Raw genomic sequence first — 55,473 nt, 5'->3', positions numbered from 1 at the left:
CAACAACGCCGGGATCACGCGGCCGAACCGACTGGAGGAGACGACCGACGCGGAGTGGGAGTCGGTGATCGACACCAACCTCTCGGGGGCGTTCCGCGTCACCCGCGCGGCGGCCCCGCACCTCCGGGAGAGCGGCGGCAACGTCGTCTTCCTCTCCAGCGTCGGTGGCACGCTCGGGACGGTCGACGCGAGCTACGCCGCGAGCAAGGCCGGGCTCCACGGGCTGACGCGCGCGCTCGCCCGAGAGCTCGGTCCGGACGGCGTGCAGGTCAACGCCGTCGCGCCCGGCCCCGTCGAGACCGACCTCAACGACGTCATCCTCGACTACCTCGAGGGGATCGAGTTTCACGGCCACGAGAACGTCGACACGCACCTCCCCGAGTACGCCTGCGAACCCGCGGACGTCGCCGACTCCGTCCGGTACCTGATCGACAACGAGTACGTCCACGGAGAGGTGCTCGAGGTCGACGGCGGGATGCACCTCTGAGCGGGCCGGAGACGGTCCGCCCTACGTCGCGTCCACGTCCACCTCGCCGCCCGCGGTCGCGTCGCCGGCGGGGTTCTCGACCGTCACGTCGACCGTCGTCGTGCGCACGACGGTGGCCTCGTCGCCGCCGCCGGCGACGTCGGCGCGGAACACGACGTCAAGGGTCGTCGTCGCGGTCTCGCCGCCGGCGAGGTCCGGATCGCCGAGCGACTCGCTCGTCACCGCGTCGCCGCGGGCGGTCGCGTCGGCGCGCTCGAACCGTGCCGTGAGGCCGCCGTCGACCGCCGAGAAGTCGGGCGCCGTCTCGTCCGGGTTCCCGTCGGCGGCTGCTCCCACCGCCGCGACGTCGCCGGGCGTCGCGTCCGGGTCGGACGCGGTCAGCGTCTCCCGGTACACCTCGTCGACGCCGGCGTCGCTCCCGACCGCGAGCACGAGCGTCACGCGCTCGACGCCGTCGGAGAAGTCGGTCCATGAGATGTCGAGGACGGGCGAGAGGTAGACCGACTCGATCCGGCCGTCGTTGCTGGTGACGGTCGGCGCGTCGCCCGCCTCGAAGGCGGCGGGGTCCCCCTCGACCGCGGCCGCCGGCTCGCTCGACGCCGTGAGGGCGCCGAGCCCGGCGAGGCCCCCGCCGGCGACGGCGGCGACGCCGCCGAGCAGGGATCGTCTGGAGACCGCGTCGGACGAGCTACCGTTCCGCGAGTGGTCGCGCATCTCGGTGCGACGTGGCCGCGGCATCCGGGATAAGCACTCGGGGGCGGAAAGCGCTCGCGTGGGGAGGAGGTCGGCGTGGAGAGGAGGTCGGCGCCGGAGAGGCGAGCGACCGCCGCTATCCCTTAATATTGCAGACGGGGAACGTCCGCGCCACCTTGTCGCCGATTCCCAGTTCGTCGCTGACGCGGATCACCTCGTCGATGTCCTTGTAGACGCCGGGGGCCTCCTCGGCGATGGTCGCGCCCGACTGCGCCTTCACGTAGATCTGCTGGCCGTCCTCGAGGTCGTCCTGCACGTCGCCGCCCCAGAACTCCTGTTTCGCCTGCGTCCGGCTCATCAGCCGACCGGCGCCGTGGGCGGTCGAACCGAACGACACCGACAGCGACTCCGCCCCGCCGCGGAGCACGTACGAGCCCGCGCCCATGCTCCCGGGGATGATCACGGGCTGGCCGACGTCGCGGTACGTCGCGGGCACGTCCTCGTGGCCCGCGGGGAACGCGCGGGTGGCACCCTTGCGGTGGACGTACAGCTCCCGCTCGGCGCGGTCCACGGCCTCGTCGCCGACCGCGGGGCGCCCGTCGGCGTCGACGCCGACCTCGTGGGTCTCCTTCTTCGCGATGTTGTGCGCCACGTCGTACAGCAGCTCCATCCCGAGGTCCTCGATCGGATCGGCGTCGAACACCTCACCGAACGTCTCGCGGGCCTGGTGGGTGATCAGCTGGCGGTTCACCCACGCGAAGTTGATGCACGCGCCCATCGCGCCGTAGTACTCGTCGGCCAGCTCCGAGCCGGCGGGCGCGGCCGCGAGCTCCTTGTCCGGCAGCGAGTCGAGGAGGTCGCCGTGCTCCTTCTCGATCCGTCGCAGGTAGTCGTTGCAGGTCTGGTGGCCGAGCCCGCGGCTCCCGCAGTGGATCAGGACGACGATCCCGTCCTCCTCGAGTCCGTACGCCTCGGCGACCTCGGGCAGGAACACGTCGGTGACGCGCTGGACCTCGAGGAAGTGGTTCCCCGAGCCGAGCGAGCCCATCTGGTTGCGCCCGCGGTCCATCGCCTTCTGGGAGACGTACTCCGGCCGCGCGTCGGGCCGGCGCCCCTCGTCCTCGCAGCGCGCGAGGTCGCTCTCGATCCCGTATCCCTCCTCGACCGCCCACTCGACGCCGCGCTCTAAGGCGCCCTCGATCGCGTCGGCGTCGCCGTCGATCACGCCGCCGCCGCCGAGCCCGGAGGGGACCGCCTCGAAGAGCGCGTCGACGAGTTCGGACTCGCGGCCTTTTATATCATTATATTTTAGATTTGTTTTTATCATTCTTACGCCGCAATTTATGTCGTAGCCGACCGCTCCGGGCGAAATACAGCCAGTACGGGCGTCGATGGCTCCGACGCCGCCGACGGGGAAGCCGTACCCCTGGTGGCCGTCGGGCATGCAGATCGCGGGCTCGACCATTCCGGGGAGGTGCGTCGCGTTCTTCAGCTGCTGGAGCGAGTCGTCGTCGCCGATCTCCTCCAGTAGCGACTCGCTGGCGAGCACCCGCGCGGGGACGTTCATCTCGCCCTCGCGGGGGATCTCCCAGACGTGGTCGCGCACCTTCTCCAGTCGGATCCCGTCGAACTCGCGCGTGGTCATACCCGGGCTTCGGCGCGGGGGGGCAAGGGCGTTGCGAGAGGCGGCCGGCCGTCGCGAGTCGTTCGCGGCCGTCGCCGGACGCTCGCGGCCGCCGCCGCTCTACCGGTCGACCGGGTCGAACGGCAGCCAGCCGATCGCGCCCTCGGCGAGGGTGAGCGCGGCGAAGACGCGACCGAGCACGAGGCCGTAGATCAGATGCGCGACGGCGATCACGGCGCCGAACTCGAAGCTCGCCGTGAGCCCCGGGACCGGCAGCGTCGGGACCGGTAGCGACGTCGCCCCCTCCAGCGCGATCGCGGCCGGCAACAGCAGCCCGCCCGTGATCACCCCGAGCAGCGCCGAGTGGACGACACCGAGCGAGAGGCAGCCCCCGACGTCGGCGCGCAGGTCGTCGAAGAACGAGCGGTCGAAGACCGCGACGAACAGGGCCCCGAAGAGGGCGCTGTTGAACAGGTGGACCGCCCAGCCGGCGAGGACCGTCTCGACGCCGACGAGCGCGCCGATAGTCGGCATGAGTCCCAACGCTCCGTGCAACACGACGCCCATCGCCACGCCGGCGACGAGGCCGCCGAGCGCGCCCGCGCGCCAGCGCCGGTCCTCCCGTTCCGCGTCGTTCGTCTGTGCCATACGGTAACAACGAACTCGATCCGGATAATCGTTTTCACGGATCGGCGCGTACCGGGGTTCTATTCCCACTCACACGTCGAAGACGACGTACGCGTACCACCCGTCGTCGCGCCGGTCGAGGGACATCTCGGAGTAGGTGACGGCCTTGATCTCGCGGGCCGCCACGTCGTCGAGGGGGACACCTCGGGCCGTCGCCTCGACGGTCCACGCCTCGGAGTCGTCCGGCCCTCCGTCTCCGTCGATCGGCGGGTCCTCCGGGCCGGAGACCGCGCACCGGTGGTCGGCGGGGAGGACGAGCCGCACGTCGCGCTCGTAGATCAGCCGGTCGAGGTAGTCGAACAGCAGCGCCTCGCGGCCCTCGGCGGTCACGGTGAGCCCGAACCGGTCGCCGCTCTCCGGGACGGTCTCGCAGCTCGCGGCGGTGAGCCCGTCGGCGACCGACTCGAACAGCGCAGCGAGGGTCGGCGCGGTCGCCTCGACCGCCACGTCGGCGGTGTGGTCGCGGAGCTCGAAGCTCACGGCCTGCCACCCGGATCCGTGTCGTCCGCGTTCCGCTCGCCGCTCGACTCGTCGTCCGGCGCGATCCGCTCACCGCCTCGGTTGGCGTGGCCGGGGCGGCCGGTGCGGTCGTCGTCCGGGCGATCCTCGGCGGCCGAGCGCTTCTCGGCGCCTGAGCGCTTCCCGGCGTCCGACGTCGGGGAGTGGTACGAGCCGATCCGTCCGTCGGGGCCGGCGTCGCGGACCTGCGTCGGCGACACGCCGTCGGTCTCGGCCGCGGCGCGTTCGAGCGCGACGCCGCTCGTCACCAGCGCCCGGATCCCCTCCTCGACGCTCAGGCCGACGTCGACGATCCGGCGCTCGGGGACGAACAGGACGTGCCCGCCCATCACCGGGTTCGGCGCCATCGGCATGAACAGCGTCCGCATCTCGCCGCCGTCGGCGGGGCGGGCGACCGCGTCCGGCGTCTCGCTCGTGACGAACGCGAGGGTGTAGACGTCCTCTGTCGGGAACTCGACCAGAACAACCTCCTGGAAGTTCCCGCCGTCCGACTCCAGCATGGCGTCGCTCATCTGCCGGAACCCCTGGTAGACGGAGCCGACGCCCGGGACCTGCTCGATCGCGTAGTCGGCGTAGTCGACCGCGAGCTCGCCGTACCGCGTCGACTCGACGGCGGCACCGATGAGGAGGATCGACCCGACGAACACGAGCGGCGTCGCGACCTCGATGGCGACCTCGCGCCCGACCGGGAGCGTCGACTCCGGCAACAGCGGGACGATCGCCGTGGAGAATGCGTCGAGGTAGTTGTAAACGGCGTTGAACGCGAACCCCAGCACCGCGAGGGTGATGACGGACGGGACGATAACGGCGACGCCGGTTAGGAGCGCGCGTCTGAGACGCCCTCTGTCCGGCGGCGACTCGGCGGCCATTATCGGCACAACGGCCGAGCCGACCAAAACGCTTCCGTCGTCGAAAGCGGCGTGGGCGCGCCCGGAGGGGAGAAACGGTTCGACCGCGACTCCCCCGGATGGTCCGACCGCAACCCTCCCCGGTGGCGGTGGAGTTATATTCCGCTGGCGTGTTACCCTCCTTTAGTGAGCGTCAACGTGGAGAAACGGACGGATCCGCCCGGAGAGTCCGACCACGCCGCGGCGGCGTGGGAACTCAAGGAGCGGATTCAGGCCGAGGAGGGCGTCCTCCGACAGCGCCGCGGCTTCTTCACCGACGCCTACCGCCGCTCCACGACGCACCTGCTCGTCGAGAACGACGCGCTCGTCGCGTTCGCCTCGGTCCGCCGCGACGGGTACATCCTCTTCCTCGCCGTCCACCCCGACCACCGGGGACGCGGCCACGCGGAGCGGCTCATCGCCGACGTCGCCGGCGAGTACCGGTCCGTCACCTGTCACGCCCGAACGACGAACGAGCGGGCGCTGGGCTTCTACGAGCACCTCGGCTTCGAGGTCGTCCGGCGGATCGACAACTACTACGAGGACGGCGGCGACGCCTACTACCTCAAGCTCGGCGGCGAGTCGCTCCGCGAGCGGCTCTCCGGGATCGTCGGGCGGTAGGCGGTCCGGCCGAGGCCCCTCTCGCCGTCGCCCCCGCGGAATCGACAACCATTAGCACGCGCCGCGAGGAGACGCGGGCATGACCGACGCCACCCCCGCGTCGCTCGCGGAGCGCGTCCGCGACGGCGAGATCCGGTTCCACGAGCTCGAAGATCACGCCGACGCCGACACCGCCGCGGCGGCCCGCCGACGCCTCGTGAGCGAGACCGCGGACGCCGACGTCGACGTCCTCGGCGAGTACGCGTTCGACGCCGCCGACGCGCACGGGTCGAACATCGAGAACATGATCGGCGCCGTGCAGGTGCCGCTCGGCGTCGCCGGCCCGATCTCGGTCGACGGCGGCGCGTTCGCCGGCGATCGGTACCTCCCGCTGGCGACCACGGAGGGCGCGCTGGTCGCCTCGATCAACCGCGGCTGCTCCGTGGTGAACGACGCCGGCGGGGCGACCGCGCGGGTGACGAAGAGCGGGATGACCCGCGCGCCGGTGTTTCGGGTCACCGACGTCGCCGAGGCGGAGGCGCTCGTCGCGTGGGTCCGCGACAGCGAGGACGCGCTGCGCGAGGCCGCGGAGTCGACGACGAGTCACGGCGAGCTGCTCGACGTGACGCCGTACGTCGTCGGCAACAACGTCTTCCTGCGGTTCCGCTACGACACGAAGGACGCGATGGGGATGAACATGGCCACCATCGCGACGCGGGAGGCCTGCGACGCCATCGAGGCGGAGACGGACGCCTCGCTCGTGGCGCTCTCCGGGAACCTCTGCTCCGACAAGAAGCCCGCCGCGATCAACGCGGTCGAGGGGCGCGGCCGCTCCGTGAGCGCCGACGTCGAGATCCCGCGCGAGGTCGTCGAGGAGCGGCTCCACACGACCCCCGAGGCGATCGCCGAGATCAACACCCGGAAGAACCTCGTCGGCTCGGCGAAGGCGGGCGGCCTCGGCTTCAACGCCCACGTCGCCAACGCGGTCGCCGCGATGTTCCTCGCGACCGGGCAGGACGAGGCGCAGGTCGTCGAGGGCGCGAACGCGATCACGACCGCGGAGGCGACGCCCGACGGCGACCTTTACTGCTCCGTGTCGCTGGCGAGCCTCGAAGTCGGGACCGTCGGCGGCGGGACGAAGCTCCCGACGCAGGCCGCCGGGCTCGACGTGCTCGGCGTCCGCGGCGGCGGCGACCCCGCCGGCAGCAACGGCGACGCGCTCGCGGAGGCGATCGCGGTCGGCGCGCTCGCGGGCGAGCTCTCGCTGCTCGCCGCGCTCGGCTCTCGACACCTCTCCTCGGCGCACGCGGACCTCGGACGGTAGGTCGGCGACACACGCGGACCTCGGGCGGTGGGTCGAGGGCGGCGCACGCCGTCTCCTTATAAGAGAACGCTCAGTCGGACCACGCCGCGCAGTCGTCGCGGAGCGCGTCGCGGCCGGCGTCGGTGATCCGGTACACCGCCTCGCCGGTGACCCGCTCCGCGAGCCCCGCCGCGTCGAGCGCGTCCAGCCGCGACTCGACGTGGTCGAGGTACAGCCCCGTGTTGCTCGCGACGAACGCGGGATAGTCGGTCCCGGCGTCGGCGAGGTACGCGAGCACCCGCTCGTCGGTCCGTGTGAGCGAGGGGCCCGGGCCGTCCGGGTCGCCGTCGCCCTCCTCGGCCGGCGCGTCCCTCTCCGAGCCGGCGGGCGGTGCGTCTGACGCTGGCATCCTACGTGTGTTACTGGTTACCAATATAAAGAGTATTGGGTGTTTCCCGCGCGCTGAGAGACACGACGAGGGGGAGTCGATTCGGCCGTCGCCTCAGTCGTCGGCGCCGGCCGACTCGCCGTCCGGGCCGGAGCCGTTCGGCGACCGGTCCGGGAGCATGGGCGAGCCGTCGGCCCGGGGTCCGAGCCGCGGGCCGTGTGGGCCGTTGTCGAGGTCGATCCGGCGGCGGGTGCGGTAGTCGGTGGAGCGCTCGACCGGGGTGCGGCCGATCGCCGTAATCATCTCGACGTAGTCGTCGAACGACCGGTACTCGCCGTACTCGCCGCCGGCGCGCTTCGTGATCTCCTCCGAGAGGATGGTGCCCATGAAGTCGTCGGCGCCGCAGTTGAGCAGCTTCAGGCCGTGGGCGTCGCCCGACTTCACCCACGAGGCCTGCACGTGGTCGACGTTGTCTAAGAAGAGGCGCGCGACCGCCACCACGAGCTCGTCCTCGTCGCGCGAGGGACCGGAGTCGACGACGCCGTGGCGGTAGAGGGGCGTGTTCTGGTGGATAAAGGAGAGCGGGACGAACTCCGTGATTCCGCCGGTCCGGTCCTGGAGGTCGCGGATCACCTTCAGGTGCTCCGCGCGGTGCGCGACCGTCTCGACGTGCCCGTACATCATCGTCGAGGTGACGTCGAGGCCGGCGGCGGTCGCGCCCTCCATCGCCGCGACCCAGTCGTCGGTGCGGATCTTCCCCGGGCAGATCACGTCGCGGACCTCGTCGACGAGGATCTCCGCGGCGGTGCCGGGCGCGGAGTCGAGTCCCGCGGCCGCCAGCTCGCGGTAGACGGTCTCGTAGTCCCAGTCGGTGCCGCGGGCGGCGTGGTACGCCTCCTCCGGGGTCATCGAGTGCAGGTGGACCCCGCCGACGGACATCGCCTCGAGCTGGTCGACGTAGGTGCCCGGGTCGGTGGCGTACCGCTCGGGCGGCTTGTAGTTCACCGTGCTCGCCGGGTCGTCGTAGCCGGCGAGGATCTCGTGGTGCTCCTCGTTCAGCGCGAGCGCGGGGTGGAGCCCCGACACCGAGCACACCTCGTAGATCCCCATGTCGAGGGCGTCGTCGACGACGCGTCGGGACTCCGCGGGAGTCTTCGTGAATCCGGCGTGGTCCGCGTCGCTGTCGGCCTCGAACGCGTGCGCCGAGTCCTTGAAGTTGCAGAACAGGCAGCCCGTGTTGCAGGCGGTCGTGACGTTGTTGTTGAGGTTGGCGACGAACGTCACCTCGTCGCCGACCTCCTCGCGGCGCCGGCGGTCGGCCGCCTCGAGGACGGCCTCCTTCCGGACCGGGTCGATCCCCGCCGCGTCCGTGCCGGTCGCGAGGAGCTCCGTCGCGTCGTCGACCGTCAATCGGACGCCGTCGCGGGCCTTCGCCAGCGCGTTCTCGAACGACTGGTCGGTGGCGGGCTCGGCGAAGTCGAAGTCGCTCCGGTCGAGCGCGTCCGCGTCGGCGGCGTCAGCGTCGGGATCCCGCGCCGAAGTCATCCAGTAACCGTCCCCGCCCCACGAATAAAAACGGGACGGTCACGGCACCCCCTCTCAGAACCGTGATGCGGGCCGCACGCGCGAGGTGTGCGGAAGCAGGGCTTCGAACCGCCGATGTCGACATGATTTATAAACCCACGAGGAGCGACTCGGTTTCTCATTTAAATAACTGCGGTGGCGCGTGCCTGCGAGCGGCCATCGGCCGCGAGCAGCCCGCGCGAGGGAGTCGGCCGGTCGGAGCGAAGCGGAGGCCGGCCGACGAGGCTGGGGAGGTCTGAGGTGCGGTTGCGGTGCTGTGTGGGGCGGGACTCAAAGGGGCAGCCGTGAGGCGGGCGCAGGCGACGCAAGCACCGTAGGGAGCGAGCAGCGCGAGCGACCGAGGAGCGCAGCGAGCGTGCGCCCGCCTCACGGCTGGGGCTTTGGAGGTGTTCGCCGTCACTTCGTCGACAACGACGCATAGCCTCACGGCTGGAGCTTTGGAAGAGTTCACCGCGTCACCGATTTATAAACAAACGGGCACAATCCGTAGGACGATCGCAGTACTCCCTATTTATCGCGCCAGTTCCCGGTCCTCGTCGGCGTGCGCTCGGACCCACAGCTGGCCGATTCGCGAGAGCGTCGTCCGGTAGGACTTCCCGTGTTCCTCCTGCTCGATGTACCCTTTCCCGCCGGGGCCGAGCCGGTCGACGTTGTAGATCACCTTCGAGCGGAACGAGTCGGTGTACTCCTCGTTGAGGTCGGCCGCGAGCGTCTCCGCGAGCTCGGAGACGGAGGCGAACTCGCCGTGCTCGCCCAGCGTGAATAAGACGAGCTCCTCGAACGGCTTGACGTTCTGGAAGGAGGCGACGGGCAGCTCGATCACGTGGCTGTCGCCGATGCGCTTCGCGCCGATGGTGGTGCCGCGCTCGTCGAACTCCGCGAGCAGGTCGGTGGTCGTCTCGAGGCGGTCGGCGACGCGGTCGGGGTCGACGACGCTTCCGTCGCCATCGCCGTCATCGTCTCCCGAGCCCCCGCCCGCGAGCGCGTCGCTCTCGACCAGCTCGCGCAGGAGGTCGCGGTTGGCCCGGAGCTCCTCGGCGAGCTCGGTCTCGAGGTACTTCTCGGGGGCGGTGTAGTAGGTGTGAATGCGGTCGCGGTCGTCCTGCCGCTCCACCATGATCGAGTGGGCGGCGGTCGCGAACGCGAACGAGACCGGGCGCGGCATCGAACAGAGGTTCACCCACACCTCGCGCTCCGCCTCGTCGTCGTCCGGGTCGCCGCGATCCTCGCCTCCCGCTTCGCCTCCCGCATCGGCCCCCCGACGTTCGTCCCGGTCGAGCTCCGCGTTGATGAGGTCGAAGGCGCGCTCGAAGGCGGCGTCGTAGTCGTACACGTCGGTGAGCTGCTCGCGAACGGTCTCGGCGCCGAGCAGGTTCTGGAAGTCCTGTTCGAGCTTCCGAGCGATGTTCCGCGAGTACTCGACGTTGGCCTCGCTGCCGACCGTCCCCTCCAAGAGGATCACCCGGTCGACGTCGAACTGGTCCCGGATGAGCGGGGCGATCATGCGGTCGTAGTCGAAGCCGACCGGCACGATGTGCGTCTGCATACGTGGGACGTGAGGGCGGCGCTTATAAAAAGACGGAGTCTCGGGAGCGCGACGGGCCGGTCGATTTTTCTCCGCGGGGCCCGCGCTCCGAGGTAATGACCGGCGCGGCGCTCGCCGTCGACCCCTCGACGTACGCCCTGTTCGTGCTGGCGGCGGCGACGCTGATCGTGACGCCGGGCCCCGACACGCTGTTCGTGCTCTCCCGCGGGATCGAGGACCGGAGGGACGGCCTCCGCGCCGCGCTCGGCGTCACGACGGGAATCCTGTTCCACACCGCGCTCGTCGCGGTCGGCGTCGCGGCGGTCTATCGAACTGTGCCGGGCGCCGAACGAGTCGTCCAACTCGTCGGCGGGCTCTTCCTCCTCTACCTCGGCGTCGACGCCCTGCGGTCGGCCGGGGGCGACCGGTCGTCGCCGGCGGGGGGCGGCGTGCGCGAGGGGTTCCTCGTCAACGCCCTCAACCCGCAGGTCGCGCTGTTCTTCCTCGCGTTCCTCCCCGGGTTCGCGGCAGGGAGCGCCGGCGGAGACGGCGGCGGCACGTCGATCGCGGTCCTCGGCGCCACCTACGCCGCGCTCACGGCCTGCTACCTCGGCGTCGTGGCGGTCGTCGCCGACGGGGCCGCCGACGCGCTCCGGTCCGAGCGGACCGGCCGCTGGCTGGACCGGGTCGCCGGCGGGATCCTGCTCCTGATCGGCGCGTGGGTGCTGACCGGGTGAGCGGTCGTCGTCCGGCGTCTCGGGACGGGACACGACCGTCCGCGACGCGTAGATTGATAACGCGTACCGTCGGTGTGATACCTGTCACATGTCCGAAATCGCCGCCGAGACGCTCCGCGAGGAGACGGAGGTGCTCGCGTTCGACCTGTGGGACACGCTGCTCGACCGAGAGGCGACTCTGGTCCCCGCGCTGCGGGCCCTGCTCGACGACCACGGGAGCGACTACGACCCCGAGATACTGCTCCGGCGGTACCTCGCCATGCACTTCCGGGACTCGATGATCGACTCGCTGATACCGGGCCCCCACACGCCTTTTAAAGAGATCAGCCGGCGCGCCCTCGCGTACCGGCTCGAACAGATCGGCCTCGACGTTCCGGACGAGGCGGTCCGCGCCGTCATCCGGCAGTGGAAGACCCTTCAGCCGTACCCGGACGTCGACGCGGCGCTGGATCGACTGAGCGAGGAGTACGAGCTGGTCGGCCTCTCGAACGGCGACCCCGACATGCTCGACGCGGTCCGCCCCAACTTCGAGACCGAACTGGACGGCGTGGTGTCGGTCGCCGACGCGGGCGCGTACAAGCCCCACCCGGCGTCGTACGAGCTGACCTGCGAGGCGTTCGACGTCGCGCCCCACGAGGTCGCGTTCGTGACCGCGCACACGTTCGACCTCGTCGGCGCGAAGGCGGTCGGCATGCGCGGCGCGTTCCTCAACAGACACGGGAACCCGTACGGCGGGTGGATCCACCGGCCGGACCTCACCGTCGCCGACACCGAGGCGCTGGCCGACGCGCTCGTTTCCCGCGGAACCGACGGGGAGTAGCAGCGCCGCGAGCGCGCGGGCGAGTCGCGTCGCCCTGGGAGTGCAAGCGAGTAGCGCCGCCGCGCCGCCGACCGCTTCCAAAACGGGTAATTCCCCGCGGCGAGAGGGTGCCGTATGGACGCACGCATCCGCGAGCACGCCGAGATCATCGCCGACCACTCGACCGGCATCGAGGAGGGCGACGACGTCGTCATCCAGCTGCCGGCCGAGGCCGAGGACCTCGCGGTCGCCCTCCACGAGGTCTGTGGGGACCGCGGCGCCAACCCCGTGTACCTCAACTACTCGAAGCGCGCCCAGCGCGCCTTCAAGCGCTCCTCCGAGGAGTTCACCGAACCGGACCACCGGCTCGCGCTGTACCGGGAGGCCGACGTGTTCGTCATCGCGCGCGGCGGGTCGAACGCCACCGAGGACGCCGACGTCGACCCCGAGACGAACGCCGCCTACAACCGCGCGATGGAGGACGTCAAGCGGACGCGCCTCTCGAAGACGTGGTGTCTCACGCAGTACCCGACCGCGAGCCACGCCCAGCTCGCCGGGATGAGCACCGAGGCGTACGAGGACTTCGTCTGGGACGCGGTCTCGCTCGACTGGGACGAGCAGCGCGCGTTCCAAGCGGAGATGGTCGAGATTTTGGACGACGCCGACGAGGTGCGGATCCGCTCGGGCGAGGAGACGGACCTCACGCTCGACGTCTCCGGGAATTCGACGCTCAACGACAACGGCGAGGCGAACCTCCCCGGCGGCGAGGTGTTCACGGCGCCCGTGCGCGACGGCGTCGACGGCGAGGTCCACTTCGACCTCCCGCTGTACCGCTACGGCCGCGAGATCGAGGGGGTCCGGCTCCGGTTCGAGGACGGGGAGGTCGTCTCGCACTCCGCCGAGCGCAACGAGGACCTCTTGACGGGGATCCTCGACACCGACGAGGGGTCGCGGCGGCTCGGCGAGCTCGGCATCGGGATGAACCGCCAGATCGACCGGTTCACCTACAACATGCTGTTCGACGAGAAGATGGGCGACACGGTCCACATGGCGGTCGGCTCCGCGTACCCCGAGACGGTGGGCGAGGCCAACGAGGTCAACGAGTCCGCCGAGCACGTCGACATGATCGTCGACATGAGCGAGGACTCCGTCATCGAGGTCGACGGCGAGGTCGTCCAGCGCGACGGGACGTTCGTCTTCGAGGACGGGTTCTGAGGCGAGGACGGGTTCTGAGGGTGTCGTCTGGCGGGGTCCCGGCCGGGCCTCGTTTCGGCGTACGGATTTATACGCCGACACGACGTACACCCGCCCATGCCAGAAGAAGTCCTCTTCAAATCCGAGAGCAATCGAAGCCGCGAGGAGATCGCCGCGTACCTCCGGACCGTCGCCGACTCGCTGGAGTCCGGCAGCGAGATCACGCTCAGTCGGGGCGGCGAGTCGGTGACGATGGCTCCGCCGGCCCGGCCGACATTCGAGGTGAAAGCGGAGCGCGAGGGACCCGCCGACGGCCCCGGCGAGCTGAGCGTCGAGTTCGAGCTGGAGTGGAACGAGGACGGCGGGGGCGGCGACGCCGACGGGGACCTGACGATCGAGTGAGCGACCGGGGCGGCCCCCTCTACGGGACGCTTCCCGGGACCTCGACGAACGCGTCGCGCGCTGAGAGCCGGTCGAGCGTGTCGTCGACGCGGTTCCGGATCGCCTCCATCCGCTCGACGAGCTCCTCGTACTCGTCGCCGCCCGTCGCGTCGGCCGCCTCCAGCGCGGCCTTCTTCGAGGCCAGCGCGAAGAACTCCTGGCTGTGCTCGTCGAACTCCGCGCGGTAGAGGAGCACCTCCACGAGCGTGAGGAGGTCCTCCTTCGTCACCGGCTTCGTCTTGTAGTCGTCGAACGGCATGTCGACGATGTCGACGTCGGGCTCGACCGCGGTCAGCATCGCGACTCGAGCGTCGTAGCCGGCCTCGCGCATCGCGGTGAGCACCTCGTGACCGGACATATCCGGCATCCGACGGTCGAGGAGGACGACGTCGACCGACTCGTCCATCTCCTCCATCGCCGCCTCGCCGCCGGTCGCGATCCGCACGTCGTACGCCGAGCTGAGGTACACCCGGTACAGCTCGGCGAGGTCGGGCTCGTCGTCGACGGCGAGGACCGTCGGCTCGGTCGCACCGTCGGTCATGGTCGGACACCCGCGGTCCGCGAGTCGTCCGTCGGGGACACCGGACCGACGCGTTCGACCGCCGCTCGTGCGCTCATAACGGGGAATACGCACGCCTTCTGTTAAAACGTTGACCCGCGAGTATCACAGATGATACTCTCGCGGCGGCGGGGCGACCGACCGCCTCGAACGGGGATCGGGGGTCAGTTCCCGCGGTCGGGCCGGCAGACCACCGTGACCCAAAGGCACATTTACGCGCGCTCCATACCAACCAGCAACGAATGTCTCATAGCCCCTCACTGCCCGACCGCCCCCGTCTGGAGCTCGATCCGGAGATGAGCGAGACGGAGCGGCTCGAAGCGATCCGCCAGCACTACCGGCGGATCCTGCAGGTGAACGAAGAGCTGGAGCAGCGGCTTGACGACGCGCAGGGTCGCCGCGGCGAGCTGAAGGCCGACGTCGACGAGCTGAAACGCGAGAACGAGGTGCTGAAGACCTCCTCGCTGTACATCGCGTCGGTCGAGGAGATCACCGACGACGGCGTCGTCATCAAACAGCACGGCAACAACCAGGAGGTGCTGACGCAGGCGGCCACCCGGCTCGACGAGGACCTCCGCCCCGGCGACCGCGTCGCGATCAACGACTCCTTCGCGGTCCAGCAGGTGCTCGACGACGAGACCGACTCACGGGCGCAGGCGATGGAGGTCACCGAGTCGCCCGACGTCGAGTACGCCGACATCGGCGGCATCGACGACCAGATCCGCGAGGTCCGCGAGGCCGTCGAGGACCCCCTAGAGAACCCCGAGCAGTTCGAGGCCGTCGGCGTCGAGCCGCCGAGCGGCGTCCTGCTCCACGGCCCGCCGGGGACGGGGAAGACGATGCTCGCGAAGGCCGTCGCCAACGAGTCCGACGCGACGTTCATCAAGATGGCCGGCTCCGAGCTCGTCCGGAAGTTCATCGGCGAGGGGTCGCGGCTCGTCCGCGACCTGTTCGAGCTCGCCGCCGAGCGCGAGCCCGCCGTCATCTTCATCGACGAGATCGACGCCGTCGCCGCCAAGCGGACGGACTCGAAGACCTCGGGCGACGCGGAGGTCCAGCGGACGATGATGCAGCTGCTCTCCGAGATGGACGGCTTCGACGACCGCGGCGAGGTCCGGATCATGGCCGCGACCAACCGCTTCGACATGCTCGACGAGGCGATCCTCCGCCCCGGCCGGTTCGACCGCCTCATCGAGGTGCCCGAGCCCGACGCCGAGGGGCGCGCCCGCATCCTCGAGATCCACACGCAGGACATGAACGTCGCCGAGGGGACGGACCTCTCCGAGGTCGCGTCGGACTTAGAGGGGTACAGCGGGGCCGACATCGCCTCGCTGGCGACCGAGGCCGGCATGTTCGCGATCCGCGACGGCCGCACGGAGGTCACGCTCGAGGACTTCGAGGCGGCCCGCGACAAGCTCCAGGACGCGGAGCAGACCGAAGAGCAGGTCATCAACTACCAGTACTGAGACTACGGACCGGCAGTCGGTTTCGAGTTCTGCGGGATTTCTGGCGGTTGAGCGGTGTTAAACGCCTCTAACGCCCCAGCCGCTCGTTTATAAACGACCGATACCGACTCGACGGCAAACACGTCCAAAGCCCCAGCCGCGAGGACGGCGCACGCTCGCTGCGCGCTTCGGTCGTTCGCTTCGCTCACTCCCTCCAGTGCTTGGGTCGCCTGCGCCGTCCTCACGACTGCCCCTTTGAATCCCACCCGACCGCACAGCACCGCACCTCACCCCTCCCCAGCCTCGTCGGACCGGCGCGGCCGCGCCGGTCCGACTCCCTCGCGGGCTGGCTCGCGGCCGCCGGTGGCGGCCGCTCGCAGGCGCGCCACCGCTGTTATTTATAAACATCCACGTTGACGGCGGGTCAGGAGACGACTGCTTCGTAACCCCTTAGCGCGGGGGCCGACGATCCGGACGTAATGAACACCATCCACGTCGCCGGCGGCGTCGGGGTCGCCGACACGGCGATGGCCTCCTACGACGCCGCGCTCGCGGACGCGAACCTCCACAACTACAACCTCGTCGCGGTCTCCTCCGTGGTCCCCGCAGAGGCGACCGTCGAGGCGGTCGAGGTGGTCCCCGACCTCGGCCCCGCCGGCAACCGGCTCACCGTGGTCGAGGCGCGCCGCACCGTCGGCCCGGACGACGAGGTGGACTTCCGCGAGGGCGGCCGCGCCGGCGCGGAGGACGCCGAGTCGAAGCGCGCACCCCGACGCCGCCCGGACGTGGCCGCCGGTCTCGGCTGGGCGACCGGTCCCGGTCCCGGCCTCTTCTACGAGGTGACCGGCGAGGACCCCGAGGACGTCCGCGAGCGCATCGAGGCCGGGCTCGACGCCGGCGGGGAGCTGCGCGACTGGGACCTGCCCGACCGCGAGGTGCACGTTGAGACGACGGCCTCGGCGCCGGACCGGTACACGACCGCAGTCGTGATCGCCGCGTACGGCGAGTCGGAGCCGATACTGTAGCCGTCGAGGCTCGCTGCGAACCGGGATCCGCGGACCGCAGCGACGGGTCCCGACCGTGGATCGCCCCCGCCGACGCCTTTTTGAACCGTCTCCGCGTACCCAACGTGTCTTCGATGAACGGCAACAACCCGTACGCCGGGGCACCGGGTGTGACGAACGCGGGCGAGCCCGCGGCCGTCGACCTCTCCCCCGACCAGGAACGGCGCCTCCGGCGCGCGGTCGCCGGAATCGTCTCTCGAACCGAATCGTATCTTCCGAACAGCTACGCCGTCGGCTCGGAGCTGTCGGTCGGCGCGAACGGCCCGCAGGCGACCGTCGCGGTCAATCCGCCCGCCGGGCACCCCGTCTCGGCCGGCTTCACGCCGGACCCCGACGAGCTCGAGGCCGGGATCGCCGACGCCGACACCGACGAGGTCGCCCGCGGGCTGGCCGCCAGCGCCGCGATGCAGGTGATGGACGCCGTCGGCGACGTCACGCCGACCGCGAAGTGAGTTCGGGCTACTCCGCCGTCTCCTCTGCCGACTCCTCCTCCGCCGACTCCTCCCCGCCGACAGCCCCGTCACCCGCCGACGCCGGCGGATCCATGAGCCCCCGCACGCGGCCGTAGATGCCGAATATCTCCTCGTACCCCTCCTCGCTCGCGAGGATCGGGACGAGCCCTTCCTCCTCGACGCGGTGGGTGTACACGTCGTCCTCGGCGAACACCGACCCCGGCGGGATCGCCTCGAAGTTGGCGAAGTGGACGTGCGGCTCGCCGCCCCCCTTCGGCACCTCCTCGTCGCCCGCGACGACCGTCGTCTCGGTGAACGTCGGCGGCTCGTCGTCGATCGCGCCGTGCGCCCGGAGGAACGCCAGACAGGCCTCGTGGCCGAACTCGACCGCCTCCTCGCTCCCCTGTCTGCCGACCTCTATCGAGACGGTGTGTGGGACGACGGAGTCGAGCGTCGTCGACCGCAGCTCGCTGGAGTCGACGACGTACTCCACGGGCATCCCGGTCACGCTGCGGCGAACCGACTCGGTCGGGTCGCTGTAGATGGCGAACGGCGGCGGGGCGCTGTGGGAGGTGTGGAGCGCGAGCACCGCGTCCATCCCCTCCAGTTCGGCCGCGAGCCGCGGCGCGAGCGTCCGCTCGTAGTCGTCGCTGTCGGGGTCGCCCGGGAAGACGCGGTTCAGGTCTGCGTCCGTGTACCGCGTCCCGGCCGCCAGCGCTCGCTCGTTGGCGACGATCAGCCGAACGCTCCCGCTCCCAGGCCCGTCCTCGTCAAGTTCGTCGGCGAGCCGCCTGACGATCCGCTCGCCGGCGGGCTCGTCGCCGTGGATCCCGCCGACGATCGCGACGCGGGCCGAGCCGGCCGACCCGCGCTCGATCGTTTCCATGGAAGGCCGTACACGCCGGTCGAATATTAAACGGTCGACGTTCGGCGGTGCGCGAAACCGGCCTACCGGTCGAGCCGTCGCGCGAGCGCCGCGCGGTACCGGCCCGCCAGGTGGCTCGCGACGAGCCGGTCTCGGGGGTCGACGCCGAGGCGGCGGAGCGCCGCCGCGTACGTCGCGAGCCCCAATACGCCCCCGACGACGACCGCGGCCAGACCTGGGACGACCGCGCGGACCGCCCGCGCGACGAGGAGGGCCGCAACCCCAGCCGCGAGCGGGGTGAGGAAGGTGCGGTCGAACGGCCACAGCCCCTCGAACCGACGCAGCAGCAGCACCTGTATCCCGTTCTGGCCGGCGATCGCGAGCGACGTGCCGAGCGCGGCGCCGACGAGCCCAAAGCGGACGACGAACGCGTACGTCAGCGCGACGTTGAGGACCGCGAGCAGCCAGTCGAGCGCCATCCGGGCGTACTGGTGGTCGGTCATCATCAGGAGCCAGCCGGTCGCGCCGACCGCGCTGCCGACGAACACCCCGCCGAGGTAGACGACGAGCGGGAGGTACCCCGCGACGTACGGGTCGCCGAACAGCCCGAGCAGCTCCCGGCCGTAGACGGCGAGGACGACGAGGATCGGGACGACCGCCGTGACGATCTGGCGCGTCACAGAGGTGTAGACCGCGTTCAGCGTCGCGGTCCGGTCGTTCGCGTACAGGTCGGAGGCGACGGGCGGGAGGAGCTGGTTGAAGGACATGAGCGGGATCCACGCGATCGCGATCAGCACGAGCACGACGTTGTACACCCCCGCGGCCGTCGCGGTCAGGAGCGCCCCCACGAGCAGCACGTCAACGCGGTTCTGGAACACCTTCCCGAGGCTGCTCATCGCGACCGGCGCCGCGTGGTCGTAGAAGCGCCGCGCCTCCCGCCGGGCGCCGCGTAGCGACGGGACGACCCCGGTCACCCGCGCGGCGAGCGGGACGGCGACCGCCGCGAGCAGCGCGGTCGCGGCGACGATCCCGACGGCGACGCCGCCGATCGAGTAGCCGGCAGCGAGCGCCGCGACCGCGGCGACGAGCCGGACGCCCGGCCGGAGCAGCTTGTTGAAGGCGATCTCGCCGCGGGCGGAGCCGACGGCGCGGAAGATCGCCGACGCGACCATCACGACGCCGAGGAGCCCGACGAGGAAGCCGAACGCCCGCATCGCGCCCGGGAAGGCCGCCTCCTCGACGGTGAGGTCGTTGATACGCGGGGCCGCGAGCCAGACCCCCGCGGCGATAGCGGCGCCGAAGCCGAGCGTCGTCGCGTACGCGAGCCCGGCGACGGTCCCCCGCCGGGCCGGGTCGTCCGCGTACTCGGGGAGGTACCGCTGGAGCGCCGGCACGCTCCCGAAGGTGACGAGCCGCGACAGGAGCTGCGCGATCCGCCACGCGAGCGCGTAGACGCCGTACGCCGTCGGGCCGAGCCCCCGCGCGAGGACGAACTCGGTCGCCGCCGTCAGCGCCCGCTGGCCGGAGACGCCCCCGGACGTGACCACCGCGCCGTGAGCGATCGTCACGAGCGCCTCGCGCTCGTCGTCGGGGACGGAGTCGTCGCTCGGCGTCTCGCGCTCGTCCTCGCCGCCGGCTCCGGGGTCGGCGTTCACGGGTTACCTCGACGTGGCCCGGCTCGGGAGAAAAGCGGCACGTTCCGTCGCCGGCCCGGCTCGCTACCAGCGGTGGTGGACGTGCTCGCGGACGAACTCGTCGTACACCTCGCGGGCCGCCTCGTGCGCGTCGTCGCCGAGCGGCGGGCGGTCGCTGACGGCCGCGTTCGACCGGATGTGCTCGGGCGTCGTCGACCCCGGAATGACGGCCGAAACGGCGTCGTGGTCGAGGATCCATCGGAGCGAGAACCCCGCGAGCGAGAGGTCGTCGCCGGTCGCGTCGGTCGGGTCGTCGGCGACCGCGTCGACGCGGTCCGCGAGCGCGTCGGCCGCGTCGAGGCCGGCCTCGAAGGGGACGCCCGCGAACGTCTCGCCCACGTCGAAGGCGTCGCCGTCGCGGTTGTAGTTGCGGTGGTCGTTCTCCGGGAACTCGTCGTCGCGCGAGAGCGCGCCGGTCAGCAGGCCGGACGCGAGCGGTACCCGGCAGATCACGCCCACGTCGCGGGCGGCGGCCTCGTCGAGGAACAGCTCCGCCGGGCGCTGGCGGAAGGGGTTGAAGATGATCTGGACCGACTCGACGCCCGGATATTCGATCGCCTTCAGTCCCTCCTCCACGCGCTCGACGCTGACGCCGTACGCCGCGATCCGCCCCTCGTCCGCGAGGGTCGCGAGCGCGTCGAACGTCTCCGGCCGGTAGTAGACGTCCGTGGGCGGGCAGTGGAGCTGGACCAGGTCCAGCGTCTCGACGCCGAGGTTCTCCCGCGACCGATTCACGAACCGGCGGAGGTTCGCCTCGGTGTACCCGTCGGCGACGTGGGGGTCGAGCCGGCGGCCGGCCTTCGTCGCGACCGCGACGTCGCCGCGCGCGATGTCGTCTCCGAGCACGTCGCCGAGGATCTGCTCCGAGCGCCCGTCGCCGTAGACGTCCGCGGTGTCGAAGAAGTCGATCCCGGCGTCGCGGGCGGTCTCGACGGCCGCGACGGCCTCAGACTCGCTCACGTCGCCCCAGTCGCTCCCGATCTGCCAGGAGCCGTAGCCGACCTCGCTGACCTCGCCGACGCTCCCGAGCGTGCGATGATTCATGTTCACTCCCAACTGGTCGGGGCGGCGGCAAGGGCGTTCCGGAGGCGGAACCGCGGAGGAACGACGGAGCGACCGGCGGGGACGGTATATAAATAAGGGCGCTACTCCGTCCGGAAAGCACGCGATCCCTTTTAATCGAAGTCCCGCTCAGTTCCTTGTCACCCTCTGGGATAGGATCGAGCCGATTCCGACGGCGATCAGTCCGGCCGGGATACCGACCGCCGGGAGCGGAATACTGCATTCGTTCACCCCGTCGGGCGTGTACAGGAGGTTCCCGTCCGCCACGCCGAGGACGCCGATTCCCTGCCCCTCACCATCCGGAACACCGACGTCTGTACACCCCCCGAACAGCATGGCGGGGAAGGTAACCAGCTGCGCGAGGACGATACTGAGGCCGACGATAAGCAAACCGCCGCCGAGGAGGGCTACTCGCTGCATGTTCGATCTGCACTGACAGGTGCACTGGCATATATTTTGGCCGTGCTGATTGGAATCGGACCAGAGCGTGACGCCTTCGAAGAGCGTCAACGATGCCGGCTCACCGAATTCCCGGAGATTCCCTCGACTACTCCGCGTCCGGTTTATAAGACGTCTTCCAGCGCGTCCATCGTCTCGTCCACGCGCTCGACCCGCGCGTTGTGTCCCATGTGCCCGACGCGCAGGATGTCCCCGGCCAACTCGCCCAACCCCGTCGCGACGAGCACGTCGCGCTCCTGGCGCAGTCGCTCCTGCAGCTCCTCGGCCCGCCCGGGCGTATAAAAGGCGGTCACCGTCGGCGAGCTGCGTTCCGGCTCCGGATACGGCTCTAACCCCAGCTCCGCCCCGCGCTCGCGACACCGCGCCGCGGCCGCCCGGTGTCGGTCCCGAACCGCGTCGAGCCCCTCCTCCAGCCACATCTCCAGCGCCGCGTCGAGCGCGACGATCTCGGTCGTGAGGTGGGTGTACGGGAATCCCTCCGACGTGTCGCGCCACGGGAGGAAGTTCGTGTACAGCGAGTGCGGGTCGCGCTCGTCCATCGCCGCCCACGCGCGCTCGCTGATCGCGGCCGTGGTGAGTCCCGGCGGCGCGCTGAAGCACTTCTGGGACGCGCCCAGACAGACGTCGATCCGCTCGGTAGGTACTCGGACCCCGCCGAGCGAGGAGACCGCGTCGACGACGGTGACGATCTCGCCGTCGGCCCCCTCCAGCAGGTCCAGCGCGGGGCCGAGGTCGTTGAGCGTCCCCGTGGGGGTCTCGCAGTGGACCAGCGTCGCGACGTCGAAGCCGCCGTCGGCGAGGGTCGACTCCAGCTCCGCGAGCGGGAGCGGCTCGTCGTACTCTGCCGAGACCAGCGTCGCCTCGCCGCCGTACGACTCGACGAAGTCGGAGAACCCGTCGCCGTAGAGCCCGTTCGACAGGCAGAGCACTTCGGTGCCGGGCTCGACGAGCGAGGCGATCGCGGCCTCCAACCCGAGGATCCCCTCCCCGCCGGGGACGACGACGTCGCGGGAGAGCGCCTCCGGAGTTCCGTCGGCCTCGCTCGTTGCGCTCGACTCGACACCGTACACGGTCTCCAGCCGGTCCGTGAGCCGGTCGTATATCCGCTGGAACTCCGGGTCCACGTCGGGGTTGATCAGCTCGCGGCTCATCGCGTCGCGGACGGGTTCGGGGACCGCGGTCGGTCCCGGCGTCATGAGCATACCTCGACACGCTGTTCCAGCGAAATAAGCCCCCCGTACCGGCCGCCGCCGGGCCGATACCACCGCCACACGTAAACATATATGATCGGCGAGCGGAGTTCCACACATGACACGCGACCATCACTCCCGCGCGTGGTCGGTGCGGTCGGCCGACAGACGCACTGCGGCCGCCGGGTCGGGGGCGTGAATGTCCCGACAACCCCTCCGGGTCCTCGCCGTCGTCGCCGTCGTCGCCCTCCTCGTCGGGACGCTCGCCGGCCTCGCCGTCGCCCAAGAGGAGCCGCCGTTCGTGCGCGGCGAGCCCGAACTGGACGTGTACGTCCCGGACTCGACGGTGTCCCCGGGGACGACGACGGACCTCTCGGTGCAGATCGCGAACGACGGCGACGTGGAAGCGGGGTCGGGCGCCCGGCGAGCCACCGTCACGACCGCCCGGAGCGTCGTGATCGACGTTCGAAACGACGGCTCGCCCCTCGTCGTCGAGACGGGCCGGTTCGCCGTCGGATCGATCGGCGAGGGCGCGGTCCGGGAGGTCCCCGTCTCGGTCAGGGTCCCGGCCGACGCGAAGCCGGGACGGTACTCGCTCGACGTGCGGCTCGAGTACTCGCACACGTTCCTCTCGGCGCCGCGGAGCGGGGTCGTCCAGGACCGATCGCGGACGCTGACCGAGTCGATCGGGGTGACCGTGGACGACGCGCCCCGGTTCGCGATGCGGACGGTCGACACGGACGTCCAAGTCGGCGACTCCGGGACGCTCGCCGCGAACGTGACCAACGTCGGCGGGGAGCCCGCACGCGACCTTTCCGTCGAACTCGCCGCGAACAGTCCCGACGTCGCGCTCGGCGAGACTGAGCGGAACACCGCGCGGATCGACCGGCTCGACCCCGGCGAGAACGCGACGGTCAGGTTCCCGGCGAGCGTCGACGCGGACGCCGCCGCGGAGTCGTTCGGCCTCACCGGCAGCGTTCGGTACACGGACGTCGACGGCATCCGCGGCGCTCACGAGGGGATCCCGGTCGGGCTCCGACCGCGCGCGGAGCAGTCCTTCTCGGTCGCGGTCGACGACTCCACGCTCCGCGTCGGCGAGAACGGGACCGTCAGCGGGACGATCCGCAACGACGGGCCGAGCGACGTCGACGGGGTCGTCCTCGCGGTCGGCGACGGGGCGTTCGCCCCCCGCAGTCCGCGGTACGCCGTCGGCGACCTCGACGCCGACGAGAGCGCCGCCTTCCGGTTCCGCGGCGAGGTCCCGGCGGGCGCCGACTCGGTCCCCCAGCAGGTGGTCCTCTCGACGAGCTACCGGAGCGCCGCCGACACCGTCCGCACGACCCGCGAGGCGGTTCGGGTTCCCGTCGCCGAGCGCCGGGACGCGGTGACGGTGTCCCCGGTCGACGCCGAATTCGCGGCCGGCGAGGACGGCGTGTTGCGGCTCGACGTGACGAACCGCCGCGACGTCGAGCTCCGCGACGTCGAGCTGCGTCTCGCCGTCGACCAGCCGCTGGAGAGCGAGTTCCGAACCACCGTGGTCCCGTCGCTGGCGCCCGGAGAGACGGGGCGGGTCGCGTTCGACCTCGCGGTCGACGGCGAGGCGCCGGCGAGCCGGTATCCGGCCAGCGTCGAGATCAGCTACACCGATCCCGACGGGGTCCGCGTCACCGGCGACACCGCGACGGTCGCCGCCTCGGTCGTCGAGTCGTCCGGCGGCGAGGTCCCCATCGAGTCCGCCGTGCTGATCGTCCTCCTGCTCCTCGTCGCCGCCGGGGCGTGGTGGTTCTATGTCCGGTGAGACCGACCGCCCCCTCGTCGTCGAGGGGCTCACGAAGGAGTTCGGAAGCGTGGTCGCGAACGACGACGTGTCGTTCGCCGTCGACGAGGGCGAGGTGTTCGGGTTCCTCGGGCCCAACGGCGCGGGGAAGTCGACGACGATACGGTTGCTGCTCGGGCTGTTGAAGCCCACTTCGGGGACGGCGAGGGTGCTCGGCGCCGACATCCGCGACGAGGACGCGCTGACCGATATCAAGGGCCGGATCGGGTACCTCCCGGCGCACCTCGGGTTCGACGAGGAGGCGACCGGCGAGACGGTGCTCGACTACCACGGCGCGATGAAGGGCGAGCGTCGCCGCGAGGAGCTGCTAGATCTTTTCACCCCGCCGATAGAGCGACCGGTACGCGAGTACTCGACCGGGAACAAGCGGATGCTCGGACTGGTGCAGGCGTTCATGCACGACCCCGACCTCGTGATCATGGACGAGCCGACCGGCGGGCTCGACCCGCTCAAACAGGAGGCGTTCAACGAGTTCGTCCGCGACGAGCGCGAGCGCGGCACGACCGTGTTCTTCTCCTCACACGTGTTGAGCGAGGTCCGACGCGTCTGCGACCGCGTCGGCATCCTCCGCGCCGGGTCGCTCGTGGAGCTCGAGGACGTCGAGGCGCTCCTCCACCGGAGCGGGAAGCACGTGCGCGTTCACGCGAGCGACGCGGCGGTCGCGGCGATAGCCGACCTCGACGGCGTCGTCGACCCGGAGCGATTCGTCGAGGGCGTCCAGTTCATCTACGCCGGCGACGTCAACGCGCTCCTCCGCGAGCTCGCAGCCCACGACGTCCGCGACGTGGAGATCGGCGAACCCCCGATCGAGGACGTGTTCGCGCACTACTACGGAAGCGAGGAGACGGGAGACGAGGGGGACGGAAGCGAGGAGACGGGAGACGAGGGGGACGGAAGCGAGGAGACGGGAGACGAGGGGGACGGAAGCGAGGAGACGGCAAACGAAAGCGGAGTCGGCGTGAGCGACGGAGCGGGGGCGACGAATGCTTGAGACGGCTCGGTACGAGGGGAGACGGCGGCTCCGCGGCGCCGCGGTCCTCACGGCCGGCGTCGGGGCGTACGCCGGGTTCATCGTCTGGTACTTCACCGTGCTGGAAGGGGTCGACTACGAGGACGTCTTCGAGGACCTGCCGCCGGCGATGCTGGAGGCGTTCGGCATCGAGAGCCTGTCGACGATCGAGGGGTTCCTCGGCGCGCAGGTGTTCAACTTCGTCTGGCTGCTCGGGCTGGGGCTGTACTTCGCGTACGTCGCCGGCGGCGTCGTCGCGCGAGACGTCGAGACGGAGCGGATGGACCTCCTCCTGTCGTTCCCCGTCTCGCGGTCCCGGCTGCTCGTCGAGAAGTTCGCCGCGCTGCTCGTCCCCATGATCGCCGTCAACGCCCTCGGCGGCCCGATCATCTACCTGTTCGTCGTCGCCGTCGGGGAGACGGTCCCACTCGATCACCTGTTGCTCACGCACCTGCTTTCGGTCCCGTACCTCCTCGTCTGTGCAGGGGTCGGCCTCGCGTTCTCGGTCGCCGTCGACCGGGCGGCGGTCGCCGAGCGTGGCGCCGTCGGCACCGTGTTCGTCCTCTACCTCGTCGAGTCCGTCGTCGGCGGTGCCGAGGGATACGACTGGATACAGTACCTGAGCCCGACGCAGTACTACGAGCCGACGCCGATCCTGATCGACGGGTCGTTCGAGCCGATCGACTCGGCGATCCTGCTCGTCGCGTTCGTCGGCCTGCTCATCCTCTCGCAGGCGCTGTTCGAGCGTCGAGACATCTGATCCGGAGTGTTTCGGGGTTTCGGGCCACCTCCGGGCGGATCGCTCGACCGATCGCCGCCGGTCCGGCCGACACGTTCAAATATTTCTGTCGCTTTCGTTCCACCACGATGATGCTCCCGACCCATGTGCTCGCCGGGATGCTGCTCGCCGCGCCGCTCGTGCGCGTGGCGCCGGAACTGGCGACCGTCGGGTTCGTCGCGGGGTTCCTCGGCGGGCTCTTCCCCGACCTCGACATGTACGTCGGCCACCGGAAGACCCTCCACTACCCCAACTACTACTCCGCGTTCGCCGGCGTCTCACTCGTCGCCGCCCTCGTGACCCCCTCCGCGGTGACCGTCGCCGCGGCCCTGTTCTTCCTCGGGGCGGCGCTCCACAGCGTCTCCGACATGTACGGCGGCGGGCTGGAGCTGCGTCCCTGGGAGGGGAACTCCGACCGCGCGGTGTACGACCACTACCGGAAGCGCTGGGTCGCGCCGCGTCGCGGGATCAGGTACGACGGCGCCGCAGAGGACCTCGCGCTCTCCGTCGGGCTGGCGCTCCCGCTCCTCTACCTGCTCAACGGGCCCCTCCGGCTGATCGTGGCCGGGACCCTGCTCGTCGCCGCCGTGTACACCCTCCTCCGGCGGCACCTCGCGGAGCTCGCCGCGCTCGTGATCCCGCTGGTGCCGGCGGCGCTGACCCCGTATCTGCCGGACCGGTACACGGACACGGAGCCGACCGAGTAGCCCGTCACCCGCGCGCCGCGACATCGCCCGTTTCCCTCGCGACCGCCGCAACATCGCCCGTTTCCCTCGCGACCGCCGCGACATCGCCTTTGCTGCCGGATCACCGTGTCTACTGGAGACGCACTGACGACACTGACTGACCGGTGTGCACGCGTCGCGAGGGGTTCGACTGCGGTCGTCTTCCGCCGATGCGAGATCCGAGTCGTCGGGCGGCATAACGTACGCGGAAGTTATCGGCAGTGTTCCGTCCGTCATGCGGATATAGTATTGTACGTCAATCCCAAAACCATTATCAGCACACGCACGCTACGGACGGTATATGAAAGAGACGTACACAGAGACGTATCCGACGCGATCGCCGGGCGCAGACGCCGGACGCAGAGCGGAGAGCCGATGACGGGCACGGAGCTGCTCCCCGGCGCGTCCCCCACGATCGCGGCGCTCGCCGTGATCGGTCTCGTCCTCGTCGAGGCGGCACTTCTGTACGCCGTCTACGGGGTGCTCGAGGACAAGCTTGCGTCGACCGTATTTAAACGGATACGGCGGATATAGATGTTCGAGCTTCTCGGACTGAGCGCCGACCTCTTCGCGCTGTTCGTCGTCTTCGGGTTCATGGTCGGGGTGTTCTTCGGCTTCTTCGGGATGGGCGGGTCGTTCCTCGTGACGCCCGCGCTGCTCATCCTCGGATACCCCGCGCCGGTCGCCATCGGGAGCTCGATGGCGTTCGTGTTCGGGACGGCAGTGATAGCGACGCTGAAACACCACGACGCCGGGCAGGTGGACTACCGGCTCGGCGCGCTGATGTTCGTCGGGATCACGGTCGGCATCGAGCTCGGCAGTCGCCTGGTGTTCGGACTGGAGGTGCTCGGGATCGCGGGCGTCGTCGTCGGCGTCGCGTACGTCATCCTGCTCGCGGCCATCGGGATCCTCTTCACGCGGAGCGCGCTGAGCGACGAGCCGGACGCGGCGGGAGACGAGCCGGACGGAGAAAGCGGGACCCCGGCCGACGACGCGCCCGAGGACGACGTCCCCGAGATCGCCCGGAAGATCAAGTCGTACAACATCCCGCCGATGATGACGCTCGCGGACGGGAGCGAGGCGTCGCTGTGGACAATCTCCGGCGTCGGCGGCGGCGTCGGCCTGATCTCCGGGTTCCTCGGGGTCGGCGGCGGCTTCGTCCGGATGCCGGCCATCTACTACCTGATCGGCACCTCGCTGGCGGCGGCGGTCGGGACCAGCCTGTTCGGCGGGCTGATGTCGGGGGGCGTCGGCGCGTTCACCTACGGGCGGGCGGGGGTCATCGACCTCGGCATCGTCACCGCGCTGCTGCTCGGGAGCGCGCTCGGCGCGCGGATCGGCTCCGGCGCGACCGCGTACGTGGACGAGGACGACGTGACGATCTACTTCGGGCTCATGCTCCTGATCGCGAGCCTCGCCGTCGCGCTCGGCGAGGTCTCGGCGTGGCTGGCGATGCCGGTCCTCGACCGAGTCAGCTTCGTCCTGCTGGTCGGCTCGGCGCTGTTCGTCTGCGCCATCATCCTCTACCACGGCGCGGTCGCGGTCCGCGGGGGCCGCGACGCCGCGCCGTCGGCGTAACGGAACCGACGCGCGAACGCTCGGGACCGACGCCTTACGGCGTCCGTCGGACCGACCGCCAGCTCTCGAAGAACGCGCCCGCGGGGTGGTAGTCGGGCTCGACGCCCGGCGGCTCCGGCGCGACGAGGTCCCCCTCGGCGTCCGACGGGAGCCGCTTCTCGTACCAGACGCCGGCCGGCCCGCGGTACAGGTCCGTCCGAACCGCGAATCGGCGGTGCCAGCGTCGGAACCGCTCGGCCGCGTCGGCGTCGCCGCGCGTCGCCGCCCGCTCCGCGAGCGCCGCGGCCGCCCCGATCGCCTCCGCGAGCGCCCAGCCGTACCGGTCCTCGACGAGCGGGGAGCCGTCGGCCGCGTGCGTGTAGACGAACCCGTTCTCCGCCCAGCCGCGGTCGACGGCGACGTCGAACAGCTCGCGGGCGCGGTCGTACCAGTCGATGTCGGCGCCGTCGATCGATGCCGCGGGCTCCTCCGCGTCGTACCGGTCGAGGAGCGCGAGGAGCTTCGCCCACTCAGCGTGGTGGCCCGGCTGATACCCCGGCGGGCGGAACTGATGGCGGGGCTCGTCGGCGTTGTACCCGAAATCATGCTCCCACTCGGGGGTGTAATGCTCCCAGAGAAGGCCTCTCGTCTCGCTCGCGAGATCGACCGCGATCGCCTCGGCGATGCGGCGCGCTCGATCGAGGTACCGGTCCTCGCCCGTCGCCTCGTACGCGGCGAGGTACGCCTCGCAGGCGTGCATGTTCGCGTTCTGGCCGCGGTACGGCTCTACCTCGGTCCACTCGGCGTCGCAGTCGCTCCGGAGCAGCCCGGCGTCGTCGCGGAACCGTTCCTCGATCAGCGCGTGCGTCGCCGCGATCCCCTCGCGGGCGCCGTCGATCCCGGCGTCCGCGGCGCGGGCGTACGCCAGCAGGACGAACGCGTGGCCGTACGCCGACCGCGTGCGGTCGATCGGGTCGCCGTCGGCCGTGACGACGAGCCGGTAGCCGCCGTCGTCGCTTCGGTGAGCCTCGCGCAGGAACGCCAGACCGTGTTCGGCCGCCGGGACGCACCAGTCCGGGCCGTCCGCGAGGGCGCCGAGCGCGAAATTGGCGACCGACCGGCAGGCCGCGACCAGGTGTCGCCGGTCGCCGGTGTAGCGATCCCCCGTCTCCGGGTGGAGGAGCCGGTAGCCGCGGTCGGCGAGCGCGTCGGGGTACTGGACGCGCAGCGTCGCGAGCAGCCGCGCGCGGTGCGGCCGCGCCCGGCGCTCGGCGTCGGTTGACGTCGCGTCGGTCGGGCTCGCGTCGGTCATCGAGTGCAACGAGGACGCGTCACCGCCTAATGGCTGTCGACCGTCGCGCCTCCGGACCGGTCCGCCCGGTGACACTCGCCCACACGATATTGTACGGAATACCCAAAACTATTATCACCGCTGGCGGCGTACTGGAGAGTATGAGTTCAACCGAGTCCGTTCCCGCGGAACCGATTCAGCTGTCCAGTCCCGACGAGTTCGACGACCTGGTCGCCGACCACGACGTGGTCCTCGTCGACTTCTACGCCGACTGGTGCGGTCCGTGTCGGATGATGGAGCCCGCCGTGGAGTCGGTCGCCGCGGAGACCGACGCCGCCGTCGTGAAGGTCGACGTCGACGTCCACCAGTCGCTCGCGGCCGAGTACGGCGTGCAGGGCATCCCGACGCTGCTCGTGTTCGCCGGCGGCGAGCTCGCCGACCGCATGGTCGGCGCGCAAAACGAGGACGCCCTGACCGACGCGATCACGGAGCACACCGCCTGAATGGCCGAACCCGACGGCGAGATGCTGACCCGAGACGACGGGATGACGCCCCGAGAGCTGCGCGCCGACGTGCCGGCGCTCGGGGAGGCGGCGTACTTCAACTTCGGCGCGCACGGGCCGAGCCCGAAGTACGTCGTCGAGGCCGCGTCCGGGTTCATCGCCGACCACGAGTACGGCTCCGCGGCGACCGACCCGTACGGTCACGCCTTCGAGACGTACGAGTCGGTGCGCGAGCGGATCGCCGCGTTCGTCGGGGCCGAGCCGGCCGAGATCGCCCTCACGGAGAGCACGACCGACGGGATCAATCGCATCGCGGGCGCGATCGACTGGGAGCCCGGCGACGTCGTCGTCCGGACCGACCTGGAGCACCCGGCCGGGATCCTCCCGTGGAAGCGGCTCGAACGCGAGGGCGTCGAGGTCCGCGTCCTGGAGACCGAAGACGGTCGCGTCGACCGCGAGGAGTACGCCGAGGCGGTCGCCGACGCGCGGCTCGTCTGCTTCAGCGCGATCACGTGGACGCACGGGACGCGGCTCCCGGTCGCCGACCTCGTCGAGGTCGCGAACGAGGCCGGCGCGTTCACCCTCGTCGACGCCGTCCAGTCGCCCGGACAGGGCCCTATGGACGTGTCGGCGTGGGGCGCCGACGCGGTCGCCGCCGCGGGCCACAAGTGGGTCCTCGGCCCGTGGGGCGCCGGCTTCCTCTACGTCGACCGCGACGCCGCCGCGGACCTGGCGCCGCGCGCCGTCGGCTACCGCAGCGTCGACGACCCGAGCGCGTCTGAGATCGAGTTCAAGGAGGGCGCGAAGCGCTTCGAGATCGGCTCGACGACCGCCGCCGCCCACGTCGGCCTCGCCGAGGCGCTCGACGCGATCGACGCGGTCGGCCTCGACGCGATCGAGTCCCGGATCGCGTCGCTCACCGACCGGCTCAAGGCGGGCGTCCCCGCGGACCGACTCCTGAGCCCCCGCGAGTTCGAGAGCGGGCTCGTCACGATCGACGTCGACGACCCCGACGCGACCGTGGAGCGCCTCGCGGAGCGGGACATCGTCGTGCGGTCGCTGCCGCATCCGAACGCGATCCGCGCCTCCGTCCACGCCGTCTCCACCGAGGCCGAGGTCGACCGACTGATCGACGCGCTCGACGCGGAGTGGTGAGGCCCGCGGCGATTGTGAGCGCCGCCGGCGCGACGAACCGCGCGGCCGCGGGCCGACCCGCCGTCGACCGATCGGACGCGTTTTAGCGTTCGGCGTGCAATACTGGATATGGGTTTCCACACGTTCGACGCCGAGCAGGCGGAGCGGCTGGAGCGTCCCGACCGATACCGATGGGTGTCGGCCGAAGAGCTGATCGGGCCGCTCGTCTCGGCCGGCCTCGATGTCGTCGCCGACTTGGGGAGCGGCACCGGCTTTTATACCGACGGCGTCGCCCCGCACGTCGAGACGGTGTACGGCGTCGACGTGCAGGCGGAGATGCACGACTTGTACCGCGAGAAGGGCGTGCCGGAGAACGTCGACCTCGTCGCGAGCGACGTGGCTGACCTCCCGTTCGCCGACGACGAGCTCGACGGTGCCGTGTCGACGATGACGTACCACGAGTTCGCGAGCGACGCGTCGATCGCGGAGCTCGCGCGAACGATCCGCTCCGGCGGGCTCCTCGTGGTCTTCGACTGGACCGCCGACGGCGACGGCGAACACGGCCCGCCGGTCGACGAGCGGTTCGCCGCCATCGACGCGGTCGAAGCGCTGGAGGCGGCCGGCTTCGAGGTCGTCTCCGAATCGACGCGGACGGAGACGTTCGGCGTCGTCGCTCGCGCGCCGTAGGCGGATCGCGTCGGTCTCCGCGGACTCGGCCGTCCTGCGGTCGCTTTCGAACGTTCGTGAAGAAATACCGTTAGGTGCGTCCGGTCCCTAAACAGGGTATGTCCCTTCGCTCCCGGTCGATCGCCGCCGCCGCGTTCGCCCTGGTCGCGACGCTCGCCGCGCGGCCGGCGGCGGCCCACGTCGACTACGTCACCGAGGGGTCGGGCGATCCGCTCGACGCGATCGCGTTCACCGCCGAGGTGCTGTCGGACCCGCTCAACGCGGCGGTGTTCGGCGGCTCCGGCCTCCTCGCCGTCGTCGGGATCGCCGCGTATCTGTGGGTGCGCCCGACGATCGTCGACGTCGTCGTCCTGCGCGAGACGCTCGCCGGCTACGGCGACCTCGTGCCGTGGATGCTGCGGCTCTCCGTCGGGCTTCCCCTCGTCGGCGCCGGCTTCCAGGGGTACCTGTTCGCGCCGACGCTCTCGTTCGACACCGGGTCGAGCCCGCTCCTCCGCGTGCTGTTCATCGGGCTCGGCTTCTGCGTCCTCTTCGGGCTCGCGACCCGGATCGCCTCGGCGATCGGCCTGCTGGCGTACGCGTGGGTCCTCCTCGCGGTCGACCCCGGCGTCGTCCTCGCGATGGAGTACGTCCCGGTGTTGGTCGCGCTGGCGATCCTCGGCGGCGGCCGGCCGAGCGCGGACGACATGCTGCTCGCGGTCGCGAGCACGCCCGGGTCGTACTACGGCCGGATCGACCCCGTCCATCACCTGAAGTCGTTCCTCGACGCGGCGGCGGCCCCCCTCCGGCGGTACGTCCCGACGGTCCTCCGGGTCGGGATGGGCGTCACGTTCGTCTACCTCGGGCTCGTCCAGAAGCTCGCGGACCCCGGCAGCGCGCTGCTCGTCGTCGAGAAGTACGACCTCACGTCGGTCGTCCCCGTCGACCCCGGGCTGTGGGTCGTCGGCGCCGGGGTGACCGAGATCGCGGTCGGGCTGGCGCTGATCGCCGGCTTCTTCACCCGCGGCGCGGCAGCGCTCTCGTTCGTGCTGTTCACGACGACGCTGTTCGGGCTCCCGGACGACCCCGTCCTCGCCCACGTGGCGCTGTTCGGGATGGCCTCGGCGGTCTTCACGCTCGGCTCCGGCCCGCTCGCGTTCGACCGGTGGTTCGGTCGGCCCGCGCTCGGCGACGACGAGTCGGTGATTCCGGCGGATTGAGAGAGCAGACGACCGGTTTTAAGCCTCGGTCGCCCGCGTAGGGAGGTATGAACGTCGACCTCGGCAACGCACTGGAGACGACGCCCGGACTCACCGACGAGACGCTGGAGCGGCTCGACGAGCGCGTGGCGGACGCGCACGACCGGATCGCCGCCGGCATGGCCGACGAGGAGTTCGGCTACGCCGCGCTGACCCTGCCGGAGACGACCGACGCGGAGGCGATCCGCGCGGCGACCGACCGGTTCGACCGCCCGGAGGCCGTCCTCACCGTGGGGATCGGCGGGAGCGCGCTCGGCGCGGCGACGCTCTCGAACGCCCTCGAGAGCGACGTGGACGCGTACTTCCTCGACAACGTCGACCCCGACGCGGTCGACGCCTTGCTCGACGACCTCCCGCTCGCCGACACCGTCGTCAACGTCGTCTCGCGGTCCGGGACGACCGCGGAGACGCTCGCGAACTTCCTCGTCGTCCGCGAGGCGATGGCCGAGGCGGGCGTCGACTGGACCGAGCGCACCCTCGTGACGACCGGCGAGGCGGGGAACCTCCGGGCGCTCGCCGACGACCACGACCTCCCCGCGCTCGACGTGCCGGCCGGGGTGCCGGGGCGGTTCACCGCGCTCTCGACGGTCGGGCTCGCGGTGCCGGCGCTGCAGGGCCACGACATCGAGGCCGTGCTCGCGGGGGGCCGCGACGGGATGGAGTCCCTCTCGGGGTCGCTGTTCGAGTCGCCCGCGTACGCCTACGGCGCGGCGACGTACGCGCTCGCGGAGCGCGGCGCGCTCACGAACGCCGTGATGCCGTACGCGGAGTCGCTGGAGACGTTCGCGGAGTGGTTCGCGCAGCTGTGGGCCGAGAGCCTCGGCAAGGACGGGCTCGGCCAGACCCCGGCGCGGGCGCTCGGCGCGACCGACCAGCACTCCCAGCTGCAGTTGTACCGCGCCGGCCCGCCTGACAAGCTCGTCTCGCTGATCCGCCCGACCGAGCGCGCGGAGACGCCGATCCCCGAGACCGACCTCGACGGGCTCGCGTACCTCGGCGGCTCGTCGCTCGGCGACTTACTGGACGCCGAGTTCGAGGCGACCGAGGCAAGCCTCGCGGCCGCCGACGTGCCGAACCTGCGCGTCGAGATCGACCGCGTCGACGAGCGCAGCCTCGGGGAGCTCCTCTACGCGATGGAGGCCGCCTGCGTGCTGTACGGCGAGCTGGCGAGCGTCTCGACGTTCACCCAGCCCGCGGTCGAGTGGGGGAAGAAGGCGGCGCGCGGGCTGCTCGGCGGCGGCGACTTCCCCGAGGCGGACGCCGTGGCCGACAAGCGCGAGCTGCGCGTCGAGCGGTGAGCCGTCGGCGAACCGCGCGCGAGCCCTGGCGCGAGTCCCGTCGGCGATCCATGCGCGAGTCCCGGCGCGATGAGCGTCGCCTTCCGGTGGCGATAAACCGCCGCGAGCCGTACGCCCGCCGATGAGTGAGACGCAGTCCGAACCGCTGAACCGGATCCTCCGCGTCGCCAGCGCGGCGTTCGCGGTCCTCCTCGCGCTGTTCGTCGCCAGCGCGGTGACGACGCCCGTCTCCGAGTTCGCCGTCTCGCTCGGGCTCGTGGGCGAGGGGACGACCGGGCTGCAGGTGCTCCGGACCCTGCTCCAGTTCGCCGGCTTCCTGGTCGCGGTCGTCGGCTACCTCGCGATCACCGACCAGTGGGGGCTCGTCGGCGTCTCGCGGCCGACGCTCCGTGACGCCGGGCTCGTCCTCGGCGGCGGGGTGGCCCTGTTCGTGTTCCAGTACGGCGCCTTATTCGTGCTGGGGGAGATCGGGCTCACGACCGGGCAGAACCAGGCGGTCGTGCCCGACGGCGACCCGGTGACGTACTACCTCGTCATGGTCGCCGTGTCGCTGTTCGTGGTCGGCCCGGTGGAGGAGGCGCTGTTCCGCGGGGTCGTTCAGGGCGGGCTGCGGCGCGCGTTCGACGCCGTTCCGGCGATCCTGCTCGCGAGCCTCGTGTTCGGGCTGGTCCACCTCCCCTCGGTCTCGGGGTCGCTCGGCGAGCGGTGGGCGTACGTCGCCGTCGTCGTCGTGCTCGGCGCGGTGCTCGGCGCCCTCTACGAGCACACCGAGAACGTGGTGGTGCCCGGGCTCGCGCACGGCGTTTATAATGCCGTCATCTACGTGGTGCTGCTCGCGCAGTCGATATGAGACGAGAAGGCTCCCGAAGTCCCAGCCGCTCACTTATAATTAGTTGGCTCTGTTGAAATCCTTAAGAACTGATAGAATCGACGTGCGAGATACAGAGCGTGTATGCAGCAGGGTGACTGTGTCGGCAGTAGAATGATTACGTACCAGTTCCAAAGATAGGTATAAGCGAACGGCAAGGGCGTCTCCTCGGTATCGTCGGCATCGTCCTGTCTATTCTGGCGTTGACCTATACGGTTCTCTGGTTCGCTGGAATCGTTTGAACTGCGCGACCGACTCGCGCGCTGTATGCAGCAGCGCCTCCGATATCTTCTAGATCTCTGTCAGTGATGCGGTGCGAGATAGAGAGGATCCACACAGTATTCGATCACTAATGAATTCACAGCATTACGGATAAATCAGCTTGTCAGCACCCTTGTGATTACAGCCGTTGAGAGCTTCAGGGCAACAGCTACGAATGGTATGAATTTAAGTCAAAAATTCGTGACAGTATAATTCATGTAATTAGATGTGTATCAGCTACGTATGGGGGAAGAATCTGAAAATAAGTGTGGCTATACTTGGCCTGAGGAATATGAAGTCGGTGACGACCCAAAAAATCAGAGCTGCTGTTACCGTGATACAGTTGGGAATACGGAGAGATGTGTGTGGCACTTACAGCCTGAAGCAGTTGATTCAAAAACAATTGAGGAATTCAAACAGTCAAAAATCATCCCTGAAGTACAAGACAAGATTCGTTTAGGAGGTGAATTACTTGATGGAGCTATATTGGCTGGAAATGAACTTCAGGATTCTATCTCATTTTATCAGGCATCTCTCCGAAACGCTGATTTGACTGATTCGGATCTCTCAACTGCTAACTTGCGCGACGCAGACCTCAGAGGCGCCAATCTATCAAATGGAAGTCTCAGAAAAGGCGACTTGTATAATGCGGATTTGAGGGGTGCTGACCTGTCAGGAGCGGACTTGAGAAATACAGACCTGACAGGTGTAGACCTCCGATATGCCAACCTAGGTGGTGCGAATCTAAGTGAGGCCGTCTTAGTTGACGCGTCGCTGTATAAAGCTAATCTGTCACAGGCTGATCTATCTCATACTGATCTAACAGATACGAACCTAACTGACTCTAATCTAACTAAAGCATCCCTCAACGAAGCCGAGGTATCAGAAACAAATCTCAGCAAATCAAACCTATCTAAAGCGTCGCTTGACGGGGTCAACCTGTCGGAAGTAGAGCTCAAGGATGCTGATCTATCGGGAGCAGATCTCGATGTCGTTGACCTAGCCGGCGAGGATCTAAGAGGTGTCAACCTATCCGGAGCTGACCTTGACTACGCAGATATGTCTGGTGTAGATCTCAGAGGTGCTGATATTTCAGAAGCAAAACTCAATCACGCTGATCTGTCAAAAGCTGATCTCCGGTATTCCAATCTATCTAACTCGGATCTTACATTTGCTGAGCTAACCAGCGCGTCCCTCTACAGAACCAATCTAACAGAAGCAGATTTATCCGACGCAGACCTGACCGATGTGAATCTTTGTGAATCCGATCTGACCGGAGCATGCCTCAACGGTTCCGAGATGGCGGGGGCAGATCTTAGTGACTCAAACCTAACAGAAGCATCGTTCGACGGTGTTAATTTATCAGAGGTGAATCTCAGCGGGGCTGAACTGGAGGAAACATCTGTTGATCTATCGGGACCCTCCGACGAATTTATTGATAGTTTCGATTTGTCAAACTTGGACCTCAAAAACACCGACTTGACCGGAGCAAATCTCGGAGATGCCGACCTGAGTGGCAAGGACCTCAGTAAATCTAAACTATCCGATGTGAATCTAAGTGGTTCTGATCTGATCAAGACAAATCTTAGAGGTGCTGATCTGACTCGCACAAATCTCAAAGCCGCCAATCTAATCGGAGCGAATCTCAGGAACGCTAACCTGAATGAGGCAAATCTCAGGGGCGCTAGACTATCAAAAGCTAATTTACAAAATGCAAAACTGTCGAACGTCGCAGTTGACGGATCTACAGAATGCACGCGGCTCTTTGAGAGTTCTAACTTTTTGCCTAGCGCTCTGGATGCGACCGCGCGGGCATACCACGATCTCAAATCCGCGTTTGCCAATCATGGATTAGTCAGCAAGGCTCGGAGGTTCCATGTCCATGAGCGTCGTTTACGTCGTATCGAATTAAGAGAAACTAAAGGTCGGTTCAGTAAAGACCACATGGGGAGTCTTGCCTCAGAGAAACTCACTGGTTATGGTGTTCGACCCAGCCAACTCGGTAAATGGATGGCAGGTTTGTTTTTTCTCCCAACTGTTATTTATTTGTTAGTAGGAATCGAGGATAGTTTTGTCCGTACGATCTCGTATAGTGTGGTTACTTTCACTACGACTCCCCCATTCCGACCAACTGGGATGTTGCTTCAAATAGTAGTGATGCTCCAAGCATTTCTTGGGACGCTCTCACTCATTACACTAGGATATATTTTCAGCAATCGAGAGAGATTCTAATTCATTTTGGGGATTAGAACTAATTTTACGCCATGCTGGTAAGGATAAGTATGTTCCAATTCTTAGACTTTGTCGAAATATGTTCGAAGAGGTGTCGTGTTAGATAGAAGTGTTAATCGACTCGCGCTCTGTATTCAGCACGTCTCCAAGAACACATCACCGATTGAGAATTTCAACAGAGCCAGATAGTTGAGAACGGGACGGCGGCGAACACTCCCAAAGCCCCAGCCGCGAGGCGGGCGCACGCTTGCTGCGCTCCTCGCTCAGTCGCTATCGCCCCTTCGCTGCGGTGTCGCCGGCGGCTCCGCCGCCGGCTGCCCGTGGCGCGTAGCGACACGCTGCTTTCGTCGCCTGCGCCCGCCTCGGGCTGCCCCTTTGAGTCCCACCCCGCACCGCAACCGCGCCTCACCCCTCCCCAGCCTCGCGGCTCCCTCCGGTCGCCGCGTCCCTCGCGCGCGCTCCTCGGCCGCGGGGCGGCCTCGGAGGCACGCGCCGACCGCCTCGTTCATTTATAAATAAGTCGCGGTCGGCGGGTCGGGGTTAGAACTGCGCCTTCCCCCACCGCAGGTCGTCGTACGTCGCCTGCTGGTCGCTGTCGAACCGCTCCTCAAACTTCCGGCGGAGCGCGGCCTTCTCCGTGGCGTCGATCCGCGCCAGCTCGTCGGCCTTCGCGACGGCCTCGGGCGGCCCCCGGGTCGTCGCCACGTCGGCGAGCACCTGTCGGGTGAGCCGGTCACGGGTCTCCGCGTCGCGAGTGAACGCGTACGGCGCCTCCAGCTTGTAGGTCACGTCGGTTCGGGGGTCGTACACGACGGTGAACGTCGGCTCGTACAGCTCGGGGTCGAGCTCGCGGTCGATCCCGAGCGCGTCGCCGTCGGCCGCCATCGTCGCGTCGGCGCCCCCGCGGCTGTGGAACCACGTGGTGAACGTGAGCGCGTCGTCGAGGCGGTCGCCGCGGGCGCTGCCGGCCGCATCGTCGCCGTCGCCGCCGGCGGCGCCGCCCGCACGACTTCCCGCCTCCCGCCGCTCCAACAGCCGGGTGAACAGCGCGGTGTCGTCGGGCCACGGCGGCTCGACGCCCTTCCGGCCCAGCGCGCGGACGATGGTGCCGCTGGAGGGGTTCTTCACGAAGCCGGCGAGCGGCACGTCGCGCTCGACGAACCGCTCGACCAGCCGGACGTACTTCTCGACGACCGCGCGGGGCTTCGCCTCGCGCGCGAGCGCGCCCAACTCGGGGTTGCGGTCGTCCCACGTGAACAGCTCCTTGGGATAGATCGGGCCGTCGAGGACGAGCAGGTCGTCGACCTCGTCGGCGTGGTCGAGCGCGTGGGTCCCCTCGGCGAGGTACAGCGCAAGCGCGTGGACGACCCCCTCGGCGTACCGGTTCACCCGCGGCGCGTGGAGCACGCGCTGGCGGGTGTGGCCGTCGTCGCGCTTGCGCCAGTCGTCGTCGAAGTCAGCGGTGGAGTCGCCGGCGTGGACGGTCGCGACGATGGTTCGGTCGCGGTGCAGGTCCAGGTCCGTCGGCTCGCTCGCCATCGCGGCGTGGGCCACGTCGACGACGAGCCCGTTTTTAAATGTGGTCGGGTTGATCGTGCCCGAATCGAGCCCGTGGACGGTCTCGAACGGGCGCTCGGCGAGGGCGGCGTCGTCGACGGGGGCCAGCCGGCGCTCGTGGTCGCCGACGGGCTCGATCACGACGCGGCCGTCGCGGCGGAGCTCGGGGAGCCAGTCGCGCCACACGCGCCCCGCGAGGTCGTCGTGGTCGGTCGTGTCCACGTCGCCCGCGATCCCGTACGCGAGCCGCGCGATGTTCTCGACGTGGATCGGATCGAGCGTCACGGCCGTACTGCGGCCCGGCCGGTCTTAAACCCGTTCGCCCGAGGGGTGGCGTCACCGGAGACGTCGACGCCGCGATCGACCGTGCCGCCGCGTCCCGAGGGCCGCCGAGTCCGCCGCCTTTCACCGAACGGGGCGCGCCGGAGTATCAGAACGGATATTCGGGGGAGAACCTTCTTTGCCGGAATTAGTGGAGGTGACGCTATGGCAGAGTCAGGGGTCACGTCGGGAACGACGACCGGCCAATCGCGAGGGAGAGGCGAGAAACTCAGGGAGGTCGTCAGGTACATCCCGGACGGCACCTCGATGCCGACGGAGATGTGGCGGCCGCGCCACCGGAACATCCTGATCTCGATCGCGGTGCAGGTGCCGTTCCTGATCGCGTTGGGGCTGTACAGCGGGACCGAGTCGTTCACCGGGGCGCAGATCCCCGCGGCACCGATGTGGATGCTCGGCGGCTTCACCGCCGTCATCCTCGGCACCGCGGCGCTGGCGAACGTGTCTCGACTCGGCCGCCGCCAGCGGACGGTGCTCGCGGCGTTCAGCCTCATGACCGTCTCGATGGCGCTGGTGAAGCTGTCGGGCGGGTACATCGAGGCGCACTTCAGCTTCTTCGTGTTCGTCGCGGTGCTCGCGCTGTACGAGGACTGGGTCCCGTTCGCCGTCGGCGTCGGGTACGTCGCGGTCGGCCACGGCGCGTTCAGCCTGATCGATTCGAGCCTCGTCTACAACCACGCCGCGGCGATCGAGAACCCGATCGTCTGGGGGGGTATTCACGCGTTCTTCGTCCTCGGGCTCGTCGGCGCGCTGATCGTCAACTGGTACTCGATCGAGAAGTCGCGCGAGGAGGCGCAGCGCCAGCTCGACCTCGTCGCCGAGCAGAAGGCGGAGATCCAGGACGTCGAGGAGGCGAAGGCGGAGGTCGAGCAGCGCCGCGAGGAGGTCGAGTGGCTGAACCAGCACCTCGAGACGAAGGCCGACGACTACAGCGCGACGATGGACCGCGCGGCCGACGGCGACCTCACGGTCCGGCTGGACGCCGACAGCGAGAGCGAGGCGATGGAGCAGATCGGCGCCGCGTTCAACGAGATGATGGACGACATCGAGGCGACGATGCGGGACGTCCAGTCGTTCGCCGGCGAGGTGTCCGCGGCCAGCGAGAAGACGGTCGAGGGCGTCGACACCGCCGAGGCGCGCAGCGAGGACGTGCGCCGGTCGATCGAGGAGATCGCCGAGGGGGCGGACGACCAGCGCGAGATGCTCGAACAGGTCTCCGGCGAGATGAACAACCTCTCGGCGACGATCGAGGAGGTCGCCTCCTCGACGGAGACGGTCGCCGACGCGGCCCAACAGACCGCGTCGATCGCCGACGAGGGACAGGACACCGCGGGCGAGGCGATCGACAGCGTCCAAGAGTCGCGGGACGCGATCGGCGAGACGGCGGAGAAGGTCAGGGTCCTCGACGAGCGGATGGAAGACATCGGCGAGATCGTCGACCTGATAAGCGACATCGCGGAGCAGACGAACCTGCTCGCGCTCAACGCCAACATCGAGGCCGCGCGGGCCGGCGGCGGCGGCGGGGGGAGCGACGGGTTCGCGGTCGTCGCCGACGAGGTCAAGCAGCTGGCCGAGGAGACGCAGGAGGCGGCCCAGGAGATCGAGGAGCTCATCGCCGGCACGCAGGCGCAGACGCAGGCGACGGTCGCGGAGGTCCGGACCGCCGAGGAGCACATGGAGGAGGGCGCCGAGGCGGTGCGGGACGCCGCCGACGCGTTCGCCGAGGTGGCGGACAACGCCGCCGAGACGGACGACGGCATCCGCGAGATCAGCAAGGCGACCGACGACCAGGCCGCGAGCACGGAGGAGACGGTGTCGATGGCCGAGGAGGTCGCGGGGATCAGCCGGTCGACCGCCGACGAGGCCGACGAGGTCGGCGAGGCGGCCGACGAGCAGCTCGCCGCGATGTCGCAGGCGACCGCCGAGGCCGGCTCGCTCGCGGACCAGGCCGAGCGGCTCCGGGCGCTGCTCCGGAAGTTCGAGGTCGGCGGGGAGTCGCCCGACGACCCGTCGGCGTCGGGAACGCGCAACGTCGCGATGGGCGACGGCGGGCGGTCGGACTGAGGCGTCGGTCGCCGCGATTCGGCGGAGTCCTTTTAAATCGTGTCGACGACGGCCGCCAGCACCGGCAGCGCGCGCTTCACCTGCGCGCCGTCCTCGACGAAGACCAGCGTCCGCGGCGGCCGGACCGCCTTCGGCCTGACGCGGAGCCCCGCCTCGTCGGCCGCGTCGGCGGCGACCTCGGGGAGCGCGGCTCCGTCGCCCCCGCCGACGAACTCGATCCGGACGCGGTCGGGCTGGACGTACACCTCGGCGACGTCGCGCTCGTCGGCGGTGGCCGCCTCGTCCTCGGCGACGTCGCCGTCGACCGCGCGGACGATCCGGTACGCGAGCGCGCCGTCGGCCGTCGGCTCCACGTCGGGGTCGGCGTCGGCCAGCGCGAGGTCGCGCAGGCGTCCCTCGTTGCCGGACACCTCCGAGGCGAGCAGCTGGCCGATCCGGACGCCGTCGGTCAGGCGGTCCGCGACCATCAGGCGTCACCCGCGGCGTCGGCCGCCGCGTCGTCGTCCGCGCCTCCTTCGCTCTCGTCGCCGCTGTCGCCGCCGGCGGCAGCGAGCTCCTCGCGCACGTCGGGCGCGAGGTGGTCGACCGCGGCGCCGTGCTCCTTCGCGACGAGGACCGCGGCCGCCTCGATGGTGACCGCGAGCGCGCGCTGCCGCTCGTTGATCGCGGCGACGGCGCGCTGCTTCTCCACCCCGGCCGCGACGATGGCGTCGAGGGCGGTCTCGAAGGTGGACTGCTCGCGGAGGATCGACTCGTCCGGCGTGAACCCCTCCGGAACGAGCACGTCGTCGGGGTCAAACCGCGCGACGAGGTCGCCGTCCTCCTCGTCCACCAGCCCGCGACCGACCGCGACGTCGACGAGCCGCTTCGCCTGGTCCGGCGAGAACCAGTCGCGGTCGAGCGACAGCGCGACGACGAACTCGCCCTCGCCCAGCCGCTCCTTCGCGCGGTGTTTGAACGGGACGGCGACGGCGACCTCGAGGCTCATGTTCGAACGGCGGGGGGTCGACGGCGGTAAACCTACCGAACTGCGAACCGTCCCCGGCCGGGCCGTGCGCGGCGCTCGCCCCGGTCGACTCGCGGCCGGGGAGCGGCCGGCAACCGTTATGCTGCGCGGGCGTGATGGCCCACGTATGGAGACCCGCCCGCTCGGCGACACCGGTCACGACAGCACCGTCATGACGTTCGGGGCGATCGCGCTCAACTGGCTCGAACAGGAGGGCGCGAACCAGCTGGTCGAACACGTCCTCGACTACGGCGTCAACCACTTCGACGTGGCCCCGACGTACGGCGACGCGGAGCTGAAGCTCGGCCCGAAGCTCCGCCAGCACCGCGAGGAGATCTTCCTCGGCTGCAAGACACAGGAGCGAACGTACGAGGGCGCGTGGCGCAAGCTCGACCGCTCGCTGAACCGCCTCGGCGTCGACACGATCGACCTGTATCAGGTGCACGGGCTCGAGTACGACGAGGAGCTCGACGCGCTCACGGGCGACGACGGCGCGCTCGCGGCGTTCCGCGAGGCGAAGGAGCAGGGGCTGATCGACCACATCGGGCTGACGAGCCACGGCGACCCCGACCTCATCCTCGACGCGCTCGACCGCATCGACGACCTCGAGTCGGTGATGTTTCCGCTGAATCCCGTCGTCGCCGGGAAGGACGACGACGAGTACGACTACGAGGCGGTCCTCGCTCGCGCCGACGAGGAGAACGTGGGCACGCTGGGGATCAAGGCGTTCGCGGCCGGCTCGTGGCCGTCGACGGACGAGCTCCCCGAGGCGGACCGGCCGTTCGCGAACTGGTACCGGCCGGTCGCCGCGCCCGGCGAGATCAGCGAGCGGTTCGACTTCGCCGCCGCGCAGGGGCTCACCAGCGTCGTCAGCGCCGGCGACCCGAAGCTCGTCACCATGATCCTCGAGGCCGCCGACGACTACGACGGGATGGACGCGACCGCGCAGCGGTCGCTGGTCGAGCGCGTGCGCCACGACGACAGCCCGGTCCCCGAGCAGCTGCACCACTGAGGGAGGCGGATGGACGTCCCGCACACGGTCGCGGCCGCGCTCGAGGACCGATCGGTCGCCGGAAAGCGCTGTCTGGAGGCCGGTGCGGGCGTCGGGAACGCGAGCGCCGGCCTGCTCGCGAACGGCGCCGCCCGGGTGTACGCCGTGACGAACGACCGGGACCACGCGCGGACGACGCGTCGGCGCGTCGGCGGCGGAGACGTTAGCGGCGGCGATAACAGTAGCGACGGCGGCGACGATAGCGGCGACCGACTGACGGTGCTGGAGGCTGACCTCCGGGCGGTCCCGCTCCCGGACGGCTCCGTCGACCTGATCACCGCGCACGGGCTCTGCAACGTCCTCGACCCCGCGGCGCTGTCGGCGGTCGCCCAGGAGCTCTCGCGGGTCGCCGCCCCGGGCGCGGCTCTCGTCGTCGACGACTACGACCCGCTCCCGGACGACGCCGCGATCCGCGAGCTGTTCGCCGTCGAGAACGCGGCGTCGGCGCTGGCCCGCGGCCGCCCGGCGCTCACCTTCTACCCGGCGGCGTTCCTGCGGCGGTTCCTCGCGGGGCACGGCTGGGCGTTCGAGCGGGAGCGGACGCTCCTGGAGCCGGTACCCTGGACCGAGAGCCACGTCTCCGCGCACGCCGACGAGGCCGTCTCCCTGGCCGAGGAGTACCCGGGTGAAGCGGGCGACGCGCTGGCCGCGACCGCTCGCCGCCTCGCGAGCGAGATCGGGTCCGAATCCGTCGGGCGGATGTACGGGCTCGCGTTTCGGCTTCCGGACTGAAGACATCGAAAGTGGGCAGAACGCGTCGTAAACAAGGGTCGATCCGTCAGTCGGCCACCGGCGCCGTCCTGTCAGTCGTCATCGGTCGCGGCGGAGTCAGCGGTCGCCGCCGGCGCCGCGCCGACACCGCCCGCATCGGTCGGCGTCGCGTTCAGCGAGTAGCCGGTCGCGGCCATGGCGAACAACACGAGCGGCGAGAGGAACGCGAACAGGTAGTACGGCGCGTACTCCAGCGTCGGCACGCCGGTGACCCCCGCCATGTAGACGGCGCCGGCGTGCCACGGGAACAGCGCGCCGGTCGGCGTCCCCGCGGCCTCGACCGCGCGGGAGAGCTGGTCGGTGTCGAGGCCGAACTCCTCGTAGGTGTTCCGGAGCGTGACGCTCGGCAGCACGATGCTCATGTACTGCTGGGCGGTGAGCGCGTTGATGACGATCGCCGAGACGCCGGTCCCGGCGACGAGCGCCCCGGGGCTGCGCACGGAGGAGGTGAACGCGTGGGCGATCACGGCCAGCACGCCGGTGCGCTCCAAGATCCCGCCGAGCGCGAGCGCGGCGACGACGACCGTGATCGTCCACGCCGAGCCGGTGAGCCCGCCGGTCGCGAGCAGGTCGTTCACGAGCTCGGAGCCGGACTCGGGCGCGGTCCCGTACATGAAGGTGTCCCACGCGGCGACGAAGCCGACGCCCTGCACAACGATTGTCGTGAGCACGCCGGCGAAGACGCCGGCGACGAGGGTCGGGAGCGGCGCGTGCCCGCGCAGCGCCAGTCCGAAGGTGACGAGGAGCGGAATAAAAGCGAGCAGCGTGACCGCGTAGGTGCCGCCGAGCGCGCCCTGGATCTCCGCGATCCGGCCCGCGGGGATGGCGCCGCTGGCGCGGAGGCCGAGCGCGAGGAAGCCGAGCACCGCGAGCCCGAACGCGAGGAGGGTGCCGGTCCGCATCCGCCGGATGTGCGCGTACAGGTCGGTGTTTGTCACCCCGGCGGCGAGGTTCGTCGTATCGGAGAGCGGCGACTGCTTGTCGCCGGCGTACGCCCCCGAGAGGACGGCTCCGACCGTCATCGGGTCCGGGATACCGAGCCCCGCGCCGATGCCGACGAAGGCGACGCCGAGCGTCCCGACGGTGGTCCACGAGGAGCCGATGGCGAACGCCACGACCGCGGCGACGACCGCGGCGGCCGGGAGGAACGTCGTCGGCGTGAGGATCTCTAAGCCGAAGTACATGAGCCCCGGAATCGTCCCGGCGCTCACCCACGTCGCGATGAGCCCGTAGATGGTGAAGATGATGAGCAGCGCCTGCAGGCCCATCACGAGCCCGTTGGCGATGCCGTCGTACAGGGCGTCCCAGTCGTAGCCGAGCCAGAGGCCGAAGGCGCCGACGAAGGCGATGCTCCAGAGGAGCGGCGCGTGCGGGTCGAGGCCGAGGACGGCCGAGCCGATGCCGAGGAACGCCACGACGGCGAGGACCGGGACCAGCGCCGCCGCCAGGCTCGGGCGGCGATCCGGGTCGATGTCCTCGAACGTCGTGGGCGTGAACGAGCGTGCCATGAGCGGTTGTATTCTTTTGAAGCATAAATATGACTCGAAATATGCACAAGAAAGATAACGATCGTTCATCGCCGTTGCCCGCGGCGTCGGTCGGCGGCGCCCGCGATCGGCGCGGCCACCGCTACCGAACCTCGCCGCGTCCGACCGTGTGCCGCCGTGTCGCGCCGGTCGCCGAACGGACGGTCTTATACGCGTCGGTGGGCAAGAGGGGCCAACATGATATTTGAGGGCCTCCCGACGACTCCCCGATCGGAGGAACTCGTCGACAAGGCGTTCTCGCGGGCGGCCCGCGCGGGACGCGCGAAGCGCGGCCACGAGGCGCAGGAGTCGATGCTGCGGACCGCGGGCAACGTGCTCTCGGACAACTTAGAGAACGTCGTCGTCTCGTGGCCGGACTTCGGCTTCGACGTCGACCCGTTCTACTACGAGCTCGCCGACGCCATCGTCGACGTCGACCGCCTCCGGCAGGCGCTCTCGCAGGTGATGTGGGCCAGCCGGCAGATCGAGGACCTGCGCGACGAGTACACGACGAAGATCCGCAACTCGGACGTCGACACCGCGCGCAAACACCGGAAGCAGGCGTTCGCGCGCATGGCCGACGTGATGGACCAGATCGAAGACGACCTGCGCTACATCGGCGACTCCCGCGACCAGCTGAAGGTGCTCCCGGACATCCGGCCCGACGAGCCGGCCATCGTGATCGCCGGCTACCCGAACGTCGGGAAGTCGTCGTTCGTCAACCGGGTCACCCGCGCCTCCAACGAGATCGCGGAGTACCCGTTCACGACCCGCGGCGTCCAGATCGGCCACTTCGAGCGGGACCACGTCCGGTACCAGATCGTCGACACCCCCGGGCTGCTCGACCGCCCCGAGGAGGACCGAAACGACATCGAGCGGCAGGCGGTCAGCGCCCTCGAACACCTCGCGGACGTCGTCGTCTTCGTGCTCGACCCCTCCGGCGACTGCGGCTACCCGCTCGACGTCCAGTTGGAGCTGCGCGAGGAGGTCCGCGAGCTGTTCGGCGACGCGATTCCGTTCCTCACCGTGGCGAACAAACACGACCGCTTCGAGGCGGTGCGGGCGGAGTCGGTCGACGCGACGATGAGCGTCACCGAGGACGAGAACGTCGAGGACGTGCTCGACATGGCGGTCGAGGCGGCCGCGTTCGAGCCGGACTTGCCGACGCGCGACGGCGAGGAGTAGGCGGGAAGGAGACGGGAGCGGCGAGCGGTCGGCACCGCGGCCCGCCCGGCGGCCCCGAAAGGATGCTTTCAAGCGGGCGCTCGCCGAAGCGACGTGCATGTACGACGGTCTCAAGGGATTCCGCGACTTCTACCCCGGCGAGCAGTCCGCCCGCCGCGAGGTGACCGACGCGATCGAGGACGCCGCGAGCCGGTACGGCTTCCGCGAGATCGCCACCCCCGCCTTGGAGCGGACGGAGATGTACGTCGACAAGTCCGGCGAGGAGATCGTCGAGGAGCTGTACGCCTTCGAGGACAAGGGCGGCCGCGGCGTCGCCATGACCCCCGAGCTCACGCCCACCGTCGCCCGGATGGTCGTCGCGAAGGGCCAGGAGCTGTCGAAGCCGATCAAGTGGGTCTCCACCCGCCCGTTCTGGCGCTACGAGCAGGTCCAGCAGGGCCGCTTCCGCGAGTTCTACCAGACGAACATCGACGTGTTCGGCTCGTCGGCGCCCGAGGCCGACGCCGAGGTGCTGGCGGTCGCCGCCGACGCGCTCACCGACCTCGGGCTCACCGGCGACGACTTCGAGTTCCGCGTCTCGCACCGCGACATCCTCGGCGGCCTCGTCCGGGCGCTCGCCGACGACCCCGACGCGGTCGACGCCGAGGCCGCGATCCGCGCGGTCGACAAGCGCGCGAAGGTCGACGACGGCGAGTACCTCGGGCTCCTCTCCGACGCCGGGCTCGACCGCGCGACCGCCCGCGAGTTCGACGATCTCATCTCGGACGTCGACAGCCCCGCGGACCTCGACGCGGTCGCCGACGCCGGCGGCGAGGAGGTCGAGTCGGCGGTCGAGAACCTGCGGAACGTGCTCGCCGCGGCCGACGACTTCGGCGCGGGCGAGTTCTGCGAGATCTCCCTGACGACCGCCCGCGGGCTCGACTACTACACCGGCGTCGTCTTCGAGTGCTTCGACTCCACCGGCGAGGTGTCGCGCTCCGTCTTCGGCGGCGGGCGCTACGACGACCTGATCGAGAGCTTCGGCGGCCAACCCACCCCCGCGGTCGGCGTCGCCCCCGGCCACGCCACCCTCAAGCTCCTCTGTCAGCGCGCCGGCGTCTGGCCCGACGAGGAGCTTTCGACCGACTACTACGTGCTCAGCGTGGGCGACACGCGCGGCGAGGCGGCCGCGCTCGCCCGCGACCTCCGCGCGCTCGACGACGGCGTCGTCGTCGAGAGCGACGTCTCCGGTCGCTCGTTCGGCGCCCAACTCGGCTACGCCGACTCGATCAACGCGGAGACGGTCGTGGTCGTCGGCGAGCGCGACCTCGAGAACGGCGAGTACACGGTGAAGGACATGGCGAGCGGCGACGAGACGACCGTGCCGGTCGAGGAGTTCCCGCCCGAGGAGGGGTCGGGACTCCCGACGTACGAGGACTACGAGTAGCGCCTCGGCGCGCCCGTCCGCGCCCCAGACCGGCGCTTGCCCGCTCGGTCCCTCAACGCTTTTCAATCGCGCGCCGGGACCGTGGGGACGATGATCCCGCTCGCGACAGCGATGACTCCCGGCGAGATCGGCCTTCGCGTGGCGGCCGGCGTCGCCCTCATCCTGATCAACGCGTACTTCGTGGCGGTCGAGTTCGCCCTCACGCGGCTCCGGCAGTATCCGGAGTCCGAGATCGACACCCCCGGACTGCGGCGCGCGTGGGAGATGACGGACGACCTGGAGTTCTACCTCACCACCTGTCAGGTGTGGATCTCCGGGACGAGTATCGCCCTCGGTATCGTCGCCGAGCCCGGGCTCGCGGCGCTGTTCGCGCCCCTGTTCGAGAACACGGCGCTCGCGTCCGCCGGCGCCGGGTCGCTGCTGGGCTTTTTCATCATCAACATGGTGCACCTGACGCACGGCGAGCAGACCCCGACGTACCTCGGCGTCGAGCGCTCGAAGCAGGTCGCCGAGTACGGCGCGCGACCGCTGTACTGGTTCGCGTGGCTCATCTCGCCGCTGATCAAGTTCGGCGACTGGGTCGCGAAGGCCACCCTCGGGCTGTTCGGCGTCGAGATGACCGGGTCGTGGACCGAGACCGAAAGCGAGGTGTTGGAGACGCGCGCGGAGCTCCGCAACCGCCTCGGGTCGATGATGGAGGAGGTCGAGCTCCCCGAGGAGCGCCGCGAGGAGGTCCTCAACGCGCTCGCCGTCGACGAGCTCGGCGTGGCGGACCTGATGACGCCGGCCGACGAGGTCGTCTCGCTGTCGACCGAGGCGTCGATCGAGGAGAACCTCGACCGGATTCGCGACACGCCGCACACACGGTTCCCGCTCGTGGGGGACGGTCCGAACGACTTCGAGGGGATCGTGTACGCGCCCTCGATCGTGAGCCGCTTCGAGGAGCTCCGGTCGGGGGAGACGACGTTCGAGGAGATCGCCGCCCCGCCGGTGACGGTCTCGCCGGAGACGAACATCAGCGACGCCTACGACCAGTTTCAGGCCGAGTCTCAAGAGCTCGCGCTCGTCATCGAGGACGGCGAGATCGTCGGGCTCCTCACCGCGACCGACGCGCTGGAGGCGGTGATGGGACAGCTCGAGGACCCGCTCGACGCGGGCGATCTGTAGGCGGTCGGCGTCGGCGTCGACCGCGGCGGCGACGCAGGAGCGCTCCCGTCGCGGCCGCGGCGGACGGCGACGCGCTACTCGAACGCCTCCCGCAGGAACACCAGGGCCCCGCCCAGCATCGCGAGGTTGCCGAAGAAGGCCAGCCGCTCGCCGCTCCTGTCGTCCTCGTCGGCGTTCCAGAAGTCGTGCATCGTCGCGGTCACGACCGTGAGGAACGTCACGGCCGCGCCCGTCGTGATCCGGGGGGCTCGCCACAGCGCGATCCCGACCCCCGAGACGAGCATCATCCCCGACGCGAACGGGGCCGCGAGATCGGGGGCGGGGACGCCGGCCGACTCCGCGTACTCGATCGTCTCGTCCATCTCGCGGAAGTCCTCCGAGGCCTGCGCCGCCAGGCCGACCCCGAGCAGGACGCGGCCGAGCCGGGAGGGGGCGTCGCGGTCGGTTCCCGTCTCGGCGTCGGCCGTCGTCTCGGCCGCCTTCGCGTCGTCGGTATCGTCGTCGGTCATGCCTGTCAGTACGGTGGCACGATACATAAATAGCCGTGCGCGACCGCCGCGGGAGGGAGGCGACCGATTACCCCCAGTTCCACCGGGCGTGGAGCCGGCGGACGGAGAAGTCGAGCCAGAAGCCGATGAAGCCGATCACCAGCATGATCGCGGGGATCTCCGCGTAGGAGAACCGGTCGCGGGCGTCGAGGATGAGGTAGCCCAGCCCGGTGTTGACCCCGAGCATCTCCGCGGGGACGAGGATGATCCAGAGGATGCCGATCGAGAGGCGGATCCCCGTGAGCATGTCCGGGACCACCGCGGGGACGACGACCCGGCGGAGCAGCGCGCGCGTGTCGCCGCCGAGCGACTCGCCGACCGTGAGCCAGTCGTCGTCGATGGTCGCGATCCCGTGGGCGGTGTTCAACACGATCGGCCAGAGGCCGGCCATGAACATCACGAACACCGCCGACTGCGTCCCGACGCCGAAGACGATGATGGCGATCGGGAACCACGCCAGCGGCGAGATCATCCGCATGAACTGGAACAGGACGGTCGTCGCGCGCTCGGCCGCCTTGAAGTAGCCGACCACGATCCCGATCGGGAGCCCGACCGTCAGGCAGAGGCCGAGCGCGATCCCGAACCGGTAGACGCTGACGAACACGTGGTCGTAGAACGCCGGCGAGACGACGAGCTCCGCGAGGACCGCGAACGTCGCCGCCGGCGCGAAGTTCGTGATGATGCCGCTGCCGAGCGCCGTCACCGCCCACCAGACGGCGAGCCCGCCGAGGAGCCCGACCGCCGGCAGCAGGCGGCCGCGCTCCCCGATCAGCTCAGAACCGTATCGTCTCCTGTCTCTCGTAGCCATTGTCCTCCGAAACGTCGAACGCCGGCGGGCCGCCGGCCTCTTCCAGCGCTGTGCGAACGGGGTCGTACGCGACGAGGTCGTCGGCGACCTCGGCGGGGTCGAGCTCGTCGAGGAAGGTGTCCTCGCCCTCCACGCGCGTCTCGCGCATGCGACGCACCAGCTCCTCCGTGTACGACGGGTACGGGTACGGGTAGAAGCCGATCCGGTCGATGTCCCAGTCGGCGTTCTGGATCGCGCCCGACTCTATGTACGGCTCGTGGTCGTCGTAGTGGGTGAGCGCGCGGTCGATCGGCGCCGGCCCCTGCGGGAGCAGGCCGCTCCCCTCGGAGGAGAGCAGCTGCGCTGCCTCCGACCGATTCTCGCGGAGGTACTGCTGGGCGTCGACGAGCCCGCTCATCACGTCGGTCGTCCACTCGGGCCGCGACTCCACTAACTCCTCGCGCATCACGACGACGCAGCAGGCGTGCTCGCGCCAGACGTCGCCGGTGAACCGCAGGATCTTCCCGCCGGCGTCGAGCTCGCCGATCGCGTTGAACGGCTCGGCGACGATGTACCCCTCGATGGAGCCGTTCTCCAGCGCCGCGGGCATGTCCGGCGGGGGCGTCACGACGAGGTTGACCTCGTCGTCCGCCACCTCGTCGGCGGAGGAGTCCGTCCGGGGCGTGAGCCCGTGCTCGCGGAGCCCCATCTGGAGGATGACGTTGTGGATCGAGTACCAGAACGGGACCGCGACGGTACCGCCGCCCAGGTCCGACCACTCGTCGACGTCCTGCTGGACCGTCAGCGCGGAGCCGTCCGTGTGGTCCCACGCGACGACCCGCACGTTCGCGTCCAGCTCGTCGCCGTAGCGCATCCACACCGTCATCGGCATCAGGAAGTGCGCGACGTTGACCGCGCCGGAGAGGAACGCCTCCGCGAGATCCGACCAGCCGCGGAACAGGGTCGGCTCCGCGGCGTCGACGCCGTGGTCGGCGAAGTGGTCGTTGGCGTACCCCGTCAGCAGGGGCGCCGCGTCCGTGATCGGGAGGTAACCGATCTCCGCGGTCGGCGGGCCGTCGCCGCCGTCGCCGCCACCGCCGAGGCAGCCGGCCGTCGCGCCGACGCCGGCCGCTGCGAGCGAGGCCAGTCCCGACTCCTTCATGAACTCGCGCCGCGAGAGCCCGCTCGTGCGGGCCTTCTCGGAGGGGTTCCGCCAGCCGGCGCCGCCGACGAGCTCTCGCGCGCTCGCGGCGACGTCGGGGTCGACGTCGTCGTCGTGGTTCGTGTGATCGTGCGTCATTCGAGTCCCACCGCCTCCAGGCGTTCGAAGACCGCCGCCCGCTCCGCGAGGAACGCCTCGTCGTCCCGCGAACGCGTCTCGCTGCCGATCGACTCGACGTGTTCGATGCCCGCGGGGACCGGTCCCATGACCGCGACGCGGTCGCCGAGGTACACCGCCTCGTCGATGTCGTGCGTGACGAACACGGCGGTGACGCCGAGCTCGTCGACGATCCGCAACAGCTCGTCTTGCAGCTCCATCTTCGTCAGCTGGTCGAGCGCGGAGAACGGCTCGTCGAGGAGGAGCACCTCGGGCTCGTTCGCCAGCGTCCGCGCGAGCGACGCGCGCTGCGCCATCCCGCCCGACAGGTCCGCGGTGTCGGCGTCGGCGAACCCGTCGAGCCCGACCAGGTCGAGCAGGTCGTCGATGCGGTCGGGATCGGGCTCCTCGCCCCGGAGCCGCGGCCCGATCTCGACGTTCTCGCGCACGGAGAGCCACGGGTACAGCAGGGGGTCCTGAAAGACGACGCCCCACCGGTAGTCCGGGCCCGTCACCGCCTCGCCGTCGATCTCGACGCGGCCGTCGGTCGACTCCTCGAGTCCCGCGAGCAGGTGGAGCAGGGTCGTCTTCCCGCAGCCGGACGGGCCGAGGAGACAGCAGACCTCGCCGGGGTCGACCGACAGGTCGAGCCCGTCGAAGACGAGGGTGTCGTCGTACCGCTTCGTGAGGTCGCTGGCGACGATCGGCGCCGCGTCGGCGGCGTGACGGTCGGTGCCGACGGCGTCGGCGCCGACCGCGGACGCGGAGTCGGACCGGGTGTCGGACCGGACGTCGGACTCCTCACCGTCGTCGTCGGCCGTCGCCGGGCGGGACTCGAGGGACATCGATCAGTCCGCCGTCGCCTCGGGCTCGTCCTCCTCGGACTCGGCCTCGTCGTCCGGGAGCACGCCCTCGTTATCGAGCTCCTCGGCGGTCCCGATGTCGGCGTCGTCCGGGACGAACCCCTTGTCGCGCATCCAGTCCGTAGTCGCGTCGATCCGCTTCTCGTCGGGGGCGCGCACGGGGAGGAACTCGCGGAGCTCGAACTCCTCGCGGAGCCGCTCGAAGTTCACGTCGTCGAATGCGGGCTTGTCGGCGGCCTCGTCCTCCAGCAGCTCGACGTAGCGGTCGGTGTACCCCGCGAGGTCGTCGTTGATGTCGGCGACCGCGCGGTTCAGCGCCGCGAGGAACCCCTCCAGCTTCTCCGGCTCGGGCTGCTCGCGCGTGGTGATGGCGGCGCGGCACGGGCCGTCGAACACCTCTTTCAGCTCCTCGTCGTAGCGGCCGAGCGTGACGAACGGCTCCAACACTGCGATGGAGTCGACCTCGCCCTCTTTCACCGCGTCGAAGCGGTCCTCGGCCTCGCCGACGTGCTCTAAGACGATCTCGTCGTCCTCGAACCCCTCGTTCTCGAGCATCTCGCGCATCGAGTAGAAGGAGGTGGCGTACTTGTTGATCCCGACGGAGCGGCCGCGCAGGTCGTCGATCGTCTCGGCGTCGTCGTCGGCGTCGACGAAGACGACGCGGTCCCACTCGCTGTAGGAGCCGACGATGTCGCGGTCGGTCTCGGAGACCTCCTGGACCGCGTTCCACTCGCAGACGCCGTGGGTGCCGCCGTCCTCGTCCATGTCGTCCCACCAGTCGGCGTCGAAGGCGTTCTCGCCCTCGAAGTCCTGCGTTCCCGGCGCGAAGTACGAGAGGTCGGCGTCGACGCCCTCGTCCTCGAAGTACCCGTTCTCCTCCGCGACGTCCTGCACGAGTCTCCACGTGAAGTATTCGTGGGAGACATTCAGATCTGACATCGAATACCTCTTGGTTTTATTGTAAGGTATAACTCCGGAAACCGACAAGCATGAGCGGTGCAACCGTTTTCGCGCAAGTATTGCGACGGCCGAACCCGTTCGGCCGCTGATTCGGCGGGAAGCATTCGTAAGTCGCCGCGAGATCCGTTCTTACGGCCGGTTCCGGAAGCATGTGCGAACAGATCGCATCCGAGATAGCCACAACATTTGTTCGTTTCTCCGTCGGACCGCCGGATCGCCGTCTCAAGCCCGCTCGATGCGTTCGAGGAGGGTCGCCGCCGCGTCGGCGTCGAACGCCAACGGTCGCCGCCACCACGGCCCCTTCCCCGAGTCGCTGGAGAGCGCCGTGACGAGGCGGTTCGCCTCCGCGCCGGTCTCCGAGGTGCTCAGGGGGACGACGCGCTCGAAGAGCCCGGAGGCCGTCGGGTCGCCGGCGACGACGACCCGCGCGTCGAAGGGATCGCGCTTCAGGTGGGCGTTGGTCGGAGCGAGGGCGGCCGCCGCGTCGCGGTCGACGGTCGAACCGTCGCCGGTGCCGCCGCCGTCACCGGACCCGCCGCCTCCGCTCCCGCCGTCGCCGACCGCGAGCACGCGCTCGACGCGGAGCCCCGCGAAGAGGTACGCGCCCCAATCGGGCGCGAGGTCGTCGTCCGGTCGGAGTTCGTCGGTGGCCCCGCCTGCCGCCGTCCCGCTCGGCCCGCCCCAGCCGTGCGGGCGCAGCGACAGCGTCGCGTAGAAGAGCAGCCAGTCGCCCGGGCCGAGGTCGGCGATCCGGCCGGCCTTCACGCCGTGGGGGTCGCCGTAGCTCGCGCGGTCGCAACTGTGGACGCCGGGGAACTCCGGGTCCATGTGGACCGGCGTCTCGCGCAGGTCGGCCGGTACCGCGAACGGGAGGTCGAGGTCGCCGTAGGTCGGGAGCGGCTCGTCGACCGGGAATCGCCCCCGCGGGAGCGTCGCCGCCGACTCGGGGATCGGCACGTACGCGAACGAGCCGTCCGGGTAGACGGGCCCGCGGAAGCCGGGCTGGTTCGTGTTGGCGGCGACGTTGACGGCGACGGCTCGGGGGTCGGCCATTAAAAATGGGGCTCCGAGGGAGTCAGTCCGCCGTCGCGGCGGGCGCGTCGTGGTCGATTTCGGTGCCGAGCAGGTCGAGGAACTGCGCGATCCACTCGGGGTGGTCGGGCCACGCCTGTCCGGTGACGAGGTTCCCGTCGGTCGTCACGCCGTCGACCCACGAGCAGCCGGCGGCC

General features: G+C 69.7%; 54 protein-coding genes and 1 pseudogene (1 of these 55 cut by a window edge). 29 read left to right on the top strand and 26 right to left on the bottom strand.

Annotated features, from left to right (window positions below):
• On the top strand, positions 1 to 487 hold the 3' portion of the coding sequence (locus tag B4V06_RS02565) for an SDR family NAD(P)-dependent oxidoreductase (protein WP_498167214.1). Its footprint begins 242 nt before the window's first position; only the last 487 of its 729 coding nucleotides appear in the window; its start codon lies beyond the left edge, outside the window; its stop codon occupies positions 485 to 487.
• A gap of 21 nt (positions 488 to 508) precedes the next feature.
• On the opposite strand, the gene B4V06_RS02560 is transcribed toward B4V06_RS02565, so the two are convergent.
• The 5 genes from B4V06_RS02560 to B4V06_RS02540 form a co-directional block, all read right to left on the bottom strand.
• A complete protein-coding gene (locus B4V06_RS02560) occupies positions 509 to 1,201 on the bottom strand; it encodes a hypothetical protein (RefSeq protein ID WP_123113061.1) in 693 nt (230 codons plus the stop codon).
• Positions 1,202 to 1,316: 115 nt separating this feature from the next.
• Positions 1,317 to 2,825, bottom strand: coding sequence for an RtcB family protein (locus tag B4V06_RS02555; RefSeq protein WP_123113062.1), 1,509 nt, complete (start codon positions 2,823 to 2,825; stop codon positions 1,317 to 1,319).
• Between the two features lie 99 nt (positions 2,826 to 2,924).
• A complete protein-coding gene (locus B4V06_RS02550; protein ID WP_123113063.1) occupies positions 2,925 to 3,452 on the bottom strand; it encodes a hypothetical protein in 528 nt (175 codons plus the stop codon).
• Positions 3,453 to 3,521: 69 nt separating this feature from the next.
• Positions 3,522 to 3,971 (bottom strand): archease, encoded by a 450-nt coding sequence (locus tag B4V06_RS02545; protein WP_123113064.1) that lies wholly within the window; start codon positions 3,969 to 3,971, stop codon positions 3,522 to 3,524.
• Complete coding sequence (locus B4V06_RS02540) at positions 3,968 to 4,879, bottom strand: DUF502 domain-containing protein (RefSeq protein ID WP_123113065.1); 912 nt, start codon at positions 4,877 to 4,879, stop codon at positions 3,968 to 3,970. The genes B4V06_RS02545 and B4V06_RS02540 overlap by 4 nt, the downstream gene beginning before the upstream one ends.
• 165 nt (positions 4,880 to 5,044) lie before the next feature.
• On the opposite strand from B4V06_RS02540, the gene B4V06_RS02535 reads away from it, so the two are divergent.
• The gene (locus B4V06_RS02535; RefSeq protein ID WP_123113066.1) at positions 5,045 to 5,518 is read left to right on the top strand and encodes a GNAT family N-acetyltransferase; all 474 of its coding nucleotides are present in this window, start codon (positions 5,045 to 5,047) and stop codon (positions 5,516 to 5,518) included.
• A gap of 79 nt (positions 5,519 to 5,597) precedes the next feature.
• Positions 5,598 to 6,821, top strand: coding sequence for a hydroxymethylglutaryl-CoA reductase (NADPH) (hmgA, locus tag B4V06_RS02530; RefSeq protein ID WP_123113067.1), 1,224 nt, complete (start codon positions 5,598 to 5,600; stop codon positions 6,819 to 6,821).
• Positions 6,822 to 6,891: 70 nt separating this feature from the next.
• Here the strand turns inward: hmgA and B4V06_RS02525 are convergent, their stop codons facing one another.
• From B4V06_RS02525 to B4V06_RS02515, 3 genes are all read right to left on the bottom strand, one after another.
• Positions 6,892 to 7,209: a DUF2250 domain-containing protein gene (locus tag B4V06_RS02525; protein ID WP_498167209.1), complete on the bottom strand. Its 318-nt coding sequence runs from the start codon at positions 7,207 to 7,209 to the stop codon at positions 6,892 to 6,894.
• Positions 7,210 to 7,302: 93 nt separating this feature from the next.
• Entirely contained in the window at positions 7,303 to 8,733 is a 1,431-nt protein-coding gene (gene cofH, locus B4V06_RS02520; RefSeq protein WP_498167206.1) for a 7,8-didemethyl-8-hydroxy-5-deazariboflavin synthase subunit CofH, read from the bottom strand.
• Between the two features lie 550 nt (positions 8,734 to 9,283).
• Positions 9,284 to 10,318, bottom strand: coding sequence for an HFX_2341 family transcriptional regulator (locus B4V06_RS02515; protein WP_123113070.1), 1,035 nt, complete (start codon positions 10,316 to 10,318; stop codon positions 9,284 to 9,286).
• 95 nt (positions 10,319 to 10,413) lie between these two features.
• Here B4V06_RS02515 and B4V06_RS02510 point away from each other — a divergent pair, with 95 nt between their 5' ends.
• From B4V06_RS02510 to B4V06_RS02495, 4 genes are all read left to right on the top strand, one after another.
• A complete protein-coding gene (locus B4V06_RS02510) occupies positions 10,414 to 11,034 on the top strand; it encodes a LysE family translocator (RefSeq protein WP_498167203.1) in 621 nt (206 codons plus the stop codon).
• Between the two features lie 88 nt (positions 11,035 to 11,122).
• Entirely contained in the window at positions 11,123 to 11,854 is a 732-nt protein-coding gene (locus B4V06_RS02505) for a haloacid dehalogenase type II (RefSeq protein WP_123113072.1), read from the top strand.
• Between the two features lie 114 nt (positions 11,855 to 11,968).
• Entirely contained in the window at positions 11,969 to 13,048 is a 1,080-nt protein-coding gene (locus tag B4V06_RS02500; protein ID WP_498167199.1) for an aminopeptidase, read from the top strand.
• A gap of 96 nt (positions 13,049 to 13,144) precedes the next feature.
• Entirely contained in the window at positions 13,145 to 13,429 is a 285-nt protein-coding gene (locus tag B4V06_RS02495) for an amphi-Trp domain-containing protein (RefSeq protein ID WP_498167196.1), read from the top strand.
• Positions 13,430 to 13,448: 19 nt separating this feature from the next.
• Here B4V06_RS02495 and B4V06_RS02490 read toward each other — a convergent pair whose 3' ends face one another.
• Complete coding sequence (locus tag B4V06_RS02490) at positions 13,449 to 14,009, bottom strand: response regulator (RefSeq protein ID WP_498167193.1); 561 nt, start codon at positions 14,007 to 14,009, stop codon at positions 13,449 to 13,451.
• Positions 14,010 to 14,269: 260 nt separating this feature from the next.
• On the opposite strand from B4V06_RS02490, the gene pan2 reads away from it, so the two are divergent.
• The 3 genes from pan2 to B4V06_RS02475 all read left to right on the top strand — a co-directional run bounded on the left by pan2 (position 14,270) and on the right by B4V06_RS02475 (position 16,988).
• Positions 14,270 to 15,493: a proteasome-activating nucleotidase Pan2 gene (pan2, locus tag B4V06_RS02485; RefSeq protein ID WP_498167190.1), complete on the top strand. Its 1,224-nt coding sequence runs from the start codon at positions 14,270 to 14,272 to the stop codon at positions 15,491 to 15,493.
• A 458-nt stretch (positions 15,494 to 15,951) separates the two neighbouring features.
• A complete protein-coding gene (locus B4V06_RS02480; protein ID WP_123113077.1) occupies positions 15,952 to 16,497 on the top strand; it encodes a pyruvoyl-dependent arginine decarboxylase in 546 nt (181 codons plus the stop codon).
• A gap of 113 nt (positions 16,498 to 16,610) precedes the next feature.
• Positions 16,611 to 16,988: a DUF5811 family protein gene (locus tag B4V06_RS02475; RefSeq protein WP_008007407.1), complete on the top strand. Its 378-nt coding sequence runs from the start codon at positions 16,611 to 16,613 to the stop codon at positions 16,986 to 16,988.
• Between the two features lie 7 nt (positions 16,989 to 16,995).
• Here the strand turns inward: B4V06_RS02475 and B4V06_RS02470 are convergent, their stop codons facing one another.
• The 5 genes from B4V06_RS02470 to B4V06_RS02450 all read right to left on the bottom strand — a co-directional run bounded on the left by B4V06_RS02470 (position 16,996) and on the right by B4V06_RS02450 (position 22,270).
• Entirely contained in the window at positions 16,996 to 17,874 is an 879-nt protein-coding gene (locus B4V06_RS02470) for a M14 family metallopeptidase (protein ID WP_498167186.1), read from the bottom strand.
• A gap of 62 nt (positions 17,875 to 17,936) precedes the next feature.
• Positions 17,937 to 19,508: a lipopolysaccharide biosynthesis protein gene (locus B4V06_RS02465; protein ID WP_498167183.1), complete on the bottom strand. Its 1,572-nt coding sequence runs from the start codon at positions 19,506 to 19,508 to the stop codon at positions 17,937 to 17,939.
• A 63-nt stretch (positions 19,509 to 19,571) separates the two neighbouring features.
• Positions 19,572 to 20,591 carry an aldo/keto reductase gene (locus B4V06_RS02460; protein WP_498167180.1) on the bottom strand — a complete coding sequence of 340 codons (1,020 nt, stop codon included), beginning with the start codon at positions 20,589 to 20,591 and terminating at the stop codon, positions 19,572 to 19,574.
• A gap of 147 nt (positions 20,592 to 20,738) precedes the next feature.
• Entirely contained in the window at positions 20,739 to 21,029 is a 291-nt protein-coding gene (locus tag B4V06_RS02455; protein ID WP_123113081.1) for a hypothetical protein, read from the bottom strand.
• Between the two features lie 143 nt (positions 21,030 to 21,172).
• Complete coding sequence (locus B4V06_RS02450; protein WP_498167177.1) at positions 21,173 to 22,270, bottom strand: pyridoxal-phosphate-dependent aminotransferase family protein; 1,098 nt, start codon at positions 22,268 to 22,270, stop codon at positions 21,173 to 21,175.
• Positions 22,271 to 22,457: 187 nt separating this feature from the next.
• Here B4V06_RS02450 and B4V06_RS02445 point away from each other — a divergent pair, with 187 nt between their 5' ends.
• From B4V06_RS02445 to B4V06_RS02420, 6 genes are all read left to right on the top strand, one after another.
• Entirely contained in the window at positions 22,458 to 24,056 is a 1,599-nt protein-coding gene (locus tag B4V06_RS02445) for a COG1361 S-layer family protein (protein WP_498167174.1), read from the top strand.
• Positions 24,046 to 25,086, top strand: coding sequence for an ATP-binding cassette domain-containing protein (locus B4V06_RS02440; RefSeq protein ID WP_498167172.1), 1,041 nt, complete (start codon positions 24,046 to 24,048; stop codon positions 25,084 to 25,086). Before B4V06_RS02445 ends, B4V06_RS02440 begins: the two co-directional genes overlap by 11 nt.
• Positions 25,079 to 25,864, top strand: coding sequence for a DUF2705 family protein (locus B4V06_RS02435; RefSeq protein ID WP_123113085.1), 786 nt, complete (start codon positions 25,079 to 25,081; stop codon positions 25,862 to 25,864). The genes B4V06_RS02440 and B4V06_RS02435 overlap by 8 nt, the downstream gene beginning before the upstream one ends.
• 107 nt (positions 25,865 to 25,971) lie before the next feature.
• Entirely contained in the window at positions 25,972 to 26,589 is a 618-nt protein-coding gene (locus tag B4V06_RS02430) for a metal-dependent hydrolase (protein ID WP_123113086.1), read from the top strand.
• 393 nt (positions 26,590 to 26,982) lie between these two features.
• On the top strand, positions 26,983 to 27,141 hold the full coding sequence (locus B4V06_RS02425) for a DUF7512 family protein (protein ID WP_176329391.1): 159 nt from the start codon (positions 26,983 to 26,985) through the stop codon (positions 27,139 to 27,141).
• A complete protein-coding gene (locus B4V06_RS02420; protein ID WP_123113087.1) occupies positions 27,142 to 28,185 on the top strand; it encodes a sulfite exporter TauE/SafE family protein in 1,044 nt (347 codons plus the stop codon).
• Positions 28,186 to 28,219: 34 nt separating this feature from the next.
• Here the strand turns inward: B4V06_RS02420 and B4V06_RS02415 are convergent, their stop codons facing one another.
• Positions 28,220 to 29,476 (bottom strand): AGE family epimerase/isomerase, encoded by a 1,257-nt coding sequence (locus B4V06_RS02415; RefSeq protein ID WP_123113088.1) that lies wholly within the window; start codon positions 29,474 to 29,476, stop codon positions 28,220 to 28,222.
• 140 nt (positions 29,477 to 29,616) lie between these two features.
• Here B4V06_RS02415 and trxA point away from each other — a divergent pair, with 140 nt between their 5' ends.
• The 7 genes from trxA to B4V06_RS02380 all read left to right on the top strand — a co-directional run bounded on the left by trxA (position 29,617) and on the right by B4V06_RS02380 (position 37,676).
• Positions 29,617 to 29,958 (top strand): thioredoxin, encoded by a 342-nt coding sequence (trxA, locus tag B4V06_RS02410; protein WP_123113089.1) that lies wholly within the window; start codon positions 29,617 to 29,619, stop codon positions 29,956 to 29,958.
• Entirely contained in the window at positions 29,959 to 31,113 is a 1,155-nt protein-coding gene (locus tag B4V06_RS02405; protein ID WP_255212476.1) for an aminotransferase class V-fold PLP-dependent enzyme, read from the top strand.
• Positions 31,114 to 31,221: 108 nt separating this feature from the next.
• Positions 31,222 to 31,779, top strand: a complete 558-nt coding sequence (locus tag B4V06_RS02400; protein WP_498167166.1) for a class I SAM-dependent methyltransferase — start codon at positions 31,222 to 31,224, stop codon at positions 31,777 to 31,779.
• Between the two features lie 98 nt (positions 31,780 to 31,877).
• Positions 31,878 to 32,978, top strand: coding sequence for a DoxX family protein (locus B4V06_RS02395; RefSeq protein ID WP_498167164.1), 1,101 nt, complete (start codon positions 31,878 to 31,880; stop codon positions 32,976 to 32,978).
• 47 nt (positions 32,979 to 33,025) lie between these two features.
• Positions 33,026 to 34,315, top strand: a complete 1,290-nt coding sequence (locus B4V06_RS02390) for a phosphoglucose isomerase-related protein (RefSeq protein ID WP_123113092.1) — start codon at positions 33,026 to 33,028, stop codon at positions 34,313 to 34,315.
• Positions 34,316 to 34,436: 121 nt separating this feature from the next.
• Entirely contained in the window at positions 34,437 to 35,165 is a 729-nt protein-coding gene (locus tag B4V06_RS02385; protein WP_123113093.1) for a CPBP family intramembrane glutamic endopeptidase, read from the top strand.
• Positions 35,166 to 35,687: 522 nt separating this feature from the next.
• Positions 35,688 to 37,676: a pentapeptide repeat-containing protein gene (locus B4V06_RS02380; protein WP_123113094.1), complete on the top strand. Its 1,989-nt coding sequence runs from the start codon at positions 35,688 to 35,690 to the stop codon at positions 37,674 to 37,676.
• Between the two features lie 540 nt (positions 37,677 to 38,216).
• Here the strand turns inward: B4V06_RS02380 and B4V06_RS02375 are convergent.
• Positions 38,217 to 39,518: a DNA double-strand break repair nuclease NurA gene (locus B4V06_RS02375; RefSeq protein ID WP_498167159.1), complete on the bottom strand. Its 1,302-nt coding sequence runs from the start codon at positions 39,516 to 39,518 to the stop codon at positions 38,217 to 38,219.
• 303 nt (positions 39,519 to 39,821) lie between these two features.
• Between B4V06_RS02375 and B4V06_RS02370 the strand changes: the two genes are divergently transcribed.
• The gene (locus B4V06_RS02370; protein WP_255212584.1) at positions 39,822 to 41,636 is read left to right on the top strand and encodes a methyl-accepting chemotaxis protein; all 1,815 of its coding nucleotides are present in this window, start codon (positions 39,822 to 39,824) and stop codon (positions 41,634 to 41,636) included.
• A 32-nt stretch (positions 41,637 to 41,668) separates the two neighbouring features.
• Here B4V06_RS02370 and B4V06_RS02365 read toward each other — a convergent pair whose 3' ends face one another.
• Together B4V06_RS02365 and B4V06_RS02360 are read right to left on the bottom strand one after the other, a co-directional pair.
• Positions 41,669 to 42,103, bottom strand: a complete 435-nt coding sequence (locus tag B4V06_RS02365) for a DUF7993 family protein (RefSeq protein ID WP_123113097.1) — start codon at positions 42,101 to 42,103, stop codon at positions 41,669 to 41,671.
• Positions 42,103 to 42,624 (bottom strand): DUF2240 family protein, encoded by a 522-nt coding sequence (locus B4V06_RS02360; protein ID WP_123113098.1) that lies wholly within the window; start codon positions 42,622 to 42,624, stop codon positions 42,103 to 42,105. The genes B4V06_RS02365 and B4V06_RS02360 overlap by 1 nt, the downstream gene beginning before the upstream one ends.
• A gap of 145 nt (positions 42,625 to 42,769) precedes the next feature.
• Between B4V06_RS02360 and B4V06_RS02355 the strand changes: the two genes are divergently transcribed.
• Together B4V06_RS02355 and B4V06_RS02350 are read left to right on the top strand one after the other, a co-directional pair.
• On the top strand, positions 42,770 to 43,654 hold the full coding sequence (locus B4V06_RS02355) for an aldo/keto reductase (protein ID WP_123113099.1): 885 nt from the start codon (positions 42,770 to 42,772) through the stop codon (positions 43,652 to 43,654).
• Between the two features lie 9 nt (positions 43,655 to 43,663).
• Positions 43,664 to 44,425, top strand: coding sequence for a class I SAM-dependent methyltransferase (locus B4V06_RS02350; RefSeq protein WP_123113100.1), 762 nt, complete (start codon positions 43,664 to 43,666; stop codon positions 44,423 to 44,425).
• Positions 44,426 to 44,496: 71 nt separating this feature from the next.
• Here B4V06_RS02350 and arcD read toward each other — a convergent pair whose 3' ends face one another.
• A complete protein-coding gene (gene arcD / locus B4V06_RS02345; protein WP_123113101.1) occupies positions 44,497 to 45,972 on the bottom strand; it encodes an arginine/ornithine antiporter ArcD in 1,476 nt (491 codons plus the stop codon).
• Positions 45,973 to 46,188: 216 nt separating this feature from the next.
• Between arcD and B4V06_RS02340 the strand changes: the two genes are divergently transcribed.
• The 3 genes from B4V06_RS02340 (at position 46,189) to B4V06_RS02330 (ending at position 49,768) form a co-directional block, all read left to right on the top strand.
• Positions 46,189 to 47,175 carry an NOG1 family protein gene (locus B4V06_RS02340; RefSeq protein ID WP_123113102.1) on the top strand — a complete coding sequence of 329 codons (987 nt, stop codon included), beginning with the start codon at positions 46,189 to 46,191 and terminating at the stop codon, positions 47,173 to 47,175.
• A 97-nt stretch (positions 47,176 to 47,272) separates the two neighbouring features.
• Complete coding sequence (gene hisS / locus B4V06_RS02335) at positions 47,273 to 48,601, top strand: histidine--tRNA ligase (protein WP_498167153.1); 1,329 nt, start codon at positions 47,273 to 47,275, stop codon at positions 48,599 to 48,601.
• 90 nt (positions 48,602 to 48,691) lie between these two features.
• Entirely contained in the window at positions 48,692 to 49,768 is a 1,077-nt protein-coding gene (locus tag B4V06_RS02330) for a CNNM domain-containing protein (RefSeq protein ID WP_123113104.1), read from the top strand.
• Between the two features lie 74 nt (positions 49,769 to 49,842).
• Here B4V06_RS02330 and B4V06_RS02325 read toward each other — a convergent pair whose 3' ends face one another.
• The 7 genes and pseudogenes from B4V06_RS02325 to B4V06_RS02295 all read right to left on the bottom strand — a co-directional run.
• Positions 49,843 to 50,277, bottom strand: a complete 435-nt coding sequence (locus B4V06_RS02325) for a DoxX family membrane protein (protein ID WP_123113105.1) — start codon at positions 50,275 to 50,277, stop codon at positions 49,843 to 49,845.
• Positions 50,278 to 50,344: 67 nt separating this feature from the next.
• Entirely contained in the window at positions 50,345 to 51,124 is a 780-nt protein-coding gene (locus B4V06_RS02320) for an ABC transporter permease (RefSeq protein WP_123113106.1), read from the bottom strand.
• Positions 51,090 to 52,403 carry an ABC transporter substrate-binding protein gene (locus tag B4V06_RS02315; protein WP_123113107.1) on the bottom strand — a complete coding sequence of 438 codons (1,314 nt, stop codon included), beginning with the start codon at positions 52,401 to 52,403 and terminating at the stop codon, positions 51,090 to 51,092. Before B4V06_RS02315 ends, B4V06_RS02320 begins: the two co-directional genes overlap by 35 nt.
• A complete protein-coding gene (locus B4V06_RS02310) occupies positions 52,400 to 53,266 on the bottom strand; it encodes an ABC transporter ATP-binding protein (RefSeq protein WP_123113108.1) in 867 nt (288 codons plus the stop codon). The genes B4V06_RS02315 and B4V06_RS02310 overlap by 4 nt, the downstream gene beginning before the upstream one ends.
• A 3-nt stretch (positions 53,267 to 53,269) precedes the next feature.
• A complete protein-coding gene (locus B4V06_RS02305; protein ID WP_123113109.1) occupies positions 53,270 to 54,223 on the bottom strand; it encodes an ABC transporter substrate-binding protein in 954 nt (317 codons plus the stop codon).
• Positions 54,224 to 54,466: 243 nt separating this feature from the next.
• Positions 54,467 to 55,297, bottom strand: coding sequence for an Nmad3 family putative nucleotide modification protein (locus B4V06_RS02300; protein WP_498167148.1), 831 nt, complete (start codon positions 55,295 to 55,297; stop codon positions 54,467 to 54,469).
• A 22-nt stretch (positions 55,298 to 55,319) separates the two neighbouring features.
• Positions 55,320 to 55,473 (bottom strand): annotated as a pseudogene (locus B4V06_RS02295) (protease); the annotation flags it as partial.

The sequence above is a fragment of the Halorubrum sp. B53 genome (assembly GCF_059752395.1).
The sequence above is the reverse complement of the archived record's forward strand: the minus strand, read 5'-3'. Positions and strand labels throughout refer to the sequence as shown.

Bases quoted from the DNA above. Each gene is read 5' to 3' on its own strand.
- B4V06_RS02560 (WP_123113061.1), bottom strand. From the start codon at position 1,201: ATGCGCGACCACTCGCGGAACGGTAGCTCGTCCGACGCGGTCTCCAGA.
- B4V06_RS02555 (WP_123113062.1), bottom strand. From the start codon at position 2,825: ATGACCACGCGCGAGTTCGACGGGATCCGACTGGAGAAGGTGCGCGAC.
- B4V06_RS02550 (WP_123113063.1), bottom strand. From the start codon at position 3,452: ATGGCACAGACGAACGACGCGGAACGGGAGGACCGGCGCTGGCGCGCG.
- B4V06_RS02540 (WP_123113065.1), bottom strand. From the start codon at position 4,879: ATGGCCGCCGAGTCGCCGCCGGACAGAGGGCGTCTCAGACGCGCGCTC.
- hmgA (WP_123113067.1), top strand. From the start codon at position 5,598: ATGACCGACGCCACCCCCGCGTCGCTCGCGGAGCGCGTCCGCGACGGC.
- B4V06_RS02525 (WP_498167209.1), bottom strand. From the start codon at position 7,209: ATGCCAGCGTCAGACGCACCGCCCGCCGGCTCGGAGAGGGACGCGCCG.
- cofH (WP_498167206.1), bottom strand. From the start codon at position 8,733: ATGACTTCGGCGCGGGATCCCGACGCTGACGCCGCCGACGCGGACGCG.
- B4V06_RS02515 (WP_123113070.1), bottom strand. From the start codon at position 10,318: ATGCAGACGCACATCGTGCCGGTCGGCTTCGACTACGACCGCATGATC.
- B4V06_RS02510 (WP_498167203.1), top strand. From the start codon at position 10,414: ATGACCGGCGCGGCGCTCGCCGTCGACCCCTCGACGTACGCCCTGTTC.
- B4V06_RS02505 (WP_123113072.1), top strand. From the start codon at position 11,123: ATGTCCGAAATCGCCGCCGAGACGCTCCGCGAGGAGACGGAGGTGCTC.
- B4V06_RS02500 (WP_498167199.1), top strand. From the start codon at position 11,969: ATGGACGCACGCATCCGCGAGCACGCCGAGATCATCGCCGACCACTCG.
- B4V06_RS02495 (WP_498167196.1), top strand. From the start codon at position 13,145: ATGCCAGAAGAAGTCCTCTTCAAATCCGAGAGCAATCGAAGCCGCGAG.
- B4V06_RS02490 (WP_498167193.1), bottom strand. From the start codon at position 14,009: ATGACCGACGGTGCGACCGAGCCGACGGTCCTCGCCGTCGACGACGAG.
- pan2 (WP_498167190.1), top strand. From the start codon at position 14,270: ATGTCTCATAGCCCCTCACTGCCCGACCGCCCCCGTCTGGAGCTCGAT.
- B4V06_RS02480 (WP_123113077.1), top strand. From the start codon at position 15,952: ATGAACACCATCCACGTCGCCGGCGGCGTCGGGGTCGCCGACACGGCG.
- B4V06_RS02475 (WP_008007407.1), top strand. From the start codon at position 16,611: ATGAACGGCAACAACCCGTACGCCGGGGCACCGGGTGTGACGAACGCG.
- B4V06_RS02470 (WP_498167186.1), bottom strand. From the start codon at position 17,874: ATGGAAACGATCGAGCGCGGGTCGGCCGGCTCGGCCCGCGTCGCGATC.
- B4V06_RS02460 (WP_498167180.1), bottom strand. From the start codon at position 20,591: ATGAATCATCGCACGCTCGGGAGCGTCGGCGAGGTCAGCGAGGTCGGC.
- B4V06_RS02455 (WP_123113081.1), bottom strand. From the start codon at position 21,029: ATGCAGCGAGTAGCCCTCCTCGGCGGCGGTTTGCTTATCGTCGGCCTC.
- B4V06_RS02450 (WP_498167177.1), bottom strand. From the start codon at position 22,270: ATGCTCATGACGCCGGGACCGACCGCGGTCCCCGAACCCGTCCGCGAC.
- B4V06_RS02445 (WP_498167174.1), top strand. From the start codon at position 22,458: ATGTCCCGACAACCCCTCCGGGTCCTCGCCGTCGTCGCCGTCGTCGCC.
- B4V06_RS02440 (WP_498167172.1), top strand. From the start codon at position 24,046: ATGTCCGGTGAGACCGACCGCCCCCTCGTCGTCGAGGGGCTCACGAAG.
- B4V06_RS02435 (WP_123113085.1), top strand. From the start codon at position 25,079: ATGCTTGAGACGGCTCGGTACGAGGGGAGACGGCGGCTCCGCGGCGCC.
- B4V06_RS02430 (WP_123113086.1), top strand. From the start codon at position 25,972: ATGATGCTCCCGACCCATGTGCTCGCCGGGATGCTGCTCGCCGCGCCG.
- B4V06_RS02425 (WP_176329391.1), top strand. From the start codon at position 26,983: ATGACGGGCACGGAGCTGCTCCCCGGCGCGTCCCCCACGATCGCGGCG.
- B4V06_RS02420 (WP_123113087.1), top strand. From the start codon at position 27,142: ATGTTCGAGCTTCTCGGACTGAGCGCCGACCTCTTCGCGCTGTTCGTC.
- B4V06_RS02415 (WP_123113088.1), bottom strand. From the start codon at position 29,476: ATGACCGACGCGAGCCCGACCGACGCGACGTCAACCGACGCCGAGCGC.
- trxA (WP_123113089.1), top strand. From the start codon at position 29,617: ATGAGTTCAACCGAGTCCGTTCCCGCGGAACCGATTCAGCTGTCCAGT.
- B4V06_RS02405 (WP_255212476.1), top strand. From the start codon at position 29,959: ATGGCCGAACCCGACGGCGAGATGCTGACCCGAGACGACGGGATGACG.
- B4V06_RS02400 (WP_498167166.1), top strand. From the start codon at position 31,222: ATGGGTTTCCACACGTTCGACGCCGAGCAGGCGGAGCGGCTGGAGCGT.
- B4V06_RS02395 (WP_498167164.1), top strand. From the start codon at position 31,878: ATGTCCCTTCGCTCCCGGTCGATCGCCGCCGCCGCGTTCGCCCTGGTC.
- B4V06_RS02390 (WP_123113092.1), top strand. From the start codon at position 33,026: ATGAACGTCGACCTCGGCAACGCACTGGAGACGACGCCCGGACTCACC.
- B4V06_RS02385 (WP_123113093.1), top strand. From the start codon at position 34,437: ATGAGTGAGACGCAGTCCGAACCGCTGAACCGGATCCTCCGCGTCGCC.
- B4V06_RS02380 (WP_123113094.1), top strand. From the start codon at position 35,688: ATGGGGGAAGAATCTGAAAATAAGTGTGGCTATACTTGGCCTGAGGAA.
- B4V06_RS02370 (WP_255212584.1), top strand. From the start codon at position 39,822: ATGCCGACGGAGATGTGGCGGCCGCGCCACCGGAACATCCTGATCTCG.
- B4V06_RS02365 (WP_123113097.1), bottom strand. From the start codon at position 42,103: ATGGTCGCGGACCGCCTGACCGACGGCGTCCGGATCGGCCAGCTGCTC.
- B4V06_RS02360 (WP_123113098.1), bottom strand. From the start codon at position 42,624: ATGAGCCTCGAGGTCGCCGTCGCCGTCCCGTTCAAACACCGCGCGAAG.
- B4V06_RS02355 (WP_123113099.1), top strand. From the start codon at position 42,770: ATGGAGACCCGCCCGCTCGGCGACACCGGTCACGACAGCACCGTCATG.
- B4V06_RS02350 (WP_123113100.1), top strand. From the start codon at position 43,664: ATGGACGTCCCGCACACGGTCGCGGCCGCGCTCGAGGACCGATCGGTC.
- arcD (WP_123113101.1), bottom strand. From the start codon at position 45,972: ATGGCACGCTCGTTCACGCCCACGACGTTCGAGGACATCGACCCGGAT.
- B4V06_RS02340 (WP_123113102.1), top strand. From the start codon at position 46,189: ATGATATTTGAGGGCCTCCCGACGACTCCCCGATCGGAGGAACTCGTC.
- hisS (WP_498167153.1), top strand. From the start codon at position 47,273: ATGTACGACGGTCTCAAGGGATTCCGCGACTTCTACCCCGGCGAGCAG.
- B4V06_RS02330 (WP_123113104.1), top strand. From the start codon at position 48,692: ATGATCCCGCTCGCGACAGCGATGACTCCCGGCGAGATCGGCCTTCGC.
- B4V06_RS02325 (WP_123113105.1), bottom strand. From the start codon at position 50,277: ATGACCGACGACGATACCGACGACGCGAAGGCGGCCGAGACGACGGCC.
- B4V06_RS02320 (WP_123113106.1), bottom strand. From the start codon at position 51,124: ATGGCTACGAGAGACAGGAGACGATACGGTTCTGAGCTGATCGGGGAG.
- B4V06_RS02315 (WP_123113107.1), bottom strand. From the start codon at position 52,403: ATGACGCACGATCACACGAACCACGACGACGACGTCGACCCCGACGTC.
- B4V06_RS02310 (WP_123113108.1), bottom strand. From the start codon at position 53,266: ATGTCCCTCGAGTCCCGCCCGGCGACGGCCGACGACGACGGTGAGGAG.
- B4V06_RS02305 (WP_123113109.1), bottom strand. From the start codon at position 54,223: ATGTCAGATCTGAATGTCTCCCACGAATACTTCACGTGGAGACTCGTG.
- B4V06_RS02300 (WP_498167148.1), bottom strand. From the start codon at position 55,297: ATGGCCGACCCCCGAGCCGTCGCCGTCAACGTCGCCGCCAACACGAAC.